This is a genomic window from Pseudomonas sp. FH1, from assembly GCF_000510895.2.
GTDB lineage: Bacteria > Pseudomonadota > Gammaproteobacteria > Pseudomonadales > Pseudomonadaceae > Aquipseudomonas > Aquipseudomonas azotoformans_A.
On the sequence record NZ_AOHM01000064.1, the window covers coordinates 114385 to 157013 of the forward strand.

Below are 42629 nucleotides of genomic sequence, written 5' to 3' on the forward strand. Positions count from 1 at the left end.
CTTCGACCTGGAAAAACTCGGCAAGGCGATCAACCACGAGCGTGACCAGCAGTTCACCTACTTGGGCCTGCAAACCCTGTACGACCGTTACTTCATCCACAAGGACGGTATCCGCTTCGAACTGCCGCAAGTGTTCTTCATGCGCGTGGCCATGGGCCTGGCAATCGAAGAGAAGCAGAAAGAAGACCGTGCCATCGAGTTCTACAACCTGTTGTCGTCCTTCGACTACATGTCGTCGACCCCGACCCTGTTCAACGCCGGTACCCTGCGTCCACAGCTGTCCAGCTGCTACCTGACCACCGTGCCGGATGACCTGTCGGGCATCTACCACGCGATCCACGACAACGCCATGTTGTCCAAATTCGCCGGCGGCCTGGGCAACGACTGGACCCCGGTGCGTGCACTGGGTTCGTACATCAAGGGCACCAACGGCAAGTCCCAGGGCGTTGTACCGTTCCTGAAAGTGGTGAACGACACCGCCGTCGCCGTGAACCAGGGTGGCAAGCGCAAAGGCGCTGTCTGTGCCTACCTGGAAACCTGGCACATGGACATTGAAGAGTTCATCGAGCTGCGCAAGAACACCGGTGATGACCGTCGTCGTACCCACGACATGAACACCGCCAACTGGATCCCTGACCTGTTCATGAAGCGTGTCTTCGACGACGGCCAGTGGACCCTGTTCTCGCCTTCCGAAGTGCCGGACCTGCACGACCTGACCGGCAAGGCTTTCGAAGAGCGCTACGAGTACTACGAAGCCCTGGCTCAGTACCCTGGCAAGATCAAGCTGTTCAAGACCATCCAGGCCAAAGACCTGTGGCGCAAAATGCTGTCCATGCTGTTTGAAACCGGCCACCCATGGCTGACCTTCAAAGACCCGTGCAACCTGCGCAGCCCGCAGCAGCACGTGGGCGTGGTCCACAGCTCGAACCTGTGCACCGAGATCACCTTGAACACCAACAAGGACGAGATCGCGGTTTGCAACCTGGGCTCGATCAACCTGCCGAACCACATCGTCAACGGCAAGCTGGACACCGCCAAGCTGGAACGTACCGTCAACACCGCCGTGCGCATGCTCGATAACGTGATCGACATCAACTACTACTCGGTGCCACAGGCGCAGAACTCCAACTTCAAGCACCGTCCGGTCGGCTTGGGCATCATGGGCTTCCAGGACGCGCTGTACCTGCAGCACATTCCTTACGGTTCGGATGCTGCAGTCGAGTTCGCCGACAAGTCCATGGAAGCGGTCAGCTACTACGCGATCCAGGCTTCCTGCGACCTGGCCGACGAGCGCGGCGCCTACGAGACGTTCCAGGGTTCGCTGTGGTCCAAAGGCATCCTGCCGCTGGATTCGCAACAGATCCTGATCGAGCAACGTGGCCAGAAGTACATCGACGTTGACCTGGAAGAATCCCTGGACTGGGCGCCAGTACGTGCCCGTGTGCAGAAAGGTATTCGTAACTCCAACATCATGGCCATCGCGCCGACCGCGACCATCGCCAACATCACTGGCGTATCGCAGTCGATCGAACCGACTTACCAGAACCTGTATGTGAAATCGAACCTGTCGGGCGAATTCACCGTGATCAACCCGTACCTGGTTCGCGACCTGAAAGCCCGCGGCCTGTGGGACTCGGTCATGATCAACGACCTGAAGTACTACGACGGTTCCGTGCAGCAGATCGAGCGCATCCCGCAAGAACTCAAAGAGCTCTACGCGACGGCGTTCGAAGTGGACACCAAGTGGATCGTTGACGCCGCCAGCCGTCGTCAGAAGTGGATCGACCAGGCCCAGTCGCTGAACCTGTACATCGCTGGCGCTTCGGGCAAGAAGCTTGACGTGACCTACCGCATGGCGTGGTACCGTGGCCTGAAAACCACTTACTACCTCCGTGCCCTGGCCGCGACCAGCACCGAGAAGTCGACCATCAACACCGGTAAGCTGAACGCGGTTTCCAGCGGCGGCAACCACGGTGATGATTCGGTGCTTGCAGCGCCAGCCGGCCCGGCCCCCGTGCCAAAGGCCTGCGCGATTGACGAGCCGGATTGCGAAGCTTGCCAATAAGCTGAGGCGGTTGCGGATCGCAATGATCCGGAACTGAAAAAAGCCGACAAACCTGAGCATGATTGGGTTTGTCGGCTTTTTTATGGCCGCTTAGAAAAGCACCGTGTAAATACCTGGGCCTGGCGCACCACCTCGCCCTCCCCAGAGTTCCTTACGATTGCCAATCACCGCCATGGAATGCGCATTCGTTTCATAAGTCCCCACCATCCCCCGCGCAAAATCACTTTGAAAGCCTGGCCTGTAGTGATCTTTCAGCCCAAGCCTGTGCAAGCCTTCACGGGAATGTTCACCATCATTCAAGCTGATCAGCGCATCCTTGAAGCTTCTGGTGGCATTTCTGTCGTTTTCGCCAGGAGAGCCACTATTCCCTTCCATCTGCGCTCGCTTGGCACTCGCCGCATACATAAAGTTGGCGTTGGTCATTAAGGTAGGGTCATCGCCCTTGAAGCGCGCCTCTCGTGCAGCCATGCGCAGCTCATCCTTGGTCAGCTTGAGTTTGAATCCATCATGCATCTCCACCTCATAGGTATTGCCCTTCAACTCGACATTCTTGAAAACATCTTTGGGGTCCTGGCCGAAATGCTGCATGGCAGCCTTGATAGAAGACACCGTCGTGCAATTACCTTCGTAGCCTTGAGAGAAACCACTCCAAATGTTATCCGGCTTTTTCCCACGCACACTTTTATCAGGCTGGTAATCATGGTACTTCGCCCCCTCAGTGATGGGCTTGTTGCTCATGGATTCGGAAGGGCCAAAATTCTCCGGGTTCACACGGCCGCCACCGCCACCTCCTCCACCGCCACCAATGTCTGGGGGGGCCGGTGGAGAGGGCGATTCATCATCTGCAAACAGCTCTGGAAAAAGCGCCTTCAAAAATGCGAGCCAACTGTCAGATGCGTCTTTTTTTAACGCCTCGATAATCGCCTTGAACTTCTCCTCTCCGAGTTTCTTGCGCACCTCATTGAGCTTGTCACGCAAGTCCTGGACGGATTGGCTCTTGGAGGTTTTCTGCGCCTCCTCCAATGCCTTCAGAAGATTGGATACCACCGCCTTATCGGCATCCAGGCTCTGAACACCGTCGGTTTTGTCCTGGGTGTTTTCAGCACCAAAAGCAGCGGTTCTGTCGCTAAAATAAACCCGAGCCGTTTGGCCTGATATCTGTTGAGCCCATTGCATAAATTTCCCCCACCCGTAAGCCACCGTTGGTGTACTTGGTAGGGAAAAGTGCGTCGGCCGTTCCAGTAAAAATGAGTGGTCTCGTAGGGACGCAGGCAGTACGAAAAGTCGCGCCTACAAAATGAACGCGCAAAAAAAACCCCTCGTTGAGGGGTTTTCTTTCGCCAGCGTCAGACCAATGACATTACGTCATCTGAATGATGGTCTGCATGATGGTGCTCTGGGTGGAGATGGTCTTGGCGTTCGCCTGGTAGTTGCTCTGGGCCTTGATCAGGTCCACCAACTCGTTGGTCAGGTTGACGTTGGAGTTCTCCAGGGAGTTGGCCACGATAGACCCCAGGGTGCCGGCTTGCGGGGTGTCATAACCTGGCTGGCCCGAAGCGAAGGTCTCTTTCCAGGTAGTACCGCCGTTGGGCTGCAGGCCTTGTTCGTTGTTGAAGCTGGCCAGAGAGATCTGGCCAATGGCCTTGCTCTGCTGGTTGCTGAACGTCGCGAACAGTACACCGCTGCCGTCGATTTTCAGGCCGGTGATCTGGCCGGTGGCGTAGCCATCGGTGACCGGTGGGTTGCGGTACGTGGCCGAGTTGTACTGGGTAATGTTGGCCATGTTGACGGCGATCCCGGTGGGGTTCGCATCAGCACCATTTTTCTTCCACACACCGTCGGTCACGGTACCCGGTACCCAGCCGGTAATGGTCAGGGTTTTATTCGACACAGTACCGGTCACGACACTGGTGAGCTTGCCAGCACCATCAAAGGTCAAGGTTGACGGCACCGGCGCCTTCACATCCGCACCGGTACCGAAAGGTGGCGAACCGTCAGGGTTGCGACCGTCAATCAGGGTATAGGCATTCCACTTGTTGCCGTCGGTTTTCACCAGGTACTGCACCATCGGGTGCGCATTGCCCTGAGAGTCATACAAGGTGGTGCTGTACTGGGTGGTGAAGGTGCTGGTGTCGTTCGGGTTGAACGGCTTCGCCACTTGGTCGATTACCGGCTCCGAGGAGTTCAGGTTACTGGTGGAATCCACTTTGGTGGATGCCTTGGGCGGCAGATTCGCCAAGTTCAGTTGCAGGTCGGTCAGGCCGCCCTTGATGATCTTGCCGTTCTCGTCCGCGGCATAACCTTGCAGGCGCGAAGTGCCGGTGTTGTTGGTGATGTAGCCATCTTTGTCGGCACGGAAGGCACCACTACGCGTGTACTCCAGCGAACCGTCGCTGCCCTTCTGCACGAAGAAGCCGCCGCCCTGGATCGCCATGTCCAGGATGCCACCGCTGCCGTTCACGTCACCTTGGGTGAACTGCTGGGACACCGCCGCCAGGTTCACACCGTTGCCGATACTGTTCTGGCCGGTGCCCAGTTTGGAGGCGGCGTAGATGTCCGCGAATTCCGCACGGGACGACTTGAAGCCAGTGGTCGCGACGTTGGCGATGTTGTTGCCGGTCACGTCCAGTTGTTTGTTGGCCGCATAGAGGCCGCTAAGGCCGATGTTAAAAGACATGTTTCTCTCCCTCTGCCGTATTTAGCCGGCTCTATGTACCGATAGTCTGAATTTGCGACAGCTTGACGCTGCCCATGCCGCCAGCCAGGTTCAGCAGCATTTCGCCGCCGGTCTTGCTCAGGGTCACGCTCGTTACCGTTGCTGGCAGCGAAGTGGTCAGGGCAACGGCGTCGCCCTTGTCATTCTTGGTGGTGGCATTGAAGGTGTAGGTGCCCGCCGGGGCGACCTCGCCCTTGTCGTTCTTGCCATCCCAGATGAAGCTCTGGCTGCCGACAGCCTGGGCGCCCATTTCGATGGTGCGCACCAGGTTGCCGTCTTTGTCGGTGACCTTGACGGTGACGTTGCCCGTCGCCGTTTTCACATCCACCGAACCGGTCATGCTCTTGCTGGTATCCACCATGGCCTTGTCGGTCTGGATGATGATCGAGCGGCCTACCAGCGACGACGCCTGCAGCGCTTGCGACGAGCTGAAGTTGCTGGAGATCGCATTCACCGAGTCATTCAGGGTGTTGATGCCTTCCAGGCTGCTGAACTGCGCCAGCTGGGCCACGAACGCGCCGTTGTCTTGCGGCGACAGCGGGTTCTGGTTTTTCAACTGGGTAACCAGCAGTTGCAGGAACGCATCCTTGCCCAGCGACTGTTTGCCGGTGGCGGCCTTGGAAGCGTCACCCAGGCTGCTGGCGTTGTCTGTCGCGGTCTTGACCTTGGAGTTGAAAAGGTCCTGGACTGGCGTGTTGTTACTCGTATCAACAATGGCCATTATTTGGCGCCCCTTATCACTGACCCAGGGTCAGGACCTTCTGCATCATGGTTTTGGCGGTGTTCATCATTTCCGCGTTGGTCTGAAACGAACGGCTGGCGGAAATCATGTCGGCCATTTCCTCGACCACGTTGACGTTCGGGTAGTAGACATAACCCTTTTCGTTCGCGGCGGGATGGTTGGGTTCGTAGCGGGCTTCAAGGTTGCTTTGGTCTTCGACCACGCCGAGCACTTGCACGCCGGAGCCTGCTGCACCTTGGTCCTGGAACAACGAATCGCTGCCGCCCGCCTGGCCGCCCTGGAACATGGTGGCGAACACCGGGTGACGGGCGCGGTAGGTCTGGTCAATGCTCGAAGACACGGTCTCGGCGTTGGCGATGTTACTGGCGACGGTGTTCAAACGCGTGGTCTGCGCGCTCATGCCACTGCCGGCAATATTGAAAACACTGGACAGGGACATGGCTTACTCTCCACGCAGGGCTGACATCAGCCCTTTGAATTTGCTGTTAAGCAGGGTGAAGCTGGCTTGAAAGTTCACCGAGTTCTCGGCGTAGGCCGATTGCTCCAGCTGCGCGTCGACGGTGTTCTGGTCGATCGACGGCTGCATCGGCGTGCGATACAGCAACGACTCGTCACCATTGCTCAGGCCTTGCGCTTCGATATGACGGCTGTTGGTCATGTTCAAGGCGAAGGTGCCGTTCTTGGTCTTGTCATGCTGCGCGGCGAGCACGGCGGAGAAGTCCAGGTCCCGAGCCTTGTAGTTCGGGGTATCGGCGTTGGCAATGTTGTTGGCCAGGACTTCGGCACGCTGGGCGCGGAAGCCCAGGGCTTGTTCGTGGATACCGAGCGCTTTATCGAAGCTGATGCTCATGGCGGAAACCTTTAAGGGCTGACCTGCTTTTCGTTAACTGGGTTATAGCAAGGTGCATGCCAATCTTACGAAGGCCCGTATATCAAGGGTTGGGGGGGCGGTTGCCGGCGGCAATGCCAGAAAAGCGGCAAGCGGTTTCCGCGTGGCGCCAGTAAAGCGGCAATGGCGTTTGCCGCTTTGCGGCCAAAAAAATGGGAGGCCTTTGTGGGGCCTCCCATTGTTTGTTCAAGCGTGCATCACTTGGCCTGGTAGATGATCCCCGGACTGCACTGCACCATCTGGTAATGATCCGGCAAACCGTTCAGCGCTTCGGAAGCACCGAGGAACAGATAACCACCACGCTTGAGCGTGCCGTGAATGCGCAACAGGATGTCTTTCTTCACTTCGGCCGAGAAGTAGATCAGCACGTTGCGGCAGAACACCATGTCGAACTTGCCCAGGCTGGCGTAGCTGTCGAGCAGGTTGAACGAGCGGAATTCCACGCGGCTCTTGATCGGCGCCTTGACCGCCCAACGCCCTGCCCCTTTCGGGTCGAAGTAACGTTGCAAGCGCTCCTGGGACAAACCACGGCCCAGGGCCAGGCTGTCGTACTCGCCGGTCTTGCAGTTGGTGAGCATGGTGCCGGACAGGTCGGTGGCGACGATTTGCGCCCCCGCCTTCAACTGGCCCATATTGGTCCGTTCGAACTCATCGATGGACATCGAAATCGAGTACGGTTCCTGCCCCGAAGAGCAGGCAGCCGACCAGATGCGCAGGCGCTGGCCGGGGCTGGCCTTGATGGCCTCCGGCAGCACTTTGCTCTTGAGCACTTCAAACGGGTAGGTGTCGCGAAACCACAGGGTTTCGTTGGTGGTCATGGCATCGACCACCATCTCCTTGAGCCCGCTGCGCGGCTGCCCCTGGATGCGCTGGACCAGCTCACCCAACGACTTGATGCCCTGCTGCTCCATCAGTTTGTTGAGACGGCTGGATACCAGGTACTGCTTGTTTTCACCGAGCAATATGCCACAGGCTTTTTCCAGGAAGACCCGGAATTGTTCGAAATCCAAATTACCCGTAGACAATGATACCGCCTCTTAAATCGTGTGACCGCCAGGGGAAATCCCCCTAGCCGTGATCTGCTGCCTTGATCCGGTCGACTACCCGGGATGCCAGGTCATCAGGACGAAATTTGGCCAAAAAGTCATCCGCACCGACCTTCTTGACCATCGCCTGGTTGAAGACACCCGACAACGAAGTATGCAGGATGATATGCAATTTTTGCATGCGTGGATCGTTGCGTATCTCGGCCGTGAGGGTGTAGCCGTCCATTTCCGGCATCTCGATGTCGGAGATCATCATCAAGAATTCTTCTTCCGGCTTCTTGCCGTCGTCCACCAGCTTGCGCAGGTAATCCAGCGCCTGGCGACCATCATTGAGGGCCACCACTTCCACACCGACGGTTTGCAGGCAACGGGTCACCTGTTTACGCGCCACCGAGGAATCGTCCACCGTCAACACACGCAGGGAGATTGCCTTGTGCGCGGTTTCAGCGTCCACCACCCCCACGGAAATTGACTCCGATGTGGGCGCCACTTCAGCAAGGATCTTCTCCACGTCGATGATTTCCACCAACTGGTTATCGACCCGCGTCACCGCCGTGAGGTAGTGATCGCGACCGGTGCCCTTGGGCGGCGGATGAATCTCTTCCCAGTTCATGTTGACGATGCGTTCCACCGAGCGCACCAGGAAACCCTGGGTCTTGGTGTTGTACTCGGTAATGATGACGAACGGGTTCTCGCGGTCCTGCAAACCCGCCGAACCGGTGGCCAGGGCCAAGTCAAGAATCGGGATCGTCGCGCCACGGATGTTGGCGACGCCACACACCACCGGGCTCGATTTGGGCATGATCGTCAGCTTGGGACATTGCAGCACTTCCCGCACCTTGAACACGTTGATGCCATACAACTGCTTGCCATCCAGGCGAAAAAGCAACAACTCCAGGCGATTCTGCCCTACCAGCTGTGTGCGCTGGTTTACTGAATCCATTACTCCTGCCATGCCTTGACTCCCACGCTAAAACCTTTGGCCATACCTATAAGGGCAGTGACGCGCACCCAACTCTAAACGGCACGGCCTTTGCTATTTATTGGTCATGGATATTAAAACGACAGTTTCCCGACGCCCCATCCTGACACGGTACCGCAGCTTGCTCTGCGTACCGCTGGCGTTGCTCGCCTTGGGCCTGGGCGCCACGGCCCGCGCAGACAACGTCACCTTGCCTGATCTACTTATCGGCGTCACTCAAGGCTTTCTTGAGTTCACTGTAGAAGATTATCTGGCGACTACCCAGACGCCAGGGCGATATGAAATCCAGGTCAACCAGCTGGACCCACGTTTGCGCATGCCCATGTGCGACAAGGAATTGACAGCCACCCTGGAAAGCCCCGCCCAGCCCATCGGCCGCGTGACGGTCAAAGTGCGCTGCGACGGCGCCTCGCCCTGGACCGTGTTCGTGCCGGCGCAGGTCAAGCTGTTCCGCGATGTGGTAGTGGTTGCTCGGCCATTGAAACGCACCGGCATCATCGGTTTCGAAGACGTTGTGCTGCGCGAACGCGACATCAGCATGATCAGCCAGGGCTACCTGACCTCCCTCGACCAGGCGGTCGGGCAGAAATTGACCCGACCAGTGGTCACCGACCAGGTCATTACTTTGGTGCATCTTGAGCAGGCAGAGGTGATTCGCAAAGGCGACCAGGTGGTGATTTCCGCCAGCAGTGGTGCGTTGCAGGTCAAAATGCCGGGGGAAGCGTTGTCCAACGGCGGCATGAGCGAACAGATTCGCGTCAAGAACCTCAACTCCAACCGGGTGATCAAGGCGCGGGTCACCGCACCGGGTCAGGTGGAGGTGGCTTTATAGATTACTGGTATCGGGCGCGCGCTTTTCCTACACTGTCGGTTGGATGCCGGCCTGTAGGTTTTATTGTCAATCGAGCCTAAAGTTTGTCCGGGTATGGCCGAAAACATGGCAAGCGTCCAAATACCCAGAGGTTTTTTGATCATGGTCATCGATTTCAGTCGTTTAAATAACACCCCGACCACGTCGGCCCCTACGCGAGCCACTGTCACCAAGGACAGCGTAGAAGCCAAGGCCCAGCCACTGCCCGCCAAGGCAGAACAGGCCAGCGCCAGCCAGAGCGGGGAATCCGTACACCTGAGCAATGAGGCTCAACAGTTGCAGAAGGTCACTGACTCGCTGCGCGATCAACCGGTGGTCAATAAAGCCCGTGTGGCCGAATTGAAACAGGCAATCGCCGATGGCAGCTATAAAGTCGACAGCAACCGTGTAGCCAGCAAGCTGCTTAATTTCGAAGCCGAGCGCTAGGCTAAGGCCTGCGCCGGGCTTTTGGACGCTTAAACCCCAAGGCCAGCCATGCATCACGACGAAAATCTGCTTCAACTGATCATTGATGATCTTGCGCCGACGCAACAGCTGCTCGAGCTGCTCAGGGAAGAATCCCTGGCCCTCTACGGCCGGGACATGCCGCTGCTGGAAGAAATCCTGGCGCGCAAGCAGTCGCTGATTGTCCTGCTGGAACAGCACGGCAAGAAACGCAGCCAGATCCTCGCCAGCCTGGGCCTGCCGGCAGACCATGACGGCCTGGCGCAACTGGCCAGCCACTCTTCGGTTGGCGATCAATTACTGGCCCAGAGCAACGAACTCAATCAATTGCTCAGCCAGTGCCAGGAAGCCAACCTGCTCAACGGTCAGTCGATCCAGCTTCAGCAAGCCACGACCGCCAACCAGTTGCGTATACTTCACGGCGGAGAGCCTCCGGCGCTTTACAACGCCCAAGGTTCCACCTCGCGCCTGGTCAAGCCAAGCACCCGCAGCCAAGCCTGACGCCGGTTTACAGCGCGACCTATCCAAGGCGCGCCACATACTGGCAGAATGCCTGCTCTTGCGTGTAGTCGTATTTTGTCTGGAGATGGAAGAACCGTGTTCAACGCCCTTAATGCGGAAGATGCCCCGCAGCCACCCAAGGTCCTCACCACGCCTCTGGAAATCGCCAGCACCTTGCGGATGCTGCAAGACAGCCATGACCCGCTGATCATCACCTTCCACGAACGCAGCCAGCGCTTCCAGAGCTACCTGGTGGACGTTGACCGGGACAGCAAGACCCTGGCGCTGGACGAAATGATCCCGCGCGACGGTGAGCGCTTCCTCGAAGGCGGCGAACCGTTTCGTATCGAAGGTTTTCATGAAGGCGTGCGCGTCGCCTGGGAAAGCAACGGCACTTACACCATCAGCGAAAAAGACGGTCACCGCATCTACACCGGCGGCATGCCTGACGAAGTGGTCTACCACCAGCGCCGCAATGCGTTCCGCGCCGCCTTGAAGCTGGCCCAACTGGTCAATATTGAATTGGGTGGCGAGAAGCTCAAAGCCCCCGTCAGCGGCAAACTGCTGGATATTTCCGCCACCGGCTGCAAACTGCGCTTTGAAGGGGATATCTCCGAGCGCCTGCAACTGGGCCAGGTCTACGACCGTTTTATCGCCGCCCTGCCCTTTGGCAGCATGACCACCTCGGTCGAACTGCGTTACCTGCACTTCGAAGAGAAGATCAACACCACGTTCGCCGGCGTACGCTTCCACAACATGAGTGGCTTGGTGCAGCGCCAGGTCGAGCGTTTTGTGTACCAGTTGCAACGCGAAGCACGACGCTTTGACAAAGACGACGATTTTTAAAGCTTAAAGATCGCGGCAAAAAAACGGGCAGATCCTGATGGGATCTGCCCGTTTTTTGCTTTCAGGGACGTGCCCTGCTCAAGTCGTGAGGGTGCTCGTCTGGCCCAGGAGGCTCAGGCGGGCCCACAAAAGGCGGCTCATCCACCTCTGGACTCGGCTCCACTTCCGCTTCAGGTTCCGGGGCGGTGGTTTGCATTTGTTCCTGCACCACCGCCTCGTCCACCCGAGGATCCAGGCAAGCCACCAGCGGCGAGCTGGACATGCTGTCGGGCATCGCCACATGGTGCAGTGGTGCGTCGTCCACTTGATGCAGGTTGGTCACCGCTTTCGGCCGGATGCGCCACACCAGGATCAACGCGCACAAGCTGAAAAACGCATACAACATGTGGCTGCCGAACAACTTCATCACCACACCCGCCAGCAACGGCCCGACACTGGCGCCGACGCCGTAGGTCACCAACAGCATGGCCGTCAGCGACACACGGCGATCACCTTCCACATGGTCGTTGGAGAACGCCACTGCCAGCGGATACAGACAGAACTGCACCAGGGAGCAGACAAAACCTGCCACGAACAACACTTCCAGCGGCACCTGGGTCAGTATCGCCAACGGCAACGCCGCCACGGCCAGGCACAGCGCGAAGCAGCGGATCAGCAGCGCGCGATCATAGCGGTCAGACAGCCAGCCCAATGGCCACTGCACCACCAGCCCGGCAAAAATACAGCTGCCCATGAACAGACCCACCTGCTCGGTGGTCAGGCCCTGCTGAGAGGCATACAGCGGCGCCAAACCGTAGAATGAACCAACGATCAACCCCGCCCCAAGCACCGTACTCAAGGACTGCGGCACGCGCTTGATAAAGAAACGCGGCTCCATCGGCGCAGGATGCAGAGGCGCCGGGTGAATCCGTCGCGTCATGGCCACCGGCACCAGGCACAGCGCAAAGCACAGCGCGACCAGCATCAGCAATTCAAGCCCCAACTGAGGGTGCATGACCAGGATCAACTGACCGAGCACCAGGCCCAGGTAGGACGCGATCATATAGCCGCTGAACACCACGCCGCGCTGCTTGGCGTCGGCCTGCTCATTGAGCCAGCTTTCGATGACCATGTACTGGCACATCATGCCAAGGCCCACGATCATCCGCAGCACGATCCAGGCCGGCAACCAGTCGATCAGACCGTGCCCCAACACCGCCGCACCGACGATCCCGGCGCAGGTGGCGTAGGCGCGGATATGCCCGACCCGGGCAATCAGGCGATGCCCGATCTTGCCACCCAGCACCAGGCCAAAATAGTTGGCCGCCATCAACGCACCGACCCACAGGCTGTCGACATGATCGGCCGCCAGGCGCAGGGCCAGGTAAGTACTGAGCAGGCCGGAGCCGATCAGCATCATCAAGGAGGCGAAATAAAGGGCTCGAAAAGATTTCCAGATCTGGCGCATCGGCGTTCCGAGCGGCTCCTTGCGGTGAGAGACAGGGCTATCGGCATGATAGTCCGGGGTGGCCGGGTCCGGACAGGCGGTATGCGCTGTTTCCGGGGATTATTTTGCTTCAAGGCTCTGACGCTGCCTGGCTGCTCGCGGGATACACGGATTGCTATAAATACACGATGCCAGGGCTGTGAACCCATAACCCCGGCAAGGTTCGACCCATCTTCGGAAAACGCCCACAAAAAAGCCCCGCCAGACGGAACTGTGCGGGGCTTTGAATGTGGTGTCCCAGGGCCGGTTCGAACGGCCAACCTTCCCCTTAGGAGGGGGATGCTCTATCCAATTGAGCTACTGGGACAAATGACAGCTGCAGCGCTAAAGGCGCGGCGACGGACGGCGTGCATGTTAACGGCCGAGGTGGGTTTTGTCATGTCGTCCGTGGGCTTTTTGAGTGTAGGTCGATGCCAGCCTTATTTATCCTGCCTTGACCCCGCAAACACGGGCCTGTGAGGCCATCGTGCAAAATGCACTCCCCCAAAACGCCATCATTGCAAATTGCAACCTTCCAGTCGCTTAAAGTAGACTCAAGCGATTGATTTTATTGAATTAATAGATTGGCACGACACCTGCAATACTTCTCCTACAAACCCAACAAGCCACGGCGTTAAGCGGAGAACATGACCATGAACAGTGCCCTTCTGTTAGCCCTCAACACCGTAGCCTTGGCTGCATTACTGATGTTTCACTTTCAATCGACCGGCAGCAATGACCCTGCGCAGATCAGTCAGGCTGTGCCACATCATTTGCAACAACGCCCGCAGCTGGCGGTGATGACACCTAATGCACAATCCCCCGTGCGCCTGACCCAAGATACTCAGTCCGCACCCGCCTCTGAACACTGGGTTTTCTGAGGAAGCTTTGATGAACAAATTTGCCTGGCTGTTTTTGTGCCTGACCGCAATAACAGGGATTCTGGGCCTGAATGCCGAATCCCACGACAGCCAAACCACTGCATTTATCGCCAGCGGCGTGTTCGCCAGCCTATTGCTACTCACCCTGATCCTGGGTCGACGCATCAAATTCGACCCAGTCCTGCGCTAACTCCCCTCCTACCTTATGTCGCCTCCCTCTCGCTAATCGGCAAATTGCCACTAGTCTTAAACTTAAGGGCAAAAGGCCACTTTGCTATAGGATGTGCGGCCTCAAACCCTGTGGTGGCCTGGACTTACGGGAAGTTCCTTCGCAGATTCACGCGTTGAAAAGTTTTCCAACCAGTCCGCAAAAATGCAAATGAGTGCTGGCATAAAGCCTTTAGGCAGTTCAATATTTGTCACAGAATTGACGCCAAGGAACTGGCAAATCTGAGGCATGATGCGGCCTCTTTGCAATTCAGGTTGAACATTTGGCTGCAAGCCTTGTCCTAACACACATCTTGCGGCCAATTCCAAAAACCGCTCCCCTGAACTAACCGGTTAAATATATGCGCCCATTGAAACAGGCAATTTATTCCAGCCGTACGGCTGACAAGTTCGTCGTACGTCTGCCAGACGGAATGCGGGAACGCATTGCCGAGGTGGCTCGCAATCATCACCGCAGCATGAACTCCGAAATCATCGCGCGCCTGGAACAAAGCCTCATTCAGGAAGGTGCGTTGGGAGAAGAGTTGAGCATGCGCCTGGACAGCCCCGAGCTGTCGCTGCACGAACGCGAACTGCTGCAGCGTTTTCGTCAGCTCTCCCACCGCCAGCAAAATGCTCTCGTCTCGCTTATCGCGCACGACGTTGAGGCGGCCGCAGAAGCCAATTGATCTGCAACTGAAAGCCGAAGCCAGCCATGTGCTGGCTTTTTTTTGCGTGGGATTCGGGAAGAAGATTTGAGGCGGGGGCAGATTTGCCCCCGCAGAATGGAATCAGAGCAGGAAGATTGTTGCCAGGCCCAGGAAGATGAAGAAGCCACCACTGTCGGTCATGGCCGTGATCATCACGCTGGCACCCATCGCCGGGTCACGCCCGAGGCGGGCCAGGGTCATCGGGATCAACACCCCCATCAACGCCGCCAGCAGCAGGTTAAGGGTCATGGCGGCGGTCATCACCACACCGAGCGACCAACTGCCATACAGCAAGTAGGCCACCACACCGATCACCCCACCCCACACCAGGCCGTTGATAAGACCTACCGCCAACTCTTTGCGCAGCAGGCGCGACGAGTTCGCCGTACTCACTTGGTCCAGCGCCATGGCGCGCACGATCATGGTAATCGTCTGGTTACCCGAGTTGCCGCCGATCCCGGCCACAATCGGCATCAGCGCAGCGAGCGCCACCAGCTTCTCGATCGAACCTTCGAACAAGCCAATAACCCGCGACGCGATAAAAGCGGTGATCAGGTTAACGGCCAGCCACGCCCAACGGTTATGCAGCGAGCGCCAGACCGAGGCAAAGATGTCTTCCTCTTCACGCAGACCCGCCATGTTGAGGACTTCGGTCTCACTCTCTTCACGAATCAGGTCGACCATTTCATCGATGGTCAAACGGCCGATCAGCTTGCCGTTCTTGTCGACCACCGGCGCAGAGATCAAGTCATAACGCTCAAACGCCTGGGCAGCCTCGTAGGCGTCTTCATCCGGGTGAAAACTTACCGGATCACTGGCCATGACGTCGGCCACTTTTTTCTCAGGGTCGTTGACCAGCAGGCGCTTGATCGGCAGCACGCCCTTGAGAATGCCCTCATAGTCGACCACAAACAGTTTGTCGGTATGGCCTGGCAATTCCTTGAGACGACGCAGGTAACGCAAGACCACTTCCAAACTGACGTCTTCGCGGATGGTGACCATCTCGAAGTCCATCAGCGCGCCGACTTGATCCTCGTCGTAGGACAGCGCAGAGCGCACACGCTCACGCTGCTGGCCGTCGAGGGCCTCCATCAGCTCATGGACAACATCACGGGGCAGTTCGGGAGCCAGGTCAGCCAGTTCGTCGGCGTCCATCTCCTTGGCAGCAGCCAGGAGCTCGTGATCGTCCATGTCGGCGATCAGGGTTTCACGGACCGAGTCGGATACTTCGAGCAGGATGTCACCGTCGCGATCAGCCTTGACCAACTGCCAGAGGGTCAGTCGATCATCCAGTGGCAAGGCTTCGAGAATGTAGGCGACGTCGGCGGAGTGCAGGTCGTCGAGCTTGCGTTGCAGCTCGACGAGGTTTTGCCGGTGAACCAGGTTTTCGACCAGGTTGTTGTTCGGGCCGTCCTGGCGATGCGTAAGGTCTTCGACCACACGCTGGCGCTGCAGCAGCTCGATGACTTGAGCCAGGCGATCCTGCAGGCTTTCTTGTGTTTTCTTTACTTCTACTTCGGTCATAGGCGAACTCCACTCCCAGCAGCGGGGCACGCCGGAAGGATCAATCAGTCAATTCATGATTGGTAAAGCGGGGTACTGAGCAACTACTGGGTAAGTCCATGGAGGTATTCCACAAGCCCCGGCGGGGCTGACGGGCGCAATGATACACCGCCCGGCCACTTTAAACGTCAAAAAACTGGAAAGAACAAGCGCTTGCGAGCCAAAGCTAAGCATTGGCTACATCTATGAACTGCGACGACGCAGTGGAGAAGGAGAACACATGAAGGCGAGAGAAAAAGAAAAAATCCTACACAAACCCCAGACGGCAAAAAGCCCGCACTAGGCGGGCTTTTTGTTTGTATGGTGCACTCGACAGGATTCGAACCTGTGACCGCTCGGTTCGTAGCCGAGTACTCTATCCAGCTGAGCTACGAGTGCATTTGTTGCCGCGCATTATAGGCCGTTCAATCTCTATGTAAAGCTATTTTTTCGTTAATTTTCAACAACTTAGCGAAAAAACCAGATTGCAACGTACTAAGCAAATAATGGCGGAGAACGGGGGATTCGAACCCCCGACACCCTTTTGAGGTGTACTCCCTTAGCAGGGGAGCGCCTTCGGCCACTCGGCCAGCTCTCCGCAACACGGGGCGTATATTAACCACGTTCACCCCCGTTTGCAAACATAAAAAACGATAAAAATTAAAGGCTTGGTTCTTCGTCCTTCTCTTTCTTGATCCGCAGGTAGATTTCCTCGCGGTGTACCGCTACCTCTTTCGGAGCGTTAACCCCGATACGCACTTGATTGCCTTTGACGCCGAGCACGGTCACGGTGATTTCGCCATCACCGATAATCAGGCTTTCTGCGCAACGACGAGTCAGAATCAGCATACCTTTCTCCTCACGCATTTCAGTTCAGGAACAACAGTCTGCAAAAAAAAGGCCTTCGACCTACAACCCAAAGGCCATAGCCCTACCCGCCTAAGTATTGTCGAGCGCACGCAAAAGAACATGCGTCCTACAAAAAAAGGAAAGGCGCGGTAAACCGCGCCTTCCTGGCACTGCATCACTCGCCCTGTCGGGCCGGAGCGTCCAACTCAAAAGCGGTATGCAAAGCGCGTACAGCCAGTTCCAGGTATTTCTCTTCAATCACCACCGAGACCTTGATTTCCGACGTGGAGATCATCTGGATGTTGATGCTTTCCTTGGCCAGGGCCTCGAACATGCGGCTGGCAACGCCCGCGTGAGAGCGCATGCCCACACCCACGATCGACACCTTGGCGATCTTGGTATCGCCGACCACTTCACGAGCGCCGATCTCCTTCGCAGTGTTCTGCAGGATCCGCTCCGCCGCATCGTACTCGTTGCGGTGCACGGTGAAGGTGAAATCGGTGGTGTTATCGTGCGAAACGTTCTGCACGATCATGTCGACTTCAATGTTCGCGCCGCTGATCGGGCCCAGAATCTTGAAGGCCACGCCCGGGGTGTCTGGCACGCCACGGATAGTCAGCTTGGCTTCATCACGGTTGAAAGCGATACCGGAAATGATCGGCTGTTCCATGGATTCCTCTTCATCAATAGTAATGAGGGTGCCCGGACCCTCTTTGAAGCTGTGCAATACGCGCAGCGGAACGTTGTACTTGCCGGCGAATTCCACCGCACGGATCTGCAACACCTTGGAACCGAGGCTGGCCATTTCCAGCATCTCTTCAAAGGTGATCTTGTCCAGGCGCTGGGCCACGGACACCACACGCGGGTCAGTGGTGTAGACGCCGTCCACATCGGTGTAGATCTGGCATTCATCGGCCTTCAGCGCCGCTGCCAGCGCCACGCCGGTGGTGTCCGAACCGCCACGTCCAAGGGTGGTGATGTTGCCCTGCTCGTCCACACCCTGGAAGCCCGCTACAACTACCACGCGACCGGCTTTCAGATCCGTACGGATTTTCTGATCGTCGATCTGCAGGATGCGCGCCTTGGTGTGCGCGCTGTCGGTCAGGATGCGCACCTGGCTGCCAGTGTAGGACACCGCCGGCACACCGCGCTTGTTCAGCGCCATGGCCAGCAAGGCGATGGTCACCTGCTCGCCGGTGGACACGATCACATCCAGCTCACGCGGGAGCGGCTGTTGATCACCACTGATTGCCTTGGCCAGATCGATCAGGCGATTGGTCTCGCCGCTCATGGCCGACAGCACCACCACCAGGTCGTCGCCGGCATCGCGGAATTTCTTAACCTTGTCGGCCACCTGCTCGATTCTTTCGACAGAACCGACCGAGGTGCCTCCAAATTTCTGTACGATCAAAGCCATTTCTAAGCCGCCTCAGCCCGTAAAGGGGCGCCTAATATCCAATCAACCAGCACCGAACAGGCCCGTGACTAGACCACGGGCCGGTTAACAGCGCCTTAAATACCTGCCTCGACAAACGGCACGGTCAGGGCCAGGGCTGCGTCCAGGCTGCCGGCGTCTACACCACCGCCTTGCGCCATGTCCGGACGACCACCGCCCTTCCCGCCCACTGCCGCGGCGGCTTGCTTCATCAAATCACCGGCCTTGAGTTGGCCAGTCAGGTCCTTGGTTACACCGGCAACCAGAACGACCTTATCCTCATGGACACCGCCGAGCAGGATCACTGCGCGGCCGAGCTTGTTCTTCAACTGATCGACCAAGGCCAACAGCGCCTTGCCGTCCTGACCGTCCAGGCGTGCGGCCAAAACCTTCACATCCTTGACGTCCACCGCCGAAGCCGACAGATCGTCGCCCGCCGCGCTGGCTGCCTTGGCTTGCAACTGCTCCAGCTGTTTCTCCAGGGCGCGGTTGCGCTCCAGCACAGCGGACAGTTTGTCGATCAGGTTGTCGCGGCTGCCCTTGACCAGGCTGGCCGCTTCCTTGAGTTGTTCTTCTGCCGCATTCAGGTAGGCCAGGGCCGCAGCGCCGGTGACCGCCTCGATACGACGCACACCGGACGCCACGCCACCTTCGCTGATGATCTTCAGCAGGGCGATGTCGCCGGTACGGTTGGCGTGGATACCGCCGCACAGTTCTACCGAGAAGTCGCCGCCCATGCTAAGTACGCGCACGCTGTCGCCGTACTTCTCGCCGAACAGCGCCATGGCGCCCTTGGCTTTTGCAGTCTCGATATCGGTTTCTTCGGTTTCTACCGCAGTGTTCTTGCGAATCTCGGCGTTGACGATGTCTTCCAGGGCCTTGATCTGCTCCGGCTTGATCGCTTCAAAGTGGCTGAAGTCGAAGCGCAGGCGCTGGCTGTCGACCAACGAACCCTTTTGTTGCACGTGATCGCCCAGGACCTGACGCAGCGCAGCGTGCAGCAAGTGCGTGGCCGAGTGGTTCAGCGAGGTGGCGTGACGCACATCGGCGTCCACCTGTGCATCCACCGGCGAACCGACGGTGAGGCTGCCCGAAGCCAGCACACCGTGGTGCAGGAATGCGCCGCCGGTCTTGGTGGTGTCGCGCACGTCAAAACGACCGGACGCGGCTTTCAGGAAACCACAGTCGCCAATCTGGCCACCGGATTCGGCGTAGAACGGCGTCTGGTCCAGGACCACCACACCGTCGTCACCTTCATTCAATACGTCAACCGACTGGCCTTCTTTATAGAGGGCAACCACTTTGGCCGAACCGCTGGTGGCCTTGTAGCCGGTGAACTCGGTGGCCACGTCAACCTTGACCAGGCTGTTGTAGTCCATGCCGAACGAGCTGGCCGAACGAGCACGCACACGCTGGGCTTCCATCTCACGCTCGAAACCTGCCTCGTCGAGGGTCAGGTTGCGCTCACGGGCGATGTCGCCGGTCAGGTCCATCGGGAAACCGTAGGTGTCGTAGAGCTTGAACACCACATCGCCCGGCACCACGGTGCCTTGCAGGTTGGCAAGGTCCTGCTCGAGGATCTTCAGGCCCTGTTCCAGGGTCTTGGCGAACTGCTCTTCTTCGGCCTTCAGTACGCGCTCGATGTGCGCCTGGTTCTGCTTGAGCTCCGGGAAGGCTTCGCCCATCTCGGCCACCAGGGCCGCGACGATCTGGTAGAAGAAGCTGCCATTGGCGCCCAGCTTGTTACCGTGGCGGCAAGCACGACGGATGATGCGACGCAGCACATAGCCACGGCCTTCATTGGACGGCAACACGCCGTCGGCAATCAGGAAGCCGCAGGAACGGATGTGGTCAGCGACGACTTTCAGCGAAGCCTGGTCTTCATTGGCGCAACCAATGGCCTTGGCTGCCGCGGCCAGCAGGCTTTGGAACAGGTCGATCTCGTAGTTGGAATGCACGTGCTGCATCACCGCACTGATCCGCTCCAAGCCCATGCCGGTGTCTACCGACGGCGCTGGCAACGGATGCAACACACCATCGGCGGTGCGGTTGAACTGCATGAACACGTTGTTCCAGATCTCGATGTAACGGTCGCCGTCTTCCTCTGGCGAGCCCGGTGGGCCACCCCAGATGTCAGCGCCGTGGTCGTAGAAGATCTCGGTGCACGGGCCACACGGGCCGGTATCGCCCATGGTCCAGAAGTTGTCGGAGGCGTACGGGGCGCCTTTGTTGTCGCCGATGCGCACCATGCGCTCGGCCGGCACGCCGACTTCCTTGGTCCAGATGTCGTAGGCCTCGTCATCGCTGGCGTAGACGGTGACCCAGAGTTTTTCCTTCGGCAGCTTCAGCACGCCGGTGAGGAAGGTCCATGCGAAGTTGATCGCGTCTTGCTTGAAATAATCGCCAAAGCTGAAGTTGCCGAGCATTTCGAAAAAGGTGTGGTGACGGGCGGTGTAGCCGACGTTTTCCAGGTCGTTGTGCTTGCCACCGGCGCGGACGCATTTCTGGCTGCTGACGGCGCGGGTGTACGCGCGCTTTTCCTGGCCCAGGAAGCAGTCCTTGAACTGGTTCATCCCCGCGTTGGTGAACAGCAGGGTTGGGTCATTGCCTGGGATCAAGGAGCTGGAGGAGACACGGGTGTGACCTTGCTCTTCGAAGAAGCGAAGGAAGGCTTCACGGATTTCTGCGCTTTTCATTAGGTTCTTCCACGGAGGCTGCGGCCAAAGGCCAGTGCGCAACATCATCAGACGGAGCGACGGCAAAGGGCCGCATTATATCGGCCCTTTGCCGGTGGTACAGCGTGTTTATACGATTGAAACGTTCAATTAGACGGTCTGCACTGTCATTTCCGCGAAAATTCGACGAATGTCTGCGCGACCTGCTCGATCTGCGCCCGGCTGACATCCAAATGCGTGACCATGCGCAGGCGCGGGGCGGCGCTCAAGGTGATCCCGCGTTCGGCGGCAAACGCCTTCAAGGCCTGGGCCTGGTCACCGATCTGCACGTAGACCATGTTGGTCTGCACCGGCTCCACCTCATAACCGGCCTGGCGCAACGCATCGCCCAGCCATTGGGCGTTGGCGTGGTCGTCGGCCAGGCGCTGAACCTGGTGATCCAGGGCATACAACCCTGCTGCCGCCAATGAGCCGGCCTGGCGCATGCCGCCGCCGACCATCTTGCGCAGACGCCGGGCCTTGGCGATCAACGCCGTGGAGCCGCACAACACCGAGCCAATCGGTGCGCCGAGGCCTTTGGACAGGCACACCGACACCGAATCGAAATGCTGGGCAATCTCGCGCGCCTCCACGCCGAGCTTGACCGCTGCGTTGTAGAGCCGCGCGCCATCCAGATGCAGGGCCAGGTCATGCTCACGGGTGAACGCCCGTGCCTTTGCCAGATAATCCAGCGGCAATACCTTGCCTTGCATGGTGTTTTCCAGCGCCAGCAAGCGGGTGCGGGCGAAGTGGAAGTCGTCGGGCTTGATCGCCGCCAGTACCTGGTCCAGGTCCAGTGAGCCATCGGCCTGCACGTCCAGGGGTTGCGGCTGGATCGAACCGAGCACCGCCGCGCCACCGCCTTCGTATTTGTAGGTATGAGCCTGCTGGCCGACGATGTATTCCTCGCCGCGCTCACAATGGGCCATCAACGCCAGCAGGTTGCTCATGGTGCCGGTCGGAACGAACAACGCAGCGGCAAAGCCCAGACGCTTGGCCAGCTCGGCTTCGAGGTGATTGACGCTGGGGTCTTCGCCATACACGTCATCGCCGCTGACGGCAGCAGCCATCGCGTCCCGCATGCCGGGGGTGGGTTGGGTCACGGTGTCGCTGCGCAGGTCGATCACAGACATGAAACAAGCCTCTGAAGGGTTGAGTAAGTTCCTTTTGAGTGTGATTACTGCGGGCAATGCCACGTAATATCAAGCCCCCATTGCATTCAATCGAATACCAACCAAACAAACCGATATAGGTTATCGATACGGCAATCGTGCAGTTTTCGAAAAAGCGTGTTAAAAACTCTCCGCCGCCAGGGTTCTGGCGGCAACGTTCTCAGGGCGGGGTGCAATTCCCCACCGGCGGTAATTACACGCAATGTGTATAGCCCGCGAGCGCTTGGCGCCTCGAACTGCTCCGGCAGGAAGGCGACAAGGTCAGCAGACCCGGTGTGATCCCGGGGCCGACGGTCATAGTCCGGATGAAGAGAGAACGGGATTGGCACCTAAGGGCCGCTCGTCTTGCGTACCCTTAAATCCCATTCGATTCATAACGCCCTGTTTTTTTCTTAAACAGGAGTCAGAACATGCAACCCACCGCAATCGACAGCAAAAGCAAAAACCACCACGGCGAGCGCGTCGCATTTATCCAGGCCTGCTGGCACAAGGATATTGTCGACCAATCGCGCAAAGGCTTCCTCGCCGAAATGATCGCCCAGGGCTACCAGGAATCGGACATCGATTTCTTCGAAGTCGGCGGCGCCTTTGAAATGCCCCTGCACGCCAAGCTGCTGGCCAAGACCGGCCGTTACGCCGGCATCGTTGCCGCCGCGCTGGTGGTGGACGGTGGCATCTACCGCCACGAATTCGTCGCCCAATCGGTGGTCAGCGGCCTGATGCAGGTTCAGCTGGAAACCGAAGTGCCGGTGTTCTCGGTGTCGCTGACACCGCATCACTTCCATGCGGGCAGCGAGCACCACGCGTTCTTCCACGATCACTTTGTGCACAAGGGCCAGGAAGCCGCGCGCACCTGCGCCGACACCCTGCACAAGGTGCGTGCGATCCGTCGCAGCGAGCCACGGGCTGTAGCCGTCTAAGAGACACAAAAAACCCGGTGTAAAAACCGGGTTTTTTCTTTTTCAGGCCAGGCCAGCGTCCGTGGTCGGCACAATCAGTATCCCCGCTCGCAAACCATTCTTCACCTTCGGGTTCGGGAAGATGATGCGCGCACCCTCCTCCTCTATCACCCAACGGGTCTTGGCCACGTCCTCAGCCAGCAAATAGCCCTGCGCCAACGGCGAGAAGTTCTCCACATCCGCCGGCAGGTGCATCAGGAACGAATCGCTGTGCTTGATGACTTCACGGGACACGGCAAACAGTTGCAAGCCATCCAGGCTTTCGGTTTGCGGCTCGGTGCCTTCGATGATCTGCTTCAGGCGGGTTTCCAGGCGGGACACGTCCACGCCCTGGTTCTGCCCGAACGGCCTTGCCTTACCCAGTTCGAGGGTGAAGGCTTCGGCCTCTAGCTGCTCGTAGGTAAACGCGGTGAAGGTGATCGAGGTCTTGTTCTGCAACAGCACCGCTTCCATGCCGGCAGCGCGCAGGCGGGCCAGTTCATGGCGCGAATGCTGACGGCCTTCCTTCCACGGATACAACGCGAACTGCTCGATCTTCGAACCACGAATGGCCGTGTGCAGGTCGTAATGCAGGCGTGAACGACCAGGCTGGCTGAAGAAGCTGCGAGCCAGTTGCTCAAGCTCAGCGGCACGCATCGCTTCGGGGCCGATGTTTTTTTCGTGGCGCCCGTTGAACAGCCGGTTGACGTCCAGTTCGAGGTAGCGCTCGCCGCGACGCATGGCCTCGGGGTTGCCGAACAGGAACAGAATACGGGTACGGGGCTTGATCTCCCCGCGGGCAATACCATGCAACAGGCGGTCGAGCAGTTCGATCGGCGCGGTTTCGTTGCCATGGATGCCGGACGACAGCAACAGGTCGCCGCCATTGTCCTTCGCTTCAGGTGGGCGCACTTCAAGCGCGCCCTCGCTGAGCCAGCGCATCTGCACGCCGTCGACAGTCAGTTGAATTTTTTGCGCCGGTTCGCGACCGGCGAGGGTCAGTTCAAGCAGTTTGCCGAGGGCGAGCATACGCAGCTTCCTTAGTGGTTGCAGCCTGGGCCGTGGACGTGATCGTCGTCATCACCTTCAACGTCGGCCGGTTCCATTTCCAGTTGCAGGCTCATCAGGTTGGTGGCCAGTGGGCGCATCAGCAGGTTGGCGTACTCGGCGTCACCTTCTTCCACGTCCACACCGATCAGCAGTTGGCCACGGCCGTCGTGCTGGATCCAGATCTCCTTGCCCTGCCAGACCACGGCGACGCGGGTGCAGGAAGTTTCCAGCTGGGTGCCGTCGGTGTCTTCAAGAATCAGTTTCAGGGTGTCGGTGGTCATAAATAGCTCTCAGCCATGCGGCGTTTAATTGATCTGGAAAGGATAAACAGCGCCCAGTTTAAGGATTTGCGTCAGTTCATCCAGTGCCGTCCGGCATTCAAGCAACAACTGCGGGTCAGCCAGGTCGGTTTCGCGCAGGCTGTCGCGGTAGTGCTTGCCTACCCACTGGGTCAGTGTTTCGTACAACGGCGCGGTCATGATAACGCCTGGATTCACCGCCGCCAGTTCCGTTTCGTTCAATGCCACACGTAAACGCAGGCACGCCGGGCCGCCGCCGTTCTGCATGCTTTGCTTGAGGTCGAACACCTTCACTTCGCGGATCAGGCCACCGGCAGCGGTCAGTCCTTGCAGGTACTGCCAGACGCGCTCATTAGCACGGCACTCTTCCGGCACGATCAGCAGCATCGAGCCGTCAGCGCGACTCAACAATTGGCTGTTGAACAGGTAGGAACGTACCGCGTCTTCGACACTGACCTGGGCGCGGGGCACGCAGACGGACTGGAAGTTGCCGCCCAACTTGCCCAATTTGCCTTGCAGTTCGGCGAGCATCTGCTCGGTATTGAGAAATGCGTCCTCGTGATAGAACAGTACTTCGCCGTTGCCGACCGCGATCACGTCGTTGTGGAACACGCCGGCATCGATTACCGCTGGGTTCTGCTGGGCGTAGACCACGCCATCATCCTTCAAGCCGTGCAGGCGTGCGACCGCCTGAGAGGCTTCAAGGGTCTGGCGCGCCGGATATTTCTGCGGCGCCGGGTAACGGGGGTCGAACGCGCTGCGACCAAACACAAAAAATTCGACACCCGCTTCGCCATAGTCACGGCAGAAGCGCGTGTGGTTGGCCGCGCCTTCATCACCGAACTGCGCCACCGCCGGCAACGCGGCGTGGTGGGCGAAGTGCTTCTGATCGGCAAACATCGCGCCCAGCACGCGGCTGGTGGTCGGGTGCTCGATGCTGCGGTGGTATTTGCAGTTGAGGTTGGCGGCGGTGAAATGCACGCGGCCGTCAAAGGTGTCGGCGCTTGGGCTGACGGTGGCGGCGTTGGCCACCCACATGCTCGACGCCGAGCAACTCGCGACCAGCAACGGCATCGCATCCTTGGCCGCTTGCTGGATCACTTGGGCGTCGGTGCCGCTGAAACCCAGGCTGCGCAAGGCGGCCACATCAGGACGTTCCTGAGGTGCCAACACACCTTGCACAAAACCCATGTCCATCAGGGCTTTCATCTTCTGCAGGCCCTGCAACGCCGCTTCCTTGGGGTTGGAATGCTGCTGGCTGTTGCTTTGGGACGCGACGTTGCCGAAGGACAAACCGCCGTAGTTATGGGTCGGCCCCACTAGACCGTCAAAATTGACTTCATAGGATTTCATCGGCGAGGCTCCACGAACATCTGTATTTTTATAGGCATCAATAGCAATCAGGGCAATCGCACGCCGGGTGTCAGCGCGGCTGGCAACACCAGGCTCGGGGTCTCAAGCGAGGCCACCGGGTACGCGCAATAATCCGCTGCGTAATAGGCACTGGCGCGATGGTTGCCCGACGCCCCTACTCCACCAAACGGCGCGGTACTGGCGGCGCCGGTCAGTTGTTTGTTCCAGTTGACGATGCCCGCGCGGCTTTCCAGCCAGAACTGCTGGTAGCGTGCCTCGGAGTCCGACAGCAAACCCGCGGCCAAGCCGTACTGGGTGTTGTTGGCCTCGGCAATCGCCGCTTCGAAATCAGCGTAGCGGATCACCTGCAACAGTGGGCCGAACAGCTCCTCGTCTTCGCGCTCGCTCACGCCAGTTACGTCGATGATGCCGGGGGTCAGCAAGGCGGCCTGGTCCTGGGGCTGAGTCATTTCCAGCAGCGCCACGGCGCCATTGGCGAGCATCAGTTCCTGGGCGTCCATCAAGGCTTTGGCCGCCGCGAGGGAGATCACCGAGCCCATGAACGGCGCGGGTTGCTGGTCGAACGCACCCACTTCAATCGTCGAGCTGACCGCCACCAGGCGCGCCAGCAACGCATCACCCCACGCGCCTTCCGGCACCAACAGGCGACGCGCACAGGTGCAACGCTGGCCGGCCGAGATAAACGCCGACTGAATAATGGTGTACACCGCCGCATCCACGTCGGCCACTTCATCCACCACCAGCGGGTTATTGCCGCCCATTTCCAGGGCGAGGATCTTGTCCGGGCGCCCAGAGAATTGCTGATGCAGGTGATTGCCGGTGCGGCTGGAGCCAGTGAAGAACAACCCGTCGATACCGGGGTTGGCCGCCAGCGCGATACCGGTTTCCCGCGCGCCTTGCAGCAGGTTCAACACACCCGCCGGCAACCCGGCTTCGATCCAGCATTGCACGGTCAACTCGGCAACCTTGGGGGTCAGCTCGCTCGGCTTGAACAGCACGGTGTTACCCGCCAGCAACGCTGGGACGATATGCCCGTTCGGCAAGTGACCAGGAAAGTTGTACGGGCCAAACACCGCCACCACGCCGTGCGGCTTGTGGCGCAGCACGGCGGTGGCGTCGCCCAGGGGGCCGCTCTTCTCGCCGGTACGCTCGCGGTAGCTTTGCACCGAGATCGCGATCTTGTTGGCCATGCTGGTGACTTCGGTGGCCGATTCCCACAGCGGCTTGCCGGTTTCCTCACCGATGCAACGGGCGATTTCGTCGGCGCGGCTTTTCAGGGTGGCGGCGAAGGTTTCCAGAATAGCGATGCGTTCTTCCAGCGGGCGCTTGGCCCAGGCCGGAAACGCCTGGCGTGCAGCCTGCACGGCCGACTCAACCTGCTCGGCGGTGGCGCCATTGCCGGCCCACAGCACCTGCTGAGTCACCGGGTTGCGCGATTCAAACAGTTCACCCTGGCCAGCCAGCCAGCTACCTGCGATATACAGCGAATTCATTATTTCGACTCCCGAGCAGCGGACAACGGAACGGCACGCACTTGATCACCCACCACCAGTTGCAGGCGCTTGGCGGTCTGTGGATCGACTACCAGCGTGCCTGCCGCCAGACGAGCCGGGGCGGCGGTGATGCGGCATTCTTCGCGCTTGCGGTTATGGATCAGGAACGGCGTAGCATCGTCCCCCGGCGTGCCGATCGCCAACACCAGCGACTGGCTATCGCGTACGGCACGGATCTTGGTGGTTTCACATTCCACCGCAGGTCCCGCGTCGAAGATGTCGACATAGCCCTGGTAGCTGAAGCCTTCGCTCTTGAGCATGCTCAGCGCCGGCTCGGTGTCCGGATGGACCTTGCCGATCACATTGCGCGCATCCTCGGACAGGAAGCAGCTGTACAGCGGAAACTTCGGCATCAGTTCGGCGATAAACGCCTTGTTGCCCACGCCCGTGAGGTAGTCGGCCTGGCTGAATTCCATCTTGAAGAAGTGCCGGCCCAGGCTTTCCCAGAACGGCGAACGCCCCGCTTCGTTGGATACACCGCGCATCTCGGCAATGATCTTGTTGCCAAACAGTTGCGGGAACTCCGCGATAAACAACATGCGCGCCTTGGCCAGCATGCGACCGTTGAGGCCGGTGCGGTAATCGGCGTGCAGGAACAACGAGCACAGCTCGGAGTTGCCGGTGAGGTCGTTGGCCAGGAACAGCGTCGGGATCTCGCGGTAGATATTCAGTTCCTGGGAGGCGCTGACCGTCAGGCCGACCCGGAAGTTGTACCAGGGCTCACGCAGGCCAACGGCGCCAGCAATGGCGGAAATCCCCACCACGCGGCCTTCGTCGTTTTCCAGCACGAACAGGTAGTCGGCATCGCCGCGCCCGGCGTCGCCACGAAAGGTTTTCTCGGCCCAGCCCACACGGTGGGTCAGGCGCTCTTCGTTGGCCGGCAAGGTGGTGAGGCCGGTGCCGGTGCTGCGCGCCAGATCAATCAGGGCCGGTAAATCGCTGCTGCGTACGGGACGAACGATCATGCTATCTCCTCGAACGGGCCGCTGTTGTCAGCCACCCGCGAAACTCTCTTTTTAAACCGCTACCAGGCGCACACTCGCGCCTTCGCCAACACCCAGGGCTTCGGCCGCTGCGAGGTCCAACGTCACCGGTTTACCCGGCGCGTAGTCCAGTTCCAGCATCACCGCGCGGTAATCCTGCAACTGCGCGTTGCTCACCAGGTACTGGCGACCGACACCCTTGACCATCTCACCGATCTTCACCGGTACCACGCGGCTCTGGGCAATCGAACGAATGCCCGAGACCCGTGCATGCAGCGTCGGGCCGCCGTCGAAGATGTCGATGTAATGGTCGGTCTCGAAGCCTTCGCGCATGAGAATGTCGAAGGTGATCTGCGCACGCGGGTGCACCTGACCCATGGCTTCCTGGGCTTCGTCCGGCAGCAGCGGCACGTAGATCGGATAATGCGGCATCAGCTCGGCGAGAAAGGTACGGCTTTTCAGCCCGCACAGGCGCTCGGCGGCGGCGTAGTTGAGGTCGAAGAAGTTGCGACCGATGGCGTCCCAGAACGGTGAGTCACCGTTCTCATCGCTGTAGCCGACGATCTCGGTCACCACCGAGTCGGCAAAGCGCTCGGGGTGGCTGGCCACGAACAGCAGGCGGCCACGGGAATTGAGTTCCGACCACGGCGAACCGACCAGCTCAGGCACCACGTAAAAGCTGGTGAGCAGGCTGTTGCCGGTGAGGTCGTGGCACTGGGAGAGCACGTGGATCTTGTTGTGGATCTTCAGCTCGCGAGAGGCGTGCACGAAGGTCTCGTTACGGAAGCTGTAGAAGGGTTCCGAGTAGCCGGCGGAGGCGACGATGGCCGAGCAACCGGCGAGCTTGCCGGTCTCGGTGTCTTCGAGCACGAAGAAATAACTCTCTTCGCCGTTGAAACTGACCTCGGCCGCGAAGGACGCTTCGCTGGCGGCGATCTTGTCGCTGAGGCGTTCCACATCGTCCGGCAAGGAGGTGACACCAATCGGGCTGTCCGCAGCCAGACGCTGTACCTCGCCCAGATCAGCCATTTGCGCGGGGCGCATCACCAGCATGGTGTCACTCCTTAACTCGAAAAACAGGCAGGCCTGGAGCCTGCACAGAGGAAAAAATGCCGGGCGGGCCCGGCACACACACAATTCGGTTCACCACCCGGCGTGCCAGGTGGTGAAGGGTCATCAGCCTTGCGTCAGCACTTTCACAGCACGCTCAAAACGGTCCAGGCCTTCCTTGATATCCGCCTCTTCCACCACCAAACTCGGCGCGAAACGCACCACATCCGGGCCGGCTTGCAGGATCATCAGGTTTTCTTTCTCGGCCGCATTGAACACGTCCTTGGCCTTGCCCTTGAACGCATCGCTCAGTACGCAACCGAGCAACAGGCCCATGCCACGCACTTCGGTGAAGATGCCGTACTGCTTGCCGATCTGCTCCAGGCGCGCCTTGAACAGGTCGTGCTTGGCATTCACGCCAGCCAGCACTTCTGGGGTGTTGATCACGTCGATCACCGCTTCAGCCACCGCGCACGCCAACGGGTTGCCGCCGTAGGTGGTGCCGTGGGTGCCGACGACCAAATGCTTGGCCAGCGCTTCAGTGGTGAGCATGGCTGCAATCGGGAAACCGCCGCCCAGGCTCTTGGCGCTGGTGAGGATGTCCGGGGTCACGCCGTAATGCTGGTAAGCGAACAGGTGGCCGCTGCGACCCATGCCGGTTTGCACTTCGTCGAACACCAGCAGCGCGTTGTTCGCGTCGCACAGCTCGCGGGCGCCTTGCAGGTAAGCCAGCTCGGCCGGCAGTACGCCGCCTTCGCCCTGGATCGGCTCCAGCACCACGGCGCAGGTCTTGTCCGACACGGCGGCTTTCAGCGCGGCCAGGTCGTTATAAGGAACGTGGGTGATGCCGGTGATTTTAGGACCGAAACCATCGGAGTACTTGGACTGGCCACCGACGTTGACGGTGAACAGGGTACGGCCATGGAAGCTGTTCAGCGCGGCGATGATCTCGTATTTCTCGGTACCGAAACGGTCGAATGCAACGCGACGAGCCAGCTTGAACGCGGCCTCGTTGGCCTCGGCGCCGGAGTTGCAGAAGAACACGCGCTCGGCAAAGGTGGCGTCGATCAGCTTGTGGGCCAGGCGCAGGGCCGGCTCATTGGTGAAGACGTTGGAGACGTGCCACAGCTTGTTGGCCTGTTCGGTCAGTGCACCGACCAGCGCCGGGTGGGCATGGCCCAGTACGTTGACCGCGATGCCGCCGGCAAAGTCGATCAGCTCGCGACCCGCCTGGTCCCAAACGCGCGAACCTTCGCCACGCACAGGAATGAATGCGGCCGGTGCGTAGTTAGGCACCATGACCTGGTCGAAATCGGCACGTTGCACCGGGGCTTGCTCAACGGACATCGGAGTCTCCTGAAGAGGAACGCCTGCCTGGAACTGGCGGGCGATGCAGGGATTGTAAGGACAGTTTTCAGCGCGGCCTTGCCGCCAAGCGACAACTTCTTATAGCGCCAAACCGCGATTTTGGCGGGTTTACGCCAATGCGACAAATAGCGTCGCAATGGCGCAGTTTAAACTAACTATCTAGAGCCAGCCGGGTGAAACACGCTGATCTACTGACGGGCTTTACCGACGATCAGAGATCCAGCATGAGTAAGCCCCCGGCAAAACACGCCACCCAACACCCCGACAGCCATTATCAGCTACTCAAGGATGCCTTCCCCACCTGGTTGGGCGCCGCACCGCGCGCCAGGCAACAGGCCTTGTCCCGGGCCAAACCGCAGCCGCACGCAACGAGCCCGGAGTTAAAGCGCCTGAATGGCGCCCACTGGAATGCGCAAAATGCCGTGGATGACGCGCTCAAAAACCTACAAGGCCCACGTGCGTATGCCCGCGCAGTACTTGAAGAGGCGCTGCAGGCCCGCTATGGCTTGGGCCTCAACAGCGAAACGGTTTACCTGCGCCTCTATATTCCCCAACACGTACCGTGGTTTTCGATCCCCACCGGCGCCGCGCGTACCTGGACCGTGTCACTGCTGGACGCGGCCTTGCACAACTTCGAACACAGCGAAACCGTCGAGGGCGCCTTCGAGGCCGACTCGACCTACATCACTGCGCCCAACGCCAGCGGCCAATTCGACACATTACCCGCGATCCGGCAAACAATCAGCGTGATAGCCTTCACGGGCCTGTGCCGCGAACTGGATATCGGCGCACGCTACCAAGCCTACCTGCGCACGCAACTGGGCCTCGACGAACCGGTCAGCGCCGCCGTGATACGCAGCAAGGTGGACACCAGCCAGAAAGCCGCCCTGCGCGCCGCCCTGCAACTGGCGCGTCTGCGCGGTGACATCCAGGACGATTACGCACGACAAGTCGAAAGCCTGCTGCAAGGCCGCAGCGACCTGATGCTCGACAACCAGGCCCTGCGCTGCCACGACCTGCAGATGATGGGCGCGCCATTGACCGGCCTCCTGCTGCTGGCTCCCGACCTGGAAACCACGCCCACGGTGCCACGCCTGGTCGCGTACATACCGGACGACCCACAGCATCCACTCAAGGAATACCCCTCGTCGCGGGCGTTCAAGCAGGAACTCACCCGCCAACTGCGCGACCCCGACTACCAGACGTTTTTCAGCCGCTTCGTCAGCCATGAATACCGTGGGGCCTTTTTTGCCAACCTGAGCCAGCGCCTGGCACGGATCAAATGGCATCCCGCCGAGCCCGGCAGCAGCTTGGCACCCTGGCGCATAGAGCCCACCGACGACCCCAAGCTGCAATTTGTCGCCAAGCCGATCCAGGGCGATGTGTGGCTGCACCTGTATCAACAAAAACTCAACCAGATCCTCAACGATGCGCGCACCCAGGCAGTCTCCACGGCCACGGTCGACCGTAACGCGCGCTGGGCGTTGTGGGATTCAATTGTAAATGTGGCTTCGACGATCCTTAACGCCGCACTCCTGATCGTCGCGCCATTTGTTCCAGGGCTGGGGGAGTTGATGCTGGGCTATATGGCCTGGCAAATACTCGACGATGAATTCGAAGGCATTATTGACTGGGCTGAAGGCTTGCCCCAAGAAGCGTTCGGCCACCTGATGAGCGTGCTGCAAACGTGGGTGCAAGTGGGGACGTTCGCGGCCGGCAGTGTTATTGGCATCGCTGAGTTACGCAAAGTGTTGCCTACGCCAGTCGTGGAATTCTTCGACCGCTTCAAACCAGTCACCCTTGCCAATGGCGCCCAGCGCTACTGGAAACCCGACCTCACGCCTTATCAACAGCACCTCACGCTGCCGCCGCGCCTGGGCGTCAACTCCCTGGGCCTGCACAGCGTGCGCGGCGAATCGCTACTGCCATTGGAAGGCAAGCTATACGCCGTACAACAACTGGCGGATGGCGAAAGCTATGGGATCAAGCACCCGACGCGTCCCGACGCCTATACCCCGCGCCTGCAACATAACGGCGCCGGCGCGTGGCACAGTGAGCTGGACACACCGCTGCATTGGGACCGCCCGACCTTGCTCCGTCGCCTGGGCCACGGCGTCAGCGAGTTGAGCGAAGCCGACCGACACCTGGCGCTGGACATCAGCGGCATCCACGAAAACAACCTGCGCAAGATGCACGTACGCGGCGCCCCCGTGCCACCGCTATTGGACGATACGCTCGAGAGATTGCGCATCGACCGCAGCCTGCAAACCTTGATCGACCGGCTCGACAGCGACGACCCGGCACAGCACGCACAGGTCGACCCGCAAGACATGCTCCAGTTACTCACCACCTACGGCGATTGGCCCAAGACCCGCGCCCTGCGCATTCTGGACGCCGAAAGCAACACGGCCTGGGAATTTGGTGACAGTCACCTGCCGGTGGTGCAGATTCCCGAAACGCAACTGGCCAATGGCGAACTGCTCAAGACCGTCCTGCAAGCCCTGAGCCCGGAGGAAATCCGTGCGCAGTTCGGCGAACGTGCCGCCGACCCGCAATTGAGCCTGGACAACCGCGTCAAGCAGTTGCGTAAAAAACTCGCGCGCCAGGCAGAGGCCCATCGCACCGAACTGTTCGATTCGCGCTACGCCCAACTGCAAGCGACGGCGGACGCACCGGTGCAACAAATCCAACAGAACGCCCCGCAACTGCCGCCCCGCGTCGCCACCTACTTACTGGACCAAGCCAGCGCACAAGAGCTGACAGAACTGACCGCCCAACGCACGCCGCCGCGCCTGGCAGACCTGGCTCGTAGCGTCGTGAACGAGTTGCGTATCAACCGAGCCTACGAGGGCCAATACCTGACGGCGATGCCGAATCTCGACAGCGAACGGCTGGCGCTGAATGCCTTGCGAATCCAACCGGGTTGGTCGGCCAACCTGCGTATTGAAGCCAGGCACCTGAGCGCCCATGGGGCGGTATGGTTGACCATCGGCGCCGAGGATGCCCCACTGCTACGCACCCTGGTACGCACCGCCGAGGGTCGTTATATACCCCTCGACGAAAAAGGGCCGTTGTCAGGTGAAACAGACCTGTACACCGCGATTCTGAACGCCATTCCCGACGCCCAACGAGACGCGCTGGGCTTTGGCGTCAACCAGGGCTCTGCGCTGCAAGAACGCCTGCGACAACGCACGCTGCCACGTGAGGAACTGCGCCAAGTGCTGGACGACACCGCGATAGCGCCACCCACCCGACAGACTCTGACGGCGCTGGGAAGCGACGTTGGCTACCCAGCCCAACCGGCACAGGCTGCCCCGTCGTTGACGCTGGAGGCACGGGCGAGGGCCATGTATCCGGGGCTCAACCGCCTGCAAATCCAGGACTTGCTCAACCACCTGAACGCCCAACCCGATGGCGCCGCCAATGGCATCGCGGCACTGGCCGAAGAATACCGGCAGCTGGAGAGTGACTTGCGAACCTGGAGGCGACAACTACCCACCCACCACCCCGAAACCCATGCAGAGTTATCCGAACACGAGCTGCGCAGCGAGCGCCAGAACCGACGCATGATTGCCAGACAACTGCGACGCTGTTGGCGCCATGAACTGGAAATCGACGATTACTTCGAAGACCCGGCCACAGATGGCTACAGCCTGCACCTGAATTACCCCATCCTCGGAGCCTTGCCGGACCTGACGGCAAATTTTGACCACGTGTCGCTGTTGACACTGAGCGGGAATGCTCGAACGCCCGGAGCGCTTGCGTTCCTGCAACGCTTGAGGCAACTGCGCCACCTGAACGTCAACGGCATCCATCTCGACACTGCGCCGGATTTCATTTTCAACCTGCCGCGCTTGAACGCCCTGAGCCTGAGTGGATGCAATATCAGACTGACGCCCGACAGCCAGGCACGAATCGCCTCGCTGCATCGCCTGCAGTCCCTGGTGCTGCACAACAACCCCTTGGGGCTGGCGCCCAGCGTAGAAGCCATGCGAGGCCTTATTCACCTCGACTTATCGCACACCGGGATCGAGCAGTTGCCGGCCGGCGTTCTCACTCGGCCCGAACTACAGGGAGCACTGCTAAACGACAACCGAATCCACGAACTGCCGCTCGAGTTTTTTGCGCTGCCGCCGAGCAAAGGCGACGGCCTCTACCTCAGCAACAACCCGCTGTCGCGGGCGACGGTTGAACACGTCAAGGCCTACTACCAACGCCACGGCATCACGTTCGGTGCCGACGCATTCCACACTGATCTGCGCGATGCACACCTACTGTACCCAAGCCTGGGCAAGATCGAACTGAACCGACTGCTCTACAAGTTGCCGGGCACACTTGAAGCCGGCCAGACCGAATTGGCGCGCAGGGCTGCGGAGCTGCAAACATTGCGGGCAGAGCTCACCCGTTGGGAACAGGCACCCGACCTCAGCCCGTCAGAATTCGAAAGACGAGGTAAACTGCGCCAACTACTGGAGAGCAGTTGGCGCCAAGAAGTAACCCCTGGGAGCACAGATCGATTTTCACTGAGCATCAACCGTGAGCTGGCCGGCGAGCTGCCCACCCTGCAGGCTTCATTTGCGCACCTTAACGGGCTGATAATTCGGGGCCAGAACGTGGCAATCACTGTCGATGACTTCCTTGGCAGCTTCCCCAACCTGCAAGCCATCAGCCTGTATCAAACGAGGCTGGGGGACGTCCCGCCAAGGATCTTCTCGCTACCCAGACTTGAACTGCTGGACCTGGAACACTGTGGCATCCGCTTGTCACCCAGCAGCCGCACGGGCCTGGAGCGTCTGTCGTACCTCAGGCACTTGAACCTGAGCAACAACGCTCTGGGCGAGCCACTGGACGTCAGCCTACTGGCAAACCTGACCACCTTGAACCTGCGCAACACAGGGCTGAACGCGGTGCCCGCCAGCCTGCTGGTGGAGAAAACGCGCCTGCACATCAACCTCAGCGCAAACGCCATCGAACAACTGCCCCCCGAACTGTTCACGCTGCCAAACCATGTCGCCCAAACGTTTGACCTGTCTGCCAACCCACTGTCGCGACAGACCCTTGAAGCGGTCAAACGCCACTGCCAGCGCACGGATGTGTTTTTCAACATCCAGACGCCCACCGCACAACGCGAAAGAGCGCGACGGCTGTACCCGAGAATCAGGGCAAAAGAAGAGGAGCAGGTGGAAGAGTTGAACCGCCTGATTTTCGGACTGCCCGGCAACCTTGATGAGATAGACACCAGGCTGGAGACACTTGAAGCCGATTATCAGCAACTGGTCGCCGACCTGCAGCGCTGGGTGGACGATATCCCAGCGCAACATCCCTTGGTGGACGGCCCCCTGGAGGACTTCCTGCGCGTCGACGAAGAACTCAACCGTCGCCGCGTCAAGCGCCGGCTCGAAGCCGCCTGGCGCCGCGAAAGCCCGACGGACGAAGACAACCTGGATGAGCGCACCACCTACGCCGTCAGACTTAACGCCCCGATCATCGGCACGCTGCCGGAACTGAGACCACGCTTCGATCACGTGACATCTTTTGACCTCAATGGCGCACTCACCCTCACCGAACTGGATGGCACCCTCAACGCCTTCCCTGCCCTGCAAACCCTGATCGTGAGCAATTGCACCCTCGGCAAATTGCCATCCGCGATCTTTAACATGCCCAACCTGTCGAGCCTGGATATTTCTGATTGTGAAATAGCCCTGACCCCCGCCGCCGCACGCTCCATCAGTGACCTGCACACCCTCGATTACTTGAACTTGCGCAACAACCCCCTGGGCCATGCACCAGACGTCAGCAACCTGCAACAGTTGAGCTCACTGCATTTGCCCAACACCCAGATCCGCGAACTACCTGCCGGGGTATTCCTGTTGGACGAATTGCGTACCCAGGACCTGAGCGACAACCGTATAACCGAGATATCCACAGACCTCCAGGACATGCATCAGACACTCGACGACGACTGCGACTTCACAGGCAACCCCTGGTCGCAGGAGAGCCTCAGGCGGCTGCGCGAGTATTACCTGCAGACCGGAAACAATTTCCAGATCCCGGAAGTCAGGCTCAACGGCGCCGGCACACCACTGGATCCGCTGCCGGATGAACCTATGGAGGAGTAACGGTCAACCCCGTTCGGACGGCACCGACGACAATTCGAACGGGCTGCTGCTGCGGCGCTGGTTGCGGTCTTCACGAGGGGTGGCGCCAAAGAAATTGCGGTAGGCGCTGGAGAAGTGCGGCCCCGAGGAGAAGCCGCACGACAGGCCGATCTGGATGATCGACTTGCTGGTTTGCATGAGCATCTGGCGGGCCTTGTTCAGGCGCAATTCCAGGTAGTACTGGCTGGGGACGCGGTTGAGGTATTGCTTGAAGATCCGTTCCAGTTGTCGTCGCGACACACAGACGTGCTGGGCGATTTCGTCGGTGGTCAGTGGCTCTTCGATATTCGCTTCCATCAGCAACACAGCCTGGGTCAGCTTGGGGTGGCTGGAGCCCAGGCGGTTTTGCAACGGAATGCGCTGGCGCTCGCCGCCTTCACGGATGCGCTCCACCACCAGTTCTTCGGACACCGCACCGGCCAGTTCGGCGCCATGATCACGGGCCAGTACTGCCAGCAGCAGGTCGAGTACCGACATGCCACCACAAGCGGTGAGGCGATCGCGGTCCCAGTCGAACAGATGGCTGGTGGCGATCACCTTGGGGAAACGCTCGGCGAAATCGTCCTGCCAGCGCCAGTGCACGGCGGCGCGGTAGCCGTCCAGCAGGCCGAGTTGGGCCAGTGGGTAGACGCCGGCCGACAAACCGCCGATCACGCAACCGGCGCGAACCAGTTGTTTAAGGGCAGTGCTGAGTTGGGAGGCGATAACGGTCGGCGGCTCGTCCGCCAACAGGAAGAGTTTCTGGAAGCCTTCCAGCTTGCCGGCCCACGGCTCGCCCGGCAGTTGCCAGGCGCCTTCGGTCGCAGGTTCGGCCTGCAGGAACGACAGCTCGTAGACCACGTCCGGATGCACCCGCTGGGCAACGCGCAAGGCCTCCTCAGCCAGCGCAAGCGTGAGTGCTTTTGTGCTGGGCCAAATCAGGAAACCAATACGATGGGCGGTCATGGAGGGCTATCCGAAGCGAGTAACAGTGTTAAGGCCAAAAGTGGCAACCACCAACATAGTGCATGTTGCGCAAAGCGCGAAGCATGCCCTATATCAGTGCACAACGGCAGTCTTGATTATTTCAAGCTACCGGAAAGAAACTGCTGCAAACGCTCGGACTGCGGGTTCACCAGCACTTCACGCGGGTTGCCGCGCTCTTCGACGATGCCTTTGTGCAGGAACACCAGCTGGTTCGACACTTCACGGGCAAAGCCCATTTCGTGGGTCACTACCACCATGGTACGGCCTTCCTGGGCCAGGTCCTGCATCACCTTGAGCACTTCGCCAACCAATTCCGGGTCGAGGGCCGAGGTGGGTTCGTCGAACAGCATCACCTCAGGCTCCATCGCCAGGGCGCGAGCGATGGCTACGCGCTGCTGCTCGCCGCCGGACATATGACCGGGGAACGCATCTTTGCGATGACCCACGCCGACTTTGGCCAAGTAATGCTCGGCCTTTTCACGGGCTTCTTTCTTCGACATGCCCAGCACGTGCACCGGGGCTTCCATCACGTTTTCAAGCGCGGTCATGTGCGACCACAGGTTGAAGTGCTGGAACACCATGGACAGGCGCGAACGCATGCGTTGCAGTTGTTTAGGGTCGGCGGCCTTCATGGCGCCGTCCTTGTTGGCGACCAGCTTCAGCTCTTCGTTGTTAAGCAGGATCTTGCCGGCGTGGGGCTGCTCCAGCAGGTTGATGCAGCGCAAAAAGGTACTTTTGCCCGAACCGCTGGAACCGATGATGCTGATCACATCACCGGCTGCGGCGGCCAGGGACACGCCTTTGAGCACTTCATGACTGCCATAGCGTTTATGCAGGTCTTGGACTTCAAGTTTGTACATGCGGTCGGTTCTCACAAAAACAGGTGGTCAGTCGTTGAGCAAGCGCCCGTGACGCAGCGCTTCGCGCCCCGCCACCTTGGCCAGCCAGAAACCCGCTTGGGCATAACGTAGCCGTTCAACGGCAAACAACACCCCCGAAGTACCTGCGCAAATAGTACTCACGCGGTCTTCCAGGGGGTCAATCACTTCAAAAATCGGCTCGCCTTTTTCGATCCATTCACCAGCTTTACGCAGGTAGCTGATCACCCCGGCGTGGGGCGCGAACAACAATTCGGTGCCCTCGAATGGCACGCCTTCGCAAGGTTCGAATTGCGGAGCAGGCCATTCGCCCTTGATCAGGCCCTGCTCAGCAAGGAACGCGAGAATACCTTCGGCGTGGAAAATCGCCTCGTCACGCCCGGTATCGGCCTGGCCGCCCAGCTCAAGCGTAGTCGCCAGGCAGGCCAACGGGATTTGCGCCTCAGGAAACATCTGGGACAGACGCAGCCATGGCAGCGAACAGGCCTCATCGAACGAACTGCCACCGGAGTCTTCCGCCAGCAGGCCGACCTTCACATTCAAATGCGCCGACAACGAACGCCACTGCGGCCAATGCTGAGGCAGTGCGTACATGTGCAGCGCGGCTTCGGCGTCGCAGTGCAGGTCGAGCACCACATCGGCGGTGCAGGCATGGCTCAGCAATAGGCGCTGCATGCCTTGCAGCTGGCTGCTTGGCTCGGGCAACGCATTGAGCGCGTCAGACATTGCTTGACGGATCATGCGCACATTGGCGTGAGGATCATCGCCCAGCTTGCCGTTGAGCAACTCGGCAACCGGCTCGCTCAACTCCACGAAGTCGCGATTGAAATTCTTGCCGCTGCCCACCTCGAAACGTCCCTGGTGACTGCCTTGCAGCAGTTGGCCCAAGCCCATCGGGTTGGCCACCGGCACCAACTCGATCACGCCGTTGAGCGCGCCTTGCTGTTCCAGTTCGGTGAGGCGCTTTTTCAGCTCCCACGCGGCGCGCATGCCGGGCAATTCATCAGCGTGCAGGCTGGCTTGGATATAGGCCTTGCGCTCGCCCTGGCCGAAGCGGAATACGCTCAGTTGGCGCGCGCAGCCCAGGTGCCCCCAAGGCAACCGATGATCGATACGTTCCATATCAGTGCTTCCGTGGAGCCAGGTAGCTCAGCCAGCGGCGCTCGGCCAACTTGAACAGGCGCACCAGGATGAAGGTCAGGCACAGGTAGAACACGCCAGCGGTGATGTAGGCTTCGAACGGCAGGTAGAACTGGGCGTTCACCGTGCGCGCGGCACCGGTGATGTCGATCAGGGTGACGATGGAGGCCAGGCTGGTGGTCTGCAGCATCATGATCACTTCGTTGCTGTACTGCGGCAGTGCGCGGCGCAGGGCCGAGGGCAGCAGGATGCGGCGGTACAGCTTGTAGCGCGACATGCCCATGGCCTTGGCCGCTTCGATCTCGCCATTGGGCGTGGCCTTGAGGCTACCGGCAATGATTTCGGCGGTGTAGGCGCTGGTGTTGATCGCAAACGCCAGGCACGCACAGAACGTGGCGCTGGACAGCAGCGGCCACAGAAAGCTTTCGCGCACCACTTCAAATTGGGCCAGGCCGTAGTAGATCAGGAACAGCTGCACCAACATCGGCGTGCCACGGATCACGTAGGTGTAAAGCCACGCCACGCCATTGACGACCGGCTGCTTGGACACGCGCATCAAGCCCAAAGGCAAGGCGGCAAGCAGGCCGAAGAACAGCGAGATGGCGAGCAGTTTCAGGGTGGTCAGCAGGCCGCCAAGGTACAGCGGCATGGCCTCCCAAATGACGTTGTAGTCGAAGATCATAGATCAGCCGCCCTTACGCCTACCGAGTAGCGCTTCTCAAGATGACGCAAGGCCAGCAACGACACGCTGGTGATCACCAGGTACATCGCCGCCACCGCGAGGAAGAAGGTAAAAGGTTCGCGGGTGGCATCTGCCGCCTGCTTGGCCTTGAACATCATGTCTTGCAGGCCCACCACCGAAATCAGCGCAGTGGCCTTGGTGAGGACCAGCCAGTTGTTGGTGAAACCGGGGATCGCCAGACGGATCATCTGCGGCACCATCACCCGGAAAAACACCTGAAAACTGCTCATGCCATACGCAAGGCCGGCTTCGGCCTGGCCCTTGGGAATGGCCATGAAGGCGCCGCGGAAGGTTTCCGACAGGTAGGCGCCAAAGATGAAACCCAGGGTGCCGATACCGGCGGCCAAGGGGTTCAAGTCGATATAGTCGTCGTAGCCCAACATCGGCGCGACACGGTTGAGCAGGTCCTGACCGCCGTAGAAAATCAGCAAGATCAGCACCAGGTCGGGGATCCCGCGGATCACCGTGGAGTACAAGTCACCCAGCCAGGCCAACCAGCGCACCGGCGACAGGCGCAACGCGACCCCGATCAGACCCAGAACAATGGCCAAGGCCATGGACGACAAGGCGAGCTGAAGCGTCAACCATGCGCCATCGAGGATGACGGCCCCGTAGCCTTTCAACATGATTCAGGTCCTCGAAAAGGGGGATGAAAAAATGGCGCAAACCTCAGGAATTCTGTTGCTTGCGCCATTTCGGACAGACCGCTGCGACGATTTACTTGGCGTCAGCGCCGTAGATATCGAAGTCGAAGTACTTGTCCTGGATTTTCTTGTACTCACCGTTGGCACGGATCGCGGCAATGGCTGCGTTGATGCGGTCGAGGTTTTCCTTGTCGCCTTTGCGTACGGCGATGCCGATGCCGTCACCGAAGTACTTGGCGTCGGTGAACTGTGGGCCCACGAACGCGTAGCCTTTACCGGCCGGGGTCTTCAGGAAGCCGTCTTGCAGCAGGGTGGCGTCGGCCACGGTGCCGTCCAGGCGACCGGCTTCCACGTCCAGATAGATTTCGTTCTGCGAGCTGTAAGGCACAACCGTGGCGCCTTTAGGGGCCAGGACTTCCTTAGCGAAACGATCGTGGATGGAACCGCGTTGCACACCGATCTTCTTGCCCTTCAATTCATCCAGGCTGTCGCTGACGGTGGTGCCTTCCTTCATCACCAGTTGCGCTGGGCTCAGGTAGTAGCGGTTGGTGAAGTCCACGGACTTCTTGCGGTCTTCCGTGATGGACATGGACGACAGGATCGCGTCGATCTTGCGCACTTTCAGCGCAGGGATCAGACCGTCGAACTCTTGCTCGACCCAAGTGCACTTCACGTCCATCTGCTTGCACAGGGCGTTGCCGATGTCGTAGTCAAAACCGACGATGCTGCCATCGGGGGCTTTGGAGGCAAACGGAGGGTAAGCCGCTTCGATACCAATTTTCAGGGGCTTGCCTTCAGCGAAAGCCTGCATGGACAGCACGGACAGCGCCAGGGCGCCCAACAGCACGAGTTTCTTCATCTTGGGACTCCATCGGTATAGGGCAAAACAGCAGTATGAGCCATGGCCCACGATGCGACTTAAGGGAAACCGAATTGCGGTGCTGCGTCCTACACCAGCTACACACTGGAGACGACGAGCGAGTGATCGGCATTCTAACGACAGGCCGGAAGCCGATATTTCCTCAATGCGACAACAATTTACAGAAGCACCGAGAAAGCAGTTCCAGCTCATTGACAGCCTCTGTTTTTTATGCAGAGACAAAAGACATTAAACCTGTAGACGCTGCAAATTGCGGGCCTATTATTCGCAAACCCTTCTAGCACGGCAAGTCTGGCGTTTAATCTTATTTACCAAGGCGTCTAAAACGCGGTTTTTCGGGGCATGTGCGTAGCACTTTGCCTCATGTTTGGGCGGCGGGTTACACATTTGCGTTCGACGGTAACATTCAGAAATCTCCTACGAGAGAAACCGATATTTATTGACCTCCGATCAGATGTCGCTCACCACAACAGCCTGCCCTGTGTCTAGTCCTGAAATAGGTTTACACCTGTTTCAGTCTCAAAACGCC

The 42629-nt window shown here is 59.5% G+C and carries 36 protein-coding genes, 3 tRNA genes and 1 riboswitch (1 of these 40 running past the window's edge); of the genes, 10 read left to right on the forward strand and 29 right to left on the reverse strand.

The annotated features are described in order from the left end of the window. Positions 1-2065, forward strand: the 3' portion of a protein-coding gene (locus tag H096_RS20925; protein WP_033901283.1) for a ribonucleoside-diphosphate reductase subunit alpha. It extends 833 nt beyond the left edge of the window; the window shows 2065 of its 2898 coding nt (coding positions 834-2898); its start codon lies off the left edge, out of view; its stop codon occupies positions 2063-2065. A gap of 90 nt (positions 2066-2155) precedes the next feature. Here H096_RS20925 and H096_RS20930 read toward each other — a convergent pair whose 3' ends face one another. The 7 genes from H096_RS20930 to H096_RS20960 all read right to left on the reverse strand — a co-directional run bounded on the left by H096_RS20930 (position 2156) and on the right by H096_RS20960 (position 8413). Then, positions 2156-3241: a hypothetical protein gene (locus H096_RS20930; RefSeq protein WP_051422124.1), complete on the reverse strand. Its 1086-nt coding sequence runs from the start codon at positions 3239-3241 to the stop codon at positions 2156-2158. A 184-nt stretch (positions 3242-3425) separates the two neighbouring features. Further along, the gene (gene flgE / locus H096_RS20935) at positions 3426-4742 is read right to left on the reverse strand and encodes a flagellar hook protein FlgE (protein WP_033901284.1); all 1317 of its coding nucleotides are present in this window, start codon (positions 4740-4742) and stop codon (positions 3426-3428) included. A gap of 31 nt (positions 4743-4773) precedes the next feature. Continuing rightward, positions 4774-5502, reverse strand: coding sequence for a flagellar hook assembly protein FlgD (gene flgD, locus H096_RS20940; protein WP_033901285.1), 729 nt, complete (start codon positions 5500-5502; stop codon positions 4774-4776). Positions 5503-5518: 16 nt separating this feature from the next. Continuing rightward, entirely contained in the window at positions 5519-5962 is a 444-nt protein-coding gene (flgC, locus tag H096_RS20945) for a flagellar basal body rod protein FlgC (RefSeq protein WP_010208347.1), read from the reverse strand. Between the two features lie 3 nt (positions 5963-5965). Next, positions 5966-6373, reverse strand: a complete 408-nt coding sequence (flgB, locus tag H096_RS20950) for a flagellar basal body rod protein FlgB (RefSeq protein WP_033901286.1) — start codon at positions 6371-6373, stop codon at positions 5966-5968. Positions 6374-6609: 236 nt separating this feature from the next. Further along, positions 6610-7437: a protein-glutamate O-methyltransferase CheR gene (gene cheR / locus H096_RS20955; RefSeq protein ID WP_016979774.1), complete on the reverse strand. Its 828-nt coding sequence runs from the start codon at positions 7435-7437 to the stop codon at positions 6610-6612. Positions 7438-7480: 43 nt separating this feature from the next. Continuing rightward, positions 7481-8413, reverse strand: coding sequence for a chemotaxis protein CheV (locus H096_RS20960; RefSeq protein ID WP_033901287.1), 933 nt, complete (start codon positions 8411-8413; stop codon positions 7481-7483). Between the two features lie 94 nt (positions 8414-8507). Here H096_RS20960 and flgA point away from each other — a divergent pair, with 94 nt between their 5' ends. The 4 genes from flgA (at position 8508) to H096_RS20980 (ending at position 11102) form a co-directional block, all read left to right on the forward strand. After that, positions 8508-9272: a flagellar basal body P-ring formation chaperone FlgA gene (gene flgA / locus H096_RS20965; protein ID WP_033901288.1), complete on the forward strand. Its 765-nt coding sequence runs from the start codon at positions 8508-8510 to the stop codon at positions 9270-9272. A 141-nt stretch (positions 9273-9413) separates the two neighbouring features. Then, positions 9414-9737: a flagellar biosynthesis anti-sigma factor FlgM gene (gene flgM, locus H096_RS20970; protein WP_033901289.1), complete on the forward strand. Its 324-nt coding sequence runs from the start codon at positions 9414-9416 to the stop codon at positions 9735-9737. Between the two features lie 48 nt (positions 9738-9785). Continuing rightward, positions 9786-10256 (forward strand): flagellar protein FlgN, encoded by a 471-nt coding sequence (locus tag H096_RS20975; RefSeq protein WP_033901290.1) that lies wholly within the window; start codon positions 9786-9788, stop codon positions 10254-10256. A gap of 96 nt (positions 10257-10352) precedes the next feature. Further along, positions 10353-11102, forward strand: coding sequence for a flagellar brake protein (locus tag H096_RS20980; RefSeq protein WP_033901291.1), 750 nt, complete (start codon positions 10353-10355; stop codon positions 11100-11102). A gap of 61 nt (positions 11103-11163) precedes the next feature. Here the strand turns inward: H096_RS20980 and H096_RS20985 are convergent, their stop codons facing one another. Continuing rightward, positions 11164-12549 (reverse strand): MFS transporter, encoded by a 1386-nt coding sequence (locus H096_RS20985; protein ID WP_033901292.1) that lies wholly within the window; start codon positions 12547-12549, stop codon positions 11164-11166. 269 nt (positions 12550-12818) lie between these two features. Further along, positions 12819-12895 (reverse strand) — tRNA-Arg (locus H096_RS20990). 325 nt (positions 12896-13220) lie between these two features. On the opposite strand from H096_RS20990, the gene H096_RS20995 reads away from it, so the two are divergent. The 3 genes from H096_RS20995 to H096_RS21005 all read left to right on the forward strand — a co-directional run bounded on the left by H096_RS20995 (position 13221) and on the right by H096_RS21005 (position 14344). Further along, positions 13221-13448, forward strand: coding sequence for a hypothetical protein (locus H096_RS20995; RefSeq protein WP_033901293.1), 228 nt, complete (start codon positions 13221-13223; stop codon positions 13446-13448). Positions 13449-13458: 10 nt separating this feature from the next. Continuing rightward, positions 13459-13638: a PA3371 family protein gene (locus H096_RS21000; protein ID WP_033901294.1), complete on the forward strand. Its 180-nt coding sequence runs from the start codon at positions 13459-13461 to the stop codon at positions 13636-13638. Between the two features lie 379 nt (positions 13639-14017). Continuing rightward, the gene (locus H096_RS21005; protein ID WP_003193592.1) at positions 14018-14344 is read left to right on the forward strand and encodes an Arc family DNA-binding protein; all 327 of its coding nucleotides are present in this window, start codon (positions 14018-14020) and stop codon (positions 14342-14344) included. A 102-nt stretch (positions 14345-14446) separates the two neighbouring features. On the opposite strand, the gene mgtE is transcribed toward H096_RS21005, so the two are convergent. The 7 genes from mgtE to ltaE all read right to left on the reverse strand — a co-directional run bounded on the left by mgtE (position 14447) and on the right by ltaE (position 22038). Then, the gene (gene mgtE / locus H096_RS21010) at positions 14447-15889 is read right to left on the reverse strand and encodes a magnesium transporter (RefSeq protein ID WP_033901295.1); all 1443 of its coding nucleotides are present in this window, start codon (positions 15887-15889) and stop codon (positions 14447-14449) included. Between the two features lie 340 nt (positions 15890-16229). Continuing rightward, positions 16230-16306 (reverse strand) — tRNA-Arg (locus tag H096_RS21015). 108 nt (positions 16307-16414) lie between these two features. Beyond that, positions 16415-16505, reverse strand: a tRNA-Ser gene (locus H096_RS21020). 62 nt (positions 16506-16567) lie between these two features. Next, a complete protein-coding gene (csrA, locus tag H096_RS21025) occupies positions 16568-16756 on the reverse strand; it encodes a carbon storage regulator CsrA (RefSeq protein WP_003175645.1) in 189 nt (62 codons plus the stop codon). Between the two features lie 175 nt (positions 16757-16931). Continuing rightward, a complete protein-coding gene (locus H096_RS21030) occupies positions 16932-18173 on the reverse strand; it encodes an aspartate kinase (RefSeq protein WP_010208327.1) in 1242 nt (413 codons plus the stop codon). Between the two features lie 95 nt (positions 18174-18268). After that, on the reverse strand, positions 18269-20887 hold the full coding sequence (gene alaS / locus H096_RS21035; RefSeq protein WP_033901296.1) for an alanine--tRNA ligase: 2619 nt from the start codon (positions 20885-20887) through the stop codon (positions 18269-18271). A gap of 146 nt (positions 20888-21033) precedes the next feature. Then, a complete protein-coding gene (ltaE, locus tag H096_RS21040) occupies positions 21034-22038 on the reverse strand; it encodes a low-specificity L-threonine aldolase (protein WP_033901297.1) in 1005 nt (334 codons plus the stop codon). A gap of 191 nt (positions 22039-22229) precedes the next feature. Next, positions 22230-22399: riboswitch (FMN riboswitch) on the forward strand. Positions 22400-22487: 88 nt separating this feature from the next. Between ltaE and H096_RS21045 the strand changes: the two genes are divergently transcribed. After that, positions 22488-22997 carry a 6,7-dimethyl-8-ribityllumazine synthase gene (locus H096_RS21045; RefSeq protein WP_016979790.1) on the forward strand — a complete coding sequence of 170 codons (510 nt, stop codon included), beginning with the start codon at positions 22488-22490 and terminating at the stop codon, positions 22995-22997. Between the two features lie 42 nt (positions 22998-23039). Here H096_RS21045 and astE read toward each other — a convergent pair whose 3' ends face one another. The 7 genes from astE to H096_RS21080 form a co-directional block, all read right to left on the reverse strand. Further along, the gene (gene astE, locus H096_RS21050) at positions 23040-24044 is read right to left on the reverse strand and encodes a succinylglutamate desuccinylase (RefSeq protein WP_033901298.1); all 1005 of its coding nucleotides are present in this window, start codon (positions 24042-24044) and stop codon (positions 23040-23042) included. Between the two features lie 11 nt (positions 24045-24055). Then, positions 24056-24346 carry a hypothetical protein gene (locus H096_RS21055; protein WP_003214319.1) on the reverse strand — a complete coding sequence of 97 codons (291 nt, stop codon included), beginning with the start codon at positions 24344-24346 and terminating at the stop codon, positions 24056-24058. Between the two features lie 24 nt (positions 24347-24370). Continuing rightward, complete coding sequence (astB, locus tag H096_RS21060; RefSeq protein WP_033901299.1) at positions 24371-25717, reverse strand: N-succinylarginine dihydrolase; 1347 nt, start codon at positions 25715-25717, stop codon at positions 24371-24373. Positions 25718-25764: 47 nt separating this feature from the next. Continuing rightward, the gene (gene astD, locus H096_RS21065) at positions 25765-27234 is read right to left on the reverse strand and encodes a succinylglutamate-semialdehyde dehydrogenase (protein ID WP_162240125.1); all 1470 of its coding nucleotides are present in this window, start codon (positions 27232-27234) and stop codon (positions 25765-25767) included. Then, positions 27231-28256, reverse strand: a complete 1026-nt coding sequence (astA, locus tag H096_RS21070) for an arginine N-succinyltransferase (protein ID WP_033901301.1) — start codon at positions 28254-28256, stop codon at positions 27231-27233. The genes astD and astA overlap by 4 nt, the downstream gene beginning before the upstream one ends. A 51-nt stretch (positions 28257-28307) precedes the next feature. After that, entirely contained in the window at positions 28308-29327 is a 1020-nt protein-coding gene (gene aruF, locus H096_RS21075) for an arginine/ornithine succinyltransferase subunit alpha (RefSeq protein WP_003175655.1), read from the reverse strand. A 123-nt stretch (positions 29328-29450) separates the two neighbouring features. Next, positions 29451-30671, reverse strand: a complete 1221-nt coding sequence (locus tag H096_RS21080; protein ID WP_033901302.1) for an aspartate aminotransferase family protein — start codon at positions 30669-30671, stop codon at positions 29451-29453. A 245-nt stretch (positions 30672-30916) separates the two neighbouring features. On the opposite strand from H096_RS21080, the gene H096_RS21085 reads away from it, so the two are divergent. Next, positions 30917-36811 (forward strand): DUF6543 domain-containing protein, encoded by a 5895-nt coding sequence (locus tag H096_RS21085; protein ID WP_033901303.1) that lies wholly within the window; start codon positions 30917-30919, stop codon positions 36809-36811. 3 nt (positions 36812-36814) lie between these two features. Here H096_RS21085 and argR read toward each other — a convergent pair whose 3' ends face one another. The 6 genes from argR to H096_RS21115 all read right to left on the reverse strand — a co-directional run bounded on the left by argR (position 36815) and on the right by H096_RS21115 (position 42079). After that, a complete protein-coding gene (gene argR, locus H096_RS21090; protein ID WP_033901304.1) occupies positions 36815-37795 on the reverse strand; it encodes a transcriptional regulator ArgR in 981 nt (326 codons plus the stop codon). Positions 37796-37911: 116 nt separating this feature from the next. Continuing rightward, positions 37912-38676, reverse strand: a complete 765-nt coding sequence (locus tag H096_RS21095) for an ATP-binding cassette domain-containing protein (RefSeq protein WP_005790637.1) — start codon at positions 38674-38676, stop codon at positions 37912-37914. Between the two features lie 27 nt (positions 38677-38703). Then, complete coding sequence (locus tag H096_RS21100) at positions 38704-39816, reverse strand: succinylglutamate desuccinylase/aspartoacylase family protein (protein ID WP_033901305.1); 1113 nt, start codon at positions 39814-39816, stop codon at positions 38704-38706. Between the two features lies 1 nt (position 39817). Continuing rightward, a complete protein-coding gene (locus H096_RS21105) occupies positions 39818-40516 on the reverse strand; it encodes an ABC transporter permease (protein ID WP_033901306.1) in 699 nt (232 codons plus the stop codon). Further along, positions 40513-41202, reverse strand: coding sequence for an ABC transporter permease (locus H096_RS21110; RefSeq protein WP_010208305.1), 690 nt, complete (start codon positions 41200-41202; stop codon positions 40513-40515). The genes H096_RS21105 and H096_RS21110 overlap by 4 nt, the downstream gene beginning before the upstream one ends. A 91-nt stretch (positions 41203-41293) precedes the next feature. Further along, on the reverse strand, positions 41294-42079 hold the full coding sequence (locus H096_RS21115; protein ID WP_033901307.1) for an ABC transporter substrate-binding protein: 786 nt from the start codon (positions 42077-42079) through the stop codon (positions 41294-41296). Positions 42080-42629 lie beyond the last annotated feature (550 nt).

Coding starts and splice junctions, on each gene's coding strand:
- H096_RS20930 (WP_051422124.1), bottom strand. CDS start 3,241: ATGCAATGGGCTCAACAGATATCAGGCCAAACGGCTCGGGTTTATTTT.
- flgE (WP_033901284.1), bottom strand. CDS start 4,742: ATGTCTTTTAACATCGGCCTTAGCGGCCTCTATGCGGCCAACAAACAA.
- flgD (WP_033901285.1), bottom strand. CDS start 5,502: ATGGCCATTGTTGATACGAGTAACAACACGCCAGTCCAGGACCTTTTC.
- flgC (WP_010208347.1), bottom strand. CDS start 5,962: ATGTCCCTGTCCAGTGTTTTCAATATTGCCGGCAGTGGCATGAGCGCG.
- flgB (WP_033901286.1), bottom strand. CDS start 6,373: ATGAGCATCAGCTTCGATAAAGCGCTCGGTATCCACGAACAAGCCCTG.
- H096_RS20960 (WP_033901287.1), bottom strand. CDS start 8,413: ATGGCAGGAGTAATGGATTCAGTAAACCAGCGCACACAGCTGGTAGGG.
- flgA (WP_033901288.1), top strand. CDS start 8,508: ATGGATATTAAAACGACAGTTTCCCGACGCCCCATCCTGACACGGTAC.
- flgM (WP_033901289.1), top strand. CDS start 9,414: ATGGTCATCGATTTCAGTCGTTTAAATAACACCCCGACCACGTCGGCC.
- H096_RS20975 (WP_033901290.1), top strand. CDS start 9,786: ATGCATCACGACGAAAATCTGCTTCAACTGATCATTGATGATCTTGCG.
- H096_RS20985 (WP_033901292.1), bottom strand. CDS start 12,549: ATGCGCCAGATCTGGAAATCTTTTCGAGCCCTTTATTTCGCCTCCTTG.
- H096_RS20995 (WP_033901293.1), top strand. CDS start 13,221: ATGAACAGTGCCCTTCTGTTAGCCCTCAACACCGTAGCCTTGGCTGCA.
- H096_RS21000 (WP_033901294.1), top strand. CDS start 13,459: ATGAACAAATTTGCCTGGCTGTTTTTGTGCCTGACCGCAATAACAGGG.
- H096_RS21005 (WP_003193592.1), top strand. CDS start 14,018: ATGCGCCCATTGAAACAGGCAATTTATTCCAGCCGTACGGCTGACAAG.
- mgtE (WP_033901295.1), bottom strand. CDS start 15,889: ATGACCGAAGTAGAAGTAAAGAAAACACAAGAAAGCCTGCAGGATCGC.
- csrA (WP_003175645.1), bottom strand. CDS start 16,756: ATGCTGATTCTGACTCGTCGTTGCGCAGAAAGCCTGATTATCGGTGAT.
- H096_RS21030 (WP_010208327.1), bottom strand. CDS start 18,173: ATGGCTTTGATCGTACAGAAATTTGGAGGCACCTCGGTCGGTTCTGTC.
- alaS (WP_033901296.1), bottom strand. CDS start 20,887: ATGAAAAGCGCAGAAATCCGTGAAGCCTTCCTTCGCTTCTTCGAAGAG.
- ltaE (WP_033901297.1), bottom strand. CDS start 22,038: ATGTCTGTGATCGACCTGCGCAGCGACACCGTGACCCAACCCACCCCC.
- H096_RS21045 (WP_016979790.1), top strand. CDS start 22,488: ATGCAACCCACCGCAATCGACAGCAAAAGCAAAAACCACCACGGCGAG.
- astE (WP_033901298.1), bottom strand. CDS start 24,044: ATGCTCGCCCTCGGCAAACTGCTTGAACTGACCCTCGCCGGTCGCGAA.
- H096_RS21055 (WP_003214319.1), bottom strand. CDS start 24,346: ATGACCACCGACACCCTGAAACTGATTCTTGAAGACACCGACGGCACC.
- astB (WP_033901299.1), bottom strand. CDS start 25,717: ATGAAATCCTATGAAGTCAATTTTGACGGTCTAGTGGGGCCGACCCAT.
- astA (WP_033901301.1), bottom strand. CDS start 28,256: ATGATCGTTCGTCCCGTACGCAGCAGCGATTTACCGGCCCTGATTGAT.
- aruF (WP_003175655.1), bottom strand. CDS start 29,327: ATGCTGGTGATGCGCCCCGCGCAAATGGCTGATCTGGGCGAGGTACAG.
- H096_RS21080 (WP_033901302.1), bottom strand. CDS start 30,671: ATGTCCGTTGAGCAAGCCCCGGTGCAACGTGCCGATTTCGACCAGGTC.
- H096_RS21085 (WP_033901303.1), top strand. CDS start 30,917: ATGAGTAAGCCCCCGGCAAAACACGCCACCCAACACCCCGACAGCCAT.
- argR (WP_033901304.1), bottom strand. CDS start 37,795: ATGACCGCCCATCGTATTGGTTTCCTGATTTGGCCCAGCACAAAAGCA.
- H096_RS21095 (WP_005790637.1), bottom strand. CDS start 38,676: ATGTACAAACTTGAAGTCCAAGACCTGCATAAACGCTATGGCAGTCAT.
- H096_RS21100 (WP_033901305.1), bottom strand. CDS start 39,816: ATGGAACGTATCGATCATCGGTTGCCTTGGGGGCACCTGGGCTGCGCG.
- H096_RS21105 (WP_033901306.1), bottom strand. CDS start 40,516: ATGATCTTCGACTACAACGTCATTTGGGAGGCCATGCCGCTGTACCTT.
- H096_RS21110 (WP_010208305.1), bottom strand. CDS start 41,202: ATGTTGAAAGGCTACGGGGCCGTCATCCTCGATGGCGCATGGTTGACG.
- H096_RS21115 (WP_033901307.1), bottom strand. CDS start 42,079: ATGAAGAAACTCGTGCTGTTGGGCGCCCTGGCGCTGTCCGTGCTGTCC.